Origin of the sequence: Actinomyces radicidentis (assembly GCF_001553565.1) — a bacterium.
Lineage (GTDB): Bacteria > Actinomycetota > Actinomycetes > Actinomycetales > Actinomycetaceae > Actinomyces > Actinomyces radicidentis.
Genome location: NZ_CP014228.1, coordinates 1608839 through 1665816 on the forward strand (window position 1 = coordinate 1608839; position 56978 = coordinate 1665816).

50 protein-coding genes (1 of these 50 cut by a window edge) are annotated in these 56978 nt (G+C 72.5%); 29 read left to right on the top strand and 21 right to left on the bottom strand.

The genetic code is table 11. The features are described 5' to 3' along the window. Positions 1 to 68: 68 nt before the first annotated feature. Positions 69 to 2270 carry an ATP-dependent zinc metalloprotease FtsH gene (gene ftsH / locus AXF14_RS06755; RefSeq protein WP_084355424.1) on the top strand — a complete coding sequence of 734 codons (2202 nt, stop codon included), beginning with the start codon at positions 69 to 71 and terminating at the stop codon, positions 2268 to 2270. Beyond that, entirely contained in the window at positions 2267 to 2935 is a 669-nt protein-coding gene (folE, locus tag AXF14_RS06760; RefSeq protein WP_084355425.1) for a GTP cyclohydrolase I FolE, read from the top strand. The genes ftsH and folE overlap by 4 nt, the downstream gene beginning before the upstream one ends. A gap of 132 nt (positions 2936 to 3067) precedes the next feature. On the opposite strand, the gene AXF14_RS06765 is transcribed toward folE, so the two are convergent. Beyond that, the gene (locus tag AXF14_RS06765; protein ID WP_067941900.1) at positions 3068 to 4138 is read right to left on the bottom strand and encodes a zinc-binding dehydrogenase; all 1071 of its coding nucleotides are present in this window, start codon (positions 4136 to 4138) and stop codon (positions 3068 to 3070) included. Between the two features lie 250 nt (positions 4139 to 4388). On the opposite strand from AXF14_RS06765, the gene folP reads away from it, so the two are divergent. The 9 genes from folP (at position 4389) to AXF14_RS06810 (ending at position 12975) form a co-directional block, all read left to right on the top strand. Continuing rightward, positions 4389 to 5267 carry a dihydropteroate synthase gene (gene folP / locus AXF14_RS06770; protein WP_067941902.1) on the top strand — a complete coding sequence of 293 codons (879 nt, stop codon included), beginning with the start codon at positions 4389 to 4391 and terminating at the stop codon, positions 5265 to 5267. Continuing rightward, complete coding sequence (folK, locus tag AXF14_RS13260; RefSeq protein WP_084355426.1) at positions 5264 to 6781, top strand: 2-amino-4-hydroxy-6-hydroxymethyldihydropteridine diphosphokinase; 1518 nt, start codon at positions 5264 to 5266, stop codon at positions 6779 to 6781. Before folP ends, folK begins: the two co-directional genes overlap by 4 nt. Beyond that, entirely contained in the window at positions 6781 to 7290 is a 510-nt protein-coding gene (locus AXF14_RS06780; protein ID WP_067941904.1) for a DUF3180 family protein, read from the top strand. Before folK ends, AXF14_RS06780 begins: the two co-directional genes overlap by 1 nt. An 85-nt stretch (positions 7291 to 7375) precedes the next feature. Continuing rightward, positions 7376 to 7915: a PH domain-containing protein gene (locus AXF14_RS06785; RefSeq protein ID WP_067941906.1), complete on the top strand. Its 540-nt coding sequence runs from the start codon at positions 7376 to 7378 to the stop codon at positions 7913 to 7915. Beyond that, positions 7912 to 9711: a PH domain-containing protein gene (locus AXF14_RS06790; protein ID WP_067941908.1), complete on the top strand. Its 1800-nt coding sequence runs from the start codon at positions 7912 to 7914 to the stop codon at positions 9709 to 9711. The genes AXF14_RS06785 and AXF14_RS06790 overlap by 4 nt, the downstream gene beginning before the upstream one ends. 188 nt (positions 9712 to 9899) lie before the next feature. Next, a complete protein-coding gene (locus AXF14_RS06795) occupies positions 9900 to 10823 on the top strand; it encodes a Rossmann-like and DUF2520 domain-containing protein (RefSeq protein WP_150118443.1) in 924 nt (307 codons plus the stop codon). A gap of 30 nt (positions 10824 to 10853) precedes the next feature. Next, positions 10854 to 11792 (top strand): pantoate--beta-alanine ligase, encoded by a 939-nt coding sequence (gene panC / locus AXF14_RS06800; protein WP_067941910.1) that lies wholly within the window; start codon positions 10854 to 10856, stop codon positions 11790 to 11792. 212 nt (positions 11793 to 12004) lie between these two features. Beyond that, positions 12005 to 12469 carry an aspartate 1-decarboxylase gene (panD, locus tag AXF14_RS06805; protein ID WP_067941912.1) on the top strand — a complete coding sequence of 155 codons (465 nt, stop codon included), beginning with the start codon at positions 12005 to 12007 and terminating at the stop codon, positions 12467 to 12469. A gap of 68 nt (positions 12470 to 12537) precedes the next feature. Then, complete coding sequence (locus AXF14_RS06810; RefSeq protein WP_067941914.1) at positions 12538 to 12975, top strand: GNAT family N-acetyltransferase; 438 nt, start codon at positions 12538 to 12540, stop codon at positions 12973 to 12975. Positions 12976 to 13274: 299 nt separating this feature from the next. On the opposite strand, the gene AXF14_RS14470 is transcribed toward AXF14_RS06810, so the two are convergent. Further along, positions 13275 to 14186: a hypothetical protein gene (locus AXF14_RS14470; RefSeq protein ID WP_236755326.1), complete on the bottom strand. Its 912-nt coding sequence runs from the start codon at positions 14184 to 14186 to the stop codon at positions 13275 to 13277. Positions 14187 to 14367: 181 nt separating this feature from the next. Here AXF14_RS14470 and AXF14_RS06820 point away from each other — a divergent pair, with 181 nt between their 5' ends. The 5 genes from AXF14_RS06820 (at position 14368) to AXF14_RS06835 (ending at position 19401) form a co-directional block, all read left to right on the top strand. Beyond that, on the top strand, positions 14368 to 16044 hold the full coding sequence (locus AXF14_RS06820) for a lysine--tRNA ligase (protein WP_084355428.1): 1677 nt from the start codon (positions 14368 to 14370) through the stop codon (positions 16042 to 16044). A gap of 172 nt (positions 16045 to 16216) precedes the next feature. Beyond that, positions 16217 to 17218 carry an NADP-dependent oxidoreductase gene (locus tag AXF14_RS06825; RefSeq protein WP_067941916.1) on the top strand — a complete coding sequence of 334 codons (1002 nt, stop codon included), beginning with the start codon at positions 16217 to 16219 and terminating at the stop codon, positions 17216 to 17218. A 107-nt stretch (positions 17219 to 17325) separates the two neighbouring features. Further along, positions 17326 to 17829: a DedA family protein gene (locus AXF14_RS06830; RefSeq protein WP_236755328.1), complete on the top strand. Its 504-nt coding sequence runs from the start codon at positions 17326 to 17328 to the stop codon at positions 17827 to 17829. After that, entirely contained in the window at positions 17826 to 18086 is a 261-nt protein-coding gene (locus AXF14_RS14475; RefSeq protein WP_236755331.1) for a hypothetical protein, read from the top strand. The genes AXF14_RS06830 and AXF14_RS14475 overlap by 4 nt, the downstream gene beginning before the upstream one ends. Before the next feature lie 469 nt (positions 18087 to 18555). Beyond that, positions 18556 to 19401, top strand: coding sequence for an aldo/keto reductase (locus tag AXF14_RS06835; RefSeq protein WP_084355429.1), 846 nt, complete (start codon positions 18556 to 18558; stop codon positions 19399 to 19401). Between the two features lie 78 nt (positions 19402 to 19479). On the opposite strand, the gene AXF14_RS06840 is transcribed toward AXF14_RS06835, so the two are convergent. Next, positions 19480 to 20205 carry a pentapeptide repeat-containing protein gene (locus tag AXF14_RS06840; protein WP_084355430.1) on the bottom strand — a complete coding sequence of 242 codons (726 nt, stop codon included), beginning with the start codon at positions 20203 to 20205 and terminating at the stop codon, positions 19480 to 19482. Between the two features lie 136 nt (positions 20206 to 20341). Here AXF14_RS06840 and AXF14_RS06845 point away from each other — a divergent pair, with 136 nt between their 5' ends. Beyond that, positions 20342 to 21061: a DUF4230 domain-containing protein gene (locus tag AXF14_RS06845; RefSeq protein WP_067941918.1), complete on the top strand. Its 720-nt coding sequence runs from the start codon at positions 20342 to 20344 to the stop codon at positions 21059 to 21061. 27 nt (positions 21062 to 21088) lie between these two features. On the opposite strand, the gene AXF14_RS06850 is transcribed toward AXF14_RS06845, so the two are convergent. The 10 genes from AXF14_RS06850 to AXF14_RS06895 form a co-directional block, all read right to left on the bottom strand. After that, entirely contained in the window at positions 21089 to 21754 is a 666-nt protein-coding gene (locus AXF14_RS06850) for an ATP-binding protein (RefSeq protein WP_067941920.1), read from the bottom strand. Between the two features lie 63 nt (positions 21755 to 21817). Beyond that, complete coding sequence (locus tag AXF14_RS06855) at positions 21818 to 23266, bottom strand: mannitol dehydrogenase family protein (RefSeq protein WP_067941922.1); 1449 nt, start codon at positions 23264 to 23266, stop codon at positions 21818 to 21820. Between the two features lie 73 nt (positions 23267 to 23339). Next, positions 23340 to 24659, bottom strand: coding sequence for an RbtT/DalT/CsbX family MFS transporter (locus AXF14_RS06860; protein WP_084355669.1), 1320 nt, complete (start codon positions 24657 to 24659; stop codon positions 23340 to 23342). Between the two features lie 290 nt (positions 24660 to 24949). Further along, positions 24950 to 25738 (bottom strand): DeoR/GlpR family DNA-binding transcription regulator, encoded by a 789-nt coding sequence (locus AXF14_RS06865; protein WP_067941924.1) that lies wholly within the window; start codon positions 25736 to 25738, stop codon positions 24950 to 24952. 185 nt (positions 25739 to 25923) lie between these two features. Further along, positions 25924 to 26574, bottom strand: coding sequence for a LutC/YkgG family protein (locus AXF14_RS06870; protein WP_067941926.1), 651 nt, complete (start codon positions 26572 to 26574; stop codon positions 25924 to 25926). Further along, positions 26574 to 28214, bottom strand: coding sequence for a LutB/LldF family L-lactate oxidation iron-sulfur protein (locus tag AXF14_RS06875; protein WP_084355431.1), 1641 nt, complete (start codon positions 28212 to 28214; stop codon positions 26574 to 26576). The genes AXF14_RS06870 and AXF14_RS06875 overlap by 1 nt, the downstream gene beginning before the upstream one ends. After that, positions 28211 to 29014, bottom strand: coding sequence for a (Fe-S)-binding protein (locus AXF14_RS06880; RefSeq protein ID WP_067941930.1), 804 nt, complete (start codon positions 29012 to 29014; stop codon positions 28211 to 28213). The genes AXF14_RS06875 and AXF14_RS06880 overlap by 4 nt, the downstream gene beginning before the upstream one ends. A gap of 284 nt (positions 29015 to 29298) precedes the next feature. Continuing rightward, the gene (locus tag AXF14_RS06885; RefSeq protein WP_067941932.1) at positions 29299 to 30978 is read right to left on the bottom strand and encodes an L-lactate permease; all 1680 of its coding nucleotides are present in this window, start codon (positions 30976 to 30978) and stop codon (positions 29299 to 29301) included. Positions 30979 to 31136: 158 nt separating this feature from the next. Beyond that, a complete protein-coding gene (glpK, locus tag AXF14_RS06890; protein ID WP_067941934.1) occupies positions 31137 to 32672 on the bottom strand; it encodes a glycerol kinase GlpK in 1536 nt (511 codons plus the stop codon). A 126-nt stretch (positions 32673 to 32798) separates the two neighbouring features. Next, positions 32799 to 33539, bottom strand: a complete 741-nt coding sequence (locus AXF14_RS06895; RefSeq protein ID WP_067941936.1) for an MIP/aquaporin family protein — start codon at positions 33537 to 33539, stop codon at positions 32799 to 32801. Between the two features lie 388 nt (positions 33540 to 33927). Between AXF14_RS06895 and glpA the strand changes: the two genes are divergently transcribed. From glpA to AXF14_RS06910, 3 genes are read left to right on the top strand one after another with little or no spacing between them, the layout of a single operon-like run. After that, on the top strand, positions 33928 to 35667 hold the full coding sequence (gene glpA / locus AXF14_RS06900) for an anaerobic glycerol-3-phosphate dehydrogenase subunit GlpA (RefSeq protein ID WP_084355671.1): 1740 nt from the start codon (positions 33928 to 33930) through the stop codon (positions 35665 to 35667). Beyond that, on the top strand, positions 35664 to 37088 hold the full coding sequence (gene glpB / locus AXF14_RS06905) for a glycerol-3-phosphate dehydrogenase subunit GlpB (RefSeq protein WP_067941938.1): 1425 nt from the start codon (positions 35664 to 35666) through the stop codon (positions 37086 to 37088). Before glpA ends, glpB begins: the two co-directional genes overlap by 4 nt. Next, positions 37088 to 38590 (top strand): anaerobic glycerol-3-phosphate dehydrogenase subunit C, encoded by a 1503-nt coding sequence (locus tag AXF14_RS06910; RefSeq protein WP_084355432.1) that lies wholly within the window; start codon positions 37088 to 37090, stop codon positions 38588 to 38590. Before glpB ends, AXF14_RS06910 begins: the two co-directional genes overlap by 1 nt. A gap of 177 nt (positions 38591 to 38767) precedes the next feature. Here the strand turns inward: AXF14_RS06910 and AXF14_RS06915 are convergent, their stop codons facing one another. Continuing rightward, positions 38768 to 40459: a glycerol-3-phosphate dehydrogenase/oxidase gene (locus tag AXF14_RS06915; RefSeq protein ID WP_236756237.1), complete on the bottom strand. Its 1692-nt coding sequence runs from the start codon at positions 40457 to 40459 to the stop codon at positions 38768 to 38770. Positions 40460 to 40694: 235 nt separating this feature from the next. Between AXF14_RS06915 and AXF14_RS06920 the strand changes: the two genes are divergently transcribed. The 4 genes from AXF14_RS06920 (at position 40695) to AXF14_RS06935 (ending at position 44557) form a co-directional block, all read left to right on the top strand. After that, positions 40695 to 41765, top strand: a complete 1071-nt coding sequence (locus tag AXF14_RS06920) for a sugar-binding transcriptional regulator (protein WP_236755333.1) — start codon at positions 40695 to 40697, stop codon at positions 41763 to 41765. 36 nt (positions 41766 to 41801) lie between these two features. Next, positions 41802 to 42395, top strand: a complete 594-nt coding sequence (locus AXF14_RS06925) for an amino-acid N-acetyltransferase (protein ID WP_067941942.1) — start codon at positions 41802 to 41804, stop codon at positions 42393 to 42395. Next, positions 42392 to 43375: an HhH-GPD family protein gene (locus AXF14_RS06930; protein WP_067941944.1), complete on the top strand. Its 984-nt coding sequence runs from the start codon at positions 42392 to 42394 to the stop codon at positions 43373 to 43375. Before AXF14_RS06925 ends, AXF14_RS06930 begins: the two co-directional genes overlap by 4 nt. Positions 43376 to 43774: 399 nt before the next feature. Beyond that, entirely contained in the window at positions 43775 to 44557 is a 783-nt protein-coding gene (locus AXF14_RS06935; protein WP_067941946.1) for a hypothetical protein, read from the top strand. Positions 44558 to 44706: 149 nt separating this feature from the next. On the opposite strand, the gene disA is transcribed toward AXF14_RS06935, so the two are convergent. Together disA and radA are read right to left on the bottom strand one after the other, a co-directional pair. After that, positions 44707 to 45777, bottom strand: coding sequence for a DNA integrity scanning diadenylate cyclase DisA (gene disA / locus AXF14_RS06940; RefSeq protein ID WP_067941948.1), 1071 nt, complete (start codon positions 45775 to 45777; stop codon positions 44707 to 44709). A 151-nt stretch (positions 45778 to 45928) separates the two neighbouring features. Then, the gene (gene radA / locus AXF14_RS06945; protein ID WP_067941950.1) at positions 45929 to 47350 is read right to left on the bottom strand and encodes a DNA repair protein RadA; all 1422 of its coding nucleotides are present in this window, start codon (positions 47348 to 47350) and stop codon (positions 45929 to 45931) included. Between the two features lie 207 nt (positions 47351 to 47557). Between radA and AXF14_RS06950 the strand changes: the two genes are divergently transcribed. The 4 genes from AXF14_RS06950 (at position 47558) to AXF14_RS06965 (ending at position 52297) form a co-directional block, all read left to right on the top strand. Further along, the gene (locus AXF14_RS06950; protein WP_067941952.1) at positions 47558 to 48691 is read left to right on the top strand and encodes an ABC transporter substrate-binding protein; all 1134 of its coding nucleotides are present in this window, start codon (positions 47558 to 47560) and stop codon (positions 48689 to 48691) included. Next, positions 48691 to 49839 carry a FecCD family ABC transporter permease gene (locus AXF14_RS06955; protein WP_067941955.1) on the top strand — a complete coding sequence of 383 codons (1149 nt, stop codon included), beginning with the start codon at positions 48691 to 48693 and terminating at the stop codon, positions 49837 to 49839. Before AXF14_RS06950 ends, AXF14_RS06955 begins: the two co-directional genes overlap by 1 nt. Next, positions 49836 to 50783 (top strand): sugar kinase, encoded by a 948-nt coding sequence (locus AXF14_RS06960; RefSeq protein ID WP_067941958.1) that lies wholly within the window; start codon positions 49836 to 49838, stop codon positions 50781 to 50783. Before AXF14_RS06955 ends, AXF14_RS06960 begins: the two co-directional genes overlap by 4 nt. A gap of 104 nt (positions 50784 to 50887) precedes the next feature. Beyond that, on the top strand, positions 50888 to 52297 hold the full coding sequence (locus tag AXF14_RS06965; protein WP_067944167.1) for an MFS transporter: 1410 nt from the start codon (positions 50888 to 50890) through the stop codon (positions 52295 to 52297). A 247-nt stretch (positions 52298 to 52544) separates the two neighbouring features. Here the strand turns inward: AXF14_RS06965 and AXF14_RS06970 are convergent, their stop codons facing one another. Next, positions 52545 to 53279, bottom strand: coding sequence for an L-ribulose-5-phosphate 4-epimerase (locus tag AXF14_RS06970; protein WP_067941960.1), 735 nt, complete (start codon positions 53277 to 53279; stop codon positions 52545 to 52547). A gap of 137 nt (positions 53280 to 53416) precedes the next feature. Here AXF14_RS06970 and AXF14_RS13265 point away from each other — a divergent pair, with 137 nt between their 5' ends. Beyond that, positions 53417 to 54376, top strand: coding sequence for a sugar-binding transcriptional regulator (locus tag AXF14_RS13265; protein WP_084355434.1), 960 nt, complete (start codon positions 53417 to 53419; stop codon positions 54374 to 54376). A gap of 42 nt (positions 54377 to 54418) precedes the next feature. Here the strand turns inward: AXF14_RS13265 and AXF14_RS06980 are convergent, their stop codons facing one another. The 4 genes from AXF14_RS06980 to AXF14_RS06995 all read right to left on the bottom strand — a co-directional run. Next, positions 54419 to 54769, bottom strand: coding sequence for a hypothetical protein (locus AXF14_RS06980; RefSeq protein WP_150118445.1), 351 nt, complete (start codon positions 54767 to 54769; stop codon positions 54419 to 54421). A gap of 312 nt (positions 54770 to 55081) precedes the next feature. Beyond that, complete coding sequence (locus tag AXF14_RS06985; protein WP_067941967.1) at positions 55082 to 55726, bottom strand: dihydroxyacetone kinase subunit L; 645 nt, start codon at positions 55724 to 55726, stop codon at positions 55082 to 55084. A gap of 7 nt (positions 55727 to 55733) precedes the next feature. Further along, positions 55734 to 56741, bottom strand: a complete 1008-nt coding sequence (locus AXF14_RS06990) for a dihydroxyacetone kinase subunit DhaK (protein ID WP_067941969.1) — start codon at positions 56739 to 56741, stop codon at positions 55734 to 55736. Positions 56742 to 56764: 23 nt separating this feature from the next. Further along, positions 56765 to 56978, bottom strand: partial view of a histidine phosphatase family protein gene (locus AXF14_RS06995; protein WP_067941971.1) — the final stretch only. 428 nt of this gene lie beyond the right edge of the window; the window shows 214 of its 642 coding nt (coding positions 429-642); the start codon falls outside the window, past its right edge; it ends in the stop codon at positions 56765 to 56767.

The window sequence follows — 56978 nt, forward strand, 5'->3', positions numbered from 1 at the left end:
CTCGCGGCGCGCCGTGCGGCCTTTCGGCTACCGTTTGGCAGTCAGACGCGCGAAGGGATCCACCGCTGATGAGCAACAACACGCACCCCGGCAGCAGCCGACCCTCCCGGGGACCCGGGCGCCGGGACGGCGGCCGGGACAGGAAGCGCGGCGCCCTGCGCAACCCCCTCGTGTGGATCGCGCCCTTCGTCGTCCTCGCCCTGCTCGCCTGGGCGCTGCTCTCCACCGCCTCCGGCTACCGCAGCATCGACACCTCCGACGGCATCGACCTGCTCAAGAACCAGGCCAAGACCATCGAGTCCGTCACCGTCATCGACGGCACCCAGCGCGTCGAGCTCGACCTGTCCAGCGGCTACGAGCAGCAGCCCAAGAAGAAGGGCCAGTCCGCCCAGAACCTCGGCAAGAAGGTCCAGTTCACCTACACCGAGGCGCAGGCCGAGCAGGTCAACGAGCTCGTCCAGGCGGCCAACCCCTCCCAGGGCTACGACTCCGTCGTCCCGACGACGAGCTGGTGGTCCTCGATGCTCCAGCTCTTCCTCCCGATGGTCCTGTTCATCGCCTTCTTCTGGTGGATGATGGGCCGCGTCTCCGGCGGCCGCGGCGGCGCCATGGGCTTCGGCAAGTCCAAGGCCAAGGTCGCGGACAAGGAGATGCCCGAGGTCACCTTCGACGACGTCGCCGGTGAGGACGAGGCCGTCGAGGAGCTCGAGGAGATCCGCGAGTTCCTCTCCGAGCCCGAGAAGTTCCAGGCCGTCGGCGCCAAGATCCCCAAGGGCGTCCTCCTCTACGGCCCGCCCGGAACCGGTAAGACCCTCCTCGCCAAGGCCGTCGCCGGCGAGGCCGGCGTCCCCTTCTTCTCGATGTCCGGCTCGGAGTTCGTCGAGATGTTCGTCGGCGTCGGCGCCTCCCGCGTCCGCGACCTCTTCGAGCAGGCCAAGGAGAACGCCCCCGCCATCATCTTCGTCGACGAGATCGACGCCGTCGGCCGCCACCGCGGCTCCGGCATGGGCGGTGGCCACGACGAGCGCGAGCAGACCCTCAACCAGCTCCTCGTCGAGATGGACGGCTTCGACGCCTCCACCAACGTCATCCTCATCGCCGCGACCAACCGCCCCGACGTCCTCGACCCCGCCCTCCTGCGCCCCGGCCGCTTCGACCGCCAGGTCAGCGTCGAGGCCCCGGACATGAACGGTCGCGAGGCGATCCTCCGCGTCCACGCCAAGGGCAAGCCGATGACCCGCGACGTCGACCTCAAGCAGGTCGCCAAGCGCACCCCCGGCTTCACCGGCGCCGACCTCGCCAACGTCCTCAACGAAGCCGCCCTCCTCACCGCCCGCTCCAACGCGCAACTCATCGACAACCGCGCCCTGGACGAGGCGATCGACCGCGTCATCGCCGGGCCTCAGAAGCGCACCCGCGTCATGAACGACCACGAGAAGGCCGTCACCGCCTACCACGAGGCCGGGCACGCCCTGTGCGCCGCCGCCGGCGCCTACTCCGACCCGGTCACCAAGGTGACGATCCTGCCGCGCGGCAAGGCCCTCGGCTACACGATGGTCATGCCCGCGGACGACAAGTACTCCACGACCCGCAACGAGCTCCTCGACCAGCTCGTCTACGCCATGGGCGGCCGCGCCGCCGAGGAGCTCGTCTTCCGCGACCCCACCACCGGCGCCTCGAACGACATCGAGAAGGCCACCGGCACCGCCCGCAAGATGGTGACCGACTTCGGCATGACCCGCTCCGTGGGCGCCGTCAAGCTCGGCACCACCGAGAACGAGACGGTCCTGGGCCTGTCCGCCACGAACCGCGACTTCTCCGAGGCCGTCGCCGCCTCCGTCGACGCCGAGGTCCGCGAGCTCATGGACGCCGCGCACCGCGAGGCCTGGGAGATCCTCACCCGCAACCGCGCCGTCCTCGAGGACCTCGCCACACAGCTCCTCGAGAAGGAGACCCTGCTGGAGAAGGACCTCGAGCGGATCTTCGCCCCCGTCGTCAAGCAGCCCGCGCGCCCGCTGTGGCGCAGCGACGACACCCTCGTCATGGACGAGGCCATCGCCGCCGGCGAGTACTTCTCCGGCTCCAAGGCGCTCGGCCGCCACGACGCCGCCCGCGCGGGCCGGGCCGACGACGGCGAGCATACCGACGCCCCGGCCTCCGTCGAGGCCCCCGCCCCGCTCGAGCCCGAGACCCCGATCCAGCCGGGCCTGCCGAACCCGCCCTCCCAGCAGGACGGCTCGGACCTGGGCGCCTCCGGCCCCCGCGCATGAGCGAGGGCACGAGCCCGGCCCGCGACTCCGCCGAGCGCCCCGGCCCCGGTGAGACGCGGGCGACCGTCGGAGCCGAGGACGCCCCGGCCCTCCGCCCCTACGACGCGGACGGCGTGCGCCGGGCCGTGCGCGACCTCCTCGTCGCCATCGGCGAGGACCCCGACCGCGACGGGCTCGTCGAGACCCCGGACCGCATGGCGCGCGCCTACGCGGAGATCTTCGCCGGCCTCGCCGAGGACCCGGGCGCCCACGTCGAGAAGGTCTTCGACGTCGGTCACGAGGAGATGGTCCTCGTGCGCGACATCCCCATGTACTCCGTGTGCGAGCACCACCTCCTGCCCTTCCACGGCGTCGCCCACGTCGCCTATATCCCGAGCGAGGGCGGGCGCGTCACGGGCCTGTCGAAGGTGGCGCGGCTCGTCGAGGGCTACGCCCGGCGGCCCCAGGTCCAGGAGCGGCTCACGTCGCAGGTCGCCGACGCCATGGTCGACCGCCTCGGCGTGCGGGGCGTCCTCGTCGTCGTCGAGGCCGAGCACCTGTGCATGTCGATGCGCGGCATCCGCAAGCCCGGCTCCAACACCGTCACCTCCGCGGTTCGCGGGCAGATGCGCAACGCCGCCACCCGCTCCGAGGCCATGAGTCTCATCCTCGGCCGCCGCTCCTGACCCACGGCTCGCGGGCACCGGCCCCGAGCCCCACGCGCCACGGCGCCGACGACGGGATCGCTCCCGACGCCGGCGCCGTCGTCGTCCCCGACCCGTCGTGCCGGTGCGGGCGGACGGGCCCGGCGGGGGCGCTCAGGCCCACGGGTCCACGAGGATGCGGATCGGGTTGCCGACCTTCTTCTCCAGGTGCTCGATGCCCGTGCGGATCTCCCGCAGCGGCACGACCTCGCTCACCGACTCGGTGAGGTCGAGGCGCCCGTAGCGCAGCATCTCGGCGAGCATCGCGATGTCCTGCGTCTTGTAGCCGAGGTGGCCCAGGACCTGCTTGTTCTTGAGGTTGAACTCGAGGAAGGTCCCCAGGTTCATGTCCTGGGCGCTCATGCCGACCGTGACGACCCGCCCGTAGTTGTCGAGCGAGGCGACCGCCTGCTGGAGCGTCGAGTGGATGCCGACGGCGTCGAAGGCGACGTCGACCATGCGCCCGCCGGTCGCCGCGGTGATCGAGTCGAGGAGGTTCGGGTCGTCGGCGCGGAAGACGTGGTCGGCGCCGAGGCGCTCGGCGCGCTCCAGGCACTCCTCGTTGAGGTCGACGCCGATGATCGGCACCGCGCCTGCCAGCTTGGAGAGCTGGATGATGTGCGTGCCGACGCCGCCCAGGCCCCACACGCCCACGGCGTTGCCGGGGTGGACCTTGCCGGTGCGCACGACGGCCCCGAAGGGCGTGGAGACGGCGTCGGCGAGGATGGCGGCCTGCTCGAGGTCGACCTCGTCCGGAACGCGCGTCATGCCCATCGCGTTGGCGACCGTGTACTGGGCCCAGCCGCCGTCGTAGGCGAAGGCCATGAGACGCAGGTTGAGGCAGGCGGTGAAGTCGCCGCGCTGGCAGCGGCGGCACTTGAGGCAGGGGCGTCCCGCCGAGGGGATGACGCGGTCGCCGACGGCCCAGCCGGTGACGCCGGGGCCGAGGGCGTCGATCGTCCCGGCGGCCTCGTGGCCCTGGGTGACGACGGGCAGCTCGTGCGGGAAGGCGCCGTGGATGAGCGACAGGTCCGAGTGGCAGATCCCGCAGTAGGCCACCTTGATGCGCACCTGGCCGGGGCCGGGCTCGGGGATCGGAACCTCCTCGACCTCGACGCGCCGTCCGTCGGCGTGGAAGCGCTCGGCGAGCATCATCCCGGGAGCAGGGGACTGGGTGCCGGTCATGTGATCACGTCCTTGTCATCAGCAGCGTTCGGCCGTGGGGAGCTGGCTCCGTGGTGCGGGAGCCCGACCGCGGCCGGGCCGGCACCGTGCCGGCCACCGACGCAGCCATCGTAGGAACGCGGACGCGAGTACGGGGTCGTATCGTGGGTCGCGTTCCGGCCTCGGTCCGGGCGCCGCGTTCACGCTCCGCGAGGGCCCGCCCGGGCGCGCGCGGGGTTACAGAACGGGGGCGCCCCGATACCCTGGGGCGGTGAATGCGGTCGACGCCCTCGTCCCGGCACCACTGCCGGCGATCCTCACCGAGCCCTCCGCGGCCGGACGCACCCTCGTCATGGGGGTCGTCAACGTCACCCCCGACTCCTTCTCCGACGGCGGCCGCTGGGCCACCGCGGACCTCGCCGTCGCCCACGGCCGCCAGCTCTTGGCGCAGGGGGCCGACCTCGTCGACGTCGGCGGGGAGTCCACCCGCCCCGGTGCCCAGCGCGTCGAGAGCGAGGAGGAGCGCGAGCGCGTCCTCCCCGTCATCCGCGCCCTGGCCGCCGAGGGGGTCCCCGTCTCCGTCGACACGATCCACGCCGCCACCGCCCGAGCCGCCGTCGAGGCCGGCGCCGTCATCGTCAACGACGTCTCCGGCGGCCTGGCCGACCCGGACATGCACCCGCTCGTCGCCGAGGCCGGCGTCGTGTACGTCTGCCAGCACTGGCGCGGGAACCCCGAGACCATGAACGGCCTCACCGACTACGCGGGCGACGTCGTCGGCGGCGTCGAGGCCGAGCTGCGCGAGCGGCTCACGAGCCTGCGCGCCGCCGGGGTGCGCGACGAGCAGCTCGTCGTCGACCCCGGCCTCGGCTTCGCCAAGACCCACCCCCAGTCCTGGGAGCTCCTCGCCGCCACCGCCCGGCTGCGCGAGGACCTCGGTCTGCCGGTCCTCATCGGATCGTCCCGCAAGCGCTTCCTGGCCGGCGCCGTCACCCCCGAGGTGGCCGCTGAGCCCCTCGCCCGTGACGACGTCACGGCCGCCACGACCGCCCTCGCCGCCCTCGCCGGCGCCTGGGCCGTGAGAGTCCACGAGGTCCCGGCCAACCGGGACGCCGTCCGCACCGCCTCCCTCTGGAAGGAACCACGATGACCCACCCGAGTCACTCCAGCAGCGACAGGATCTGGCTCACCGGCCTGTCCGCCCGCGGGTACCACGGCGTCCTTCCCTCCGAGCGCCAGGAGGGGCAGCTCTTCAGCGTCGACCTCGTCCTCGACCTCGGTCAGCGCGGGACGGCCGTCGCCGCCCAGACCGACTCCCTCGACGACGCCGTCGACTACTCCGTCATCGCCGGCCAGGTCATCGAGGTCATCGAGGGCGAGCCCGTCAACCTCATCGAGACCCTCGCCGAGCGCGTCGCCGACGTCGCCCTGGCCCACCACCGCGTCCGGTCCGCGCACGTCACCGTCCACAAGCCGCAGGCGCCGCTCACCGTCGCCTTCGACGACGTCGCCGTCTCCATCCTGCGCACCGCCGACACCGAGTGGGAGGACGACGGCGCGAGCGCCGCCGCCCCCGCCGCCGCCCCGGCGCCCGCGGCCGTGCCGCCCGCGCCGCTGCCCTCCGCCGAGGACGAGGCCGCCGCCGCGGCCGGCCTCCCCGAGACCGCGGACGAGCCCGGCGCCGACGAGACCGCCGGTGACGTCGCCGACGCCGACGCACAGGCCCCGCCCGAGGCCGGGCTCGAGGACTCCGAGCTCGCCGCCGCGGCCCTCGCGGCCACCCCCGTCGCCGCGCCCACGGGCGGTGCCGCCGCCGCCGCGGCCGCCTTCGCCGCCGCGAGCCTCGCCGCCGACGAGTCCGAGCGCGCCACGGAGGCCGACGACGTCGAGCCCGCCGACGCGACCGAGGAGCAGGACGACGCGGAGACCGAGGAGCCCCCTGCCTTCGAGATCGCCCCCCAGGACGAGGCCGCCGCCGAGGCCGCCCCCGAGACCGAGCAGCCCGAGGAGGCGGAGCCGCAGGTCGACCCGCTCGACGCCCGCCCCGAGGGCCGCCCCGCCGAGGTCGTCATCGCGCTCGGCGGCAACGTCGGCGGCGTCGTCCCCGCCCTGCGCCAGGCCGTCGCCACCCTCCGCGAGACCGAGGGCGTCGAGGTCACCGCCGTCGCCCCGCTCGCCCGCACCCAGGCCCTCACCGACCCCGGGTCCGCCCCGCAGCCCGACTACCTCAACACCGTCGTCCTGGCCCGCACGAGCCTCTCGCCGCGCGAGGTCCTCGACCTGTGCCACCAGCTCGAGGACGCCGCCGGCCGCGTCCGCACCGAGCACTGGGGCCCGCGCACCCTCGACGCCGACCTCGTCGACTACGAGGGCGTCACCAGCGACGACGCCGAGCTCACCCTCCCGCACCCGCGGGCCGCCGAGCGCGCCTTCGTCCTCGTCCCGTGGTCCCAGGCCGACCCCTTCGCCGAGCTCGGCGGTCAGGTCGTCGCCACCCTCGCCGAGGAGGCCCCCGACCGTGACGGGGTGCGCTGGCTCGCCCTCGACTGGATCGACTCCGACCACCTGCCCGCCCTGCCCACCGGCCAGTACGTCGCCCCGCCCGCCCCCTCGGCGGAGTCGGCGCCCGCCCCGGCCGACGGGCCCGAGAGCCAGGGGATCTGATGCGCCGCACGCGCTGGACGACCGTCCTCGCGTGCACCCTCGCGACCGGCGTCCTCAGCTGGGTCGTCACCGACCTCCTCCTGCGCCGCCAGGGCTGGGTGCCCGAGCTCGCGCCGTGGGGCGGCGTCGTCGCCCTCGTCATCGCGGTCGTCGTCCTCGCCGCGGGCCTCGCCGTGCGGCGCCTGCGCGCCCACGAACCCACCTGGATGACGCCGACCGGCGCCGCGACGACGGCGAGCGCCGCCCAGGCCTCCGCCGTCGTCGGGTCCCTCTTCGGAGGCGCCTACGCGGGCCAGCTCGTTGTCGTCCTCGCCAACCCCGCGGCGTCGGCTCTTACCCGCCTCGGCTGGACCGCGGTCGGCTGCCTCCTCGCCTGCGCCGTGTGGGTCGCGGTCGGCCTGCTCGTCGAGCACTGGTGCGCCATCGACATGTCCGACGACGACGACGACGGCACCAAGGGGCGCGGCGGGTCCGGCGGCTCGGTTCCTCCCGGCGGCGCACCCGCCTGAGACCGCGTCTCGTCCTGACGGGGGAGGAGCTGCCGGGACCGCCCGTGAGACGGTGGACCCACCCGAACCCGAGGAGCACCACCCGATGAGCGCCCCTGACCCCATGACCGCCCCCAGCGCCGCCGACGCGACCGTCGCGCCCGACGCCGGCCCCTTCGACCCCGACGGCATCGCCTTCAGCCCCGTCTCGCCGCGCCTCGTCACCGCCCGGCTCCTCCTCAACGGAGGCTGGGACGCCGTCGTCATCATCGTCTTCGCCGTACTCGGCCTCCTCGTGAGCCCCTGGTTCCACATCGGCGCCGCGGTCGGCGCGGTCCTGCTCCTGTGGGAGCTCTGGCTCGTCCCGAGGCAGGTGCGCGCCATGGGCTACGCCCTCGCCGAGGACCACCTCCTGTGGCGCAAGGGCATCATGTTCCGCCGCATGAGCGTCGTCCCCTACGGCCGCATGCAGTTCGTCGACACCTCCCAGGGACCGCTCGCCCACCGGCTCGGCATCGCCGAGGTCAAGCTCCACACGGCCGCCGCCTCCACCGACGCCACCATCAACGGCCTGCCCGTCGAGGAGGCCGAGCGGCTGCGCCGGATCCTCTCCGAGCGCGGCGAGCAGAGGATGGCCGGACTGTGAGCGCCGAGCAGCAGCCCTCGCGCGCCGCGGCGCCCGGCCGCGAGGAGCGGCGCCGGAACCGATCGGCGCAGCGCGCCGCCGCCAGGGCGGCCGCCAGGGAGAACCGCGACATCGCCCTGCCCGAGGGCGTCACCTGGCAGCGGCTCCACCCCGTCACCCCGCTCCTCCAGGGCTGGAAGATCATCACCGCGGTCCTCGCGATCGTCACCGTCCAGAACCTCGACACCGCCATCGACGCCTACCAGGCGATCCGCGAGCACGGCGTCGACCTCTCCCACGGCGCGATCCTGTGGACCCTCACCGTCACCGGGCTCATCGTCGCGCTTACCGCGCTCGGGCTGTGGCTGTCGTGGCGGATGCGCACCTACGCCGTCGACCGCGACGCCGTCTACATGCGAAGCGGCGTCCTCACCCGCCAGCTGCGCATCGCCCGCCTGCCCCGCATCCAGTCCGTCGACGTCGTCCACCCGCTGCTCGGCCGCATCCTCGGCCTCGGCCAGCTCAGGGTCGAGGTCGCCGGCGGCGGCGACTCCCGCGTCCTCATCGGGTACCTGCGCACCGGTGACCTCGAGGAGCTGCGCGACGGGATCCTCGACCTCGCCGCGGGCGCCCAGGCGCCCGCTCCCGCACCCGCACCGGTGCCCTCCGCGCAGCCCGACGGCGAGCCCGGGGGAGCCGCCGGGAGCGCCACCGCCGCGCCGGGCGCCGTCACCGCAGAGGGCGCTCCGGCGGGCGGCCCGGACGGCCCGGACGCCGCCGGCGAGACCTCCGCCGCCCGCGCCCCGCTCGGCTTCGAGGACGCCGCGACCGGCGAGCGCCTCACCGGACTGGCCCGCGAGGAGCGCCCGCTCTACGCCGTCGACACCGGCCTCCTCCTGCGCTCCACCCTGCGCTCGGGGACGACGCTCCTCGTGGTCCTCGTCATCCTCGCCTCCGTCGGCGGGACCCTCGCGGCCTTCCTCCTCGAGGACGACGGCACCGACCTCGTCGGCCTCCTGCCCGCGCTCGTCGGACCCCTCGCGCTCGTCGGCGCCGTCTGGACCCGCTTCAACAAGGGATGGGGCTTCCGCGCCGCCGCGACCCCGGCCGGGATCCGCACCCGCTTCGGCCTCACCGCCGACACCTCCTCGACCCTCCCGCCGGGCCGCGTCCACGGCGTGAGCCTCCAGCAGGGCCCCTTCTGGCGCGGACCCGACTGGTGGCGCGTCGAGGTCGACGTCGCCGGCCGCACTTCCGCCGAGGTGTCCTCCTCCGGCGGGGTCGAGGACAACGGCGTCAACGTCCTCCTGCCTGTCGGCGACCGCGACACCGCCGAGCGCGCGCTCTGGCTCGTCGCCCCCGACCTCGGCACCACCGACCCCGACGCCCTCCTCGACGCCGTCCTCGGCGGCTCGGGCGACGACGGCGTCGGAGACCCGGGCGCGCCAGTGGGCGCCCCCGAGCGCGGCCTCATCAGGGTTCCGGAGCGGGCGCGGATCTTCTCGCCGATCGCCTGGCGCCACGAGGGGATCTGGCTCACCGACACCTGCGTCGTCCTCCGGCTCGGCCGGTTCTGGCGGCGCACGGGCGTCATCCCCTACGAGCGCATCCAGTCCCTCTCCGTCCACGAGGGCCCCCTCGCCCGGCGCCGCGGCCTCGGCAAGCTCCACCTCGACATGGTTGACAGCAAGGTCCCCGCCGAGATCTCCAACCTCGACCGGGACGACCTCACCGCCATCGAGCGGGTCATCGCCGAGCGCGCCCTGCGCCGTCGTCACGAGGAGCGCCTCGACCGCTGGCTCGAGCGCGTGGCCTGATCCCTCCGCCGCCCGTCCCGCAGCCCTGCCCGCCCCGTCCCAGCCGCCGGCCGACTAGCGAGATCGGGACATCCTGACCTCGAGATCGGGACCTAGCCCCGTGCCGCGCAGCACGCCGCTCCCTGCGTGCACGATGTCCCGATCTCGGAGTGAACATGTCCCGATCTCGGCGTGAGAGCATCGCGCCCATGAGCGACCACGCAGCCATCCCCGGTCCCGGCCGGCCCGGGCGCCTCGGCGTCGGCGTCATCTCCGCCGGCCGCGTCGGCGCCGTGCTCGGCTCCGCCCTGCGCAGCGTCGAGCACCAGCTCATCGGCGTCCACGCCGTCTCCGAGGCCTCCCGCGAGCGCGCCGAGATGCTCCTGCCCGGCGTCCCCCTCCTCGAGGTCGAGGAGATCGTCCGCCGCGCCGAGCTCGTCCTCCTCGCCGTCCCCGACGACGAGCTCGCCGGGCTCGTCACCGGCCTCGCCGAGATCGGCGCCTGGCAGATGGGGCAGATCGTCGTCCACACCTCCGGCCGCTACGGCGTCGGCGTCCTCGCCCCAGCCCAGGCCGCCGGCGCCATCCCCATCGCCCTGCACCCCGCCATGACCTTCAGCGGCTGGTCGATGGACCTGTCCCGCCTCACCGGCTGCCCCATGGCCGTCACCGCCCCGCCCACCTTCCTGCCCGTCGGCCAGGCCCTCGCCGTCGAGCTCGGCGGCGAGCCCTTCGTCCTGCCCGAGGAGGCCCGCCCCGCCTACCACGCGGCCCTCGCCCACGGCGCCAACCACCTCGTCACCCTCGTCGGCCAGGCCGTGCGCGCCCTCGAGGCCGCCGGCGTCGAGGACGGCGGAGCCACCCTGCGCCCGCTCCTCACCGCCGCCCTCGACGGAGCCCTCGATGACGGCGCCGATCTCGCCCTCACCGGCCCCGTCTCCCGCGGCGACGCCGGAACCGTGCGAAGCCACCTCACGGCCCTCGCCGGGCTCCGCGACGAGGATGGGCGCCCGCTCGCCGACGTCGTCGCCACGTACCGGGCGCTCGCCGCCGCCACCGTCGACCGCCGCGAGGCGACCGGCCGGCTCCGCGAGGACCAGGTCCGCGCCCTGCGCGAGGCCATCGGCGAGTGAGGGCCCTTCGGCGCGACTAGCCTGGCGCCCGTGATCACCACGCAGAACCAGCCCGTCACCCTCGCCCGCACCCGCGCCGAGCTCGCCGCCGCGCTCGACGCCGACACCGCGCCCCGCGCCGTCGTCATGACGATGGGCGCCCTCCACCAGGGCCACTTCGACCTCGTCGCAGAGGCCGCCCGCCGCGTCGGAGCCGATGGGACCGTCGTCGTCACCATCTTCGTCAACCCCCTCCAGTTCGCCGCCGGGGAGGACCTCGACGCCTACCCGCGCACCCTCGAGGCCGACGTCGACGGCCTCACCGCCACCCTCACCGGCGAGGCCCGCCACCTCGCCGTCGGCCGCCTCGTCGTCTTCGCGCCCACCCCCGAGGTCATCTACCCCGACGGCGAGCCGAGCGTCCGCCTCGACCCGGGCCCCATGGCCACCGTCCTGGAGGGCGCCACCCGACCGATCCACTTCGCCGGCGTGCTCCAGGTGGTCCTCACCCTCATGCACCTCACCCAGCCGCGGTGGGCGCTCTTCGGTCGCAAGGACGCCCAGCAGCTCGCCATCGTCTCCGCCATGGTCCGCGATCTCGCCGTCCCGGTGGAGGTCGTGCCCGTCGACATCCGCCGCGAGGAGTCGGGCCTGGCGATGAGCTCGCGCAACGCCTACCTCTCCGACGCCGAGCGGGAGCAGGCCCTCGCCCTGTCCCGCGCCCTCGAGGCCGGGCGCCAGGCCGCCGCCGCGGGCGCCGACGCCGCCGGGGTCCGCCACGCCGCCCTCGACCTGCTCACGAGCGCACCGGGCGTCGAGGTCGACTACGTCGCCGCCGTCGACCCGGTCACCTTCGTCGACGTCGCCGGCGCCGGCCTGGGTCTGCCCGGGGAGCGGGTCGCCGTGACGAGCGGCGAGGTCCTCCTTGCGCTCGCGGCCCGCGTCGGCTCCACCCGCCTCATCGACAACGCGCTCATCAGCCTCGGCTGAGGGCCCGACTGCCACGATCTGCACGGAACGGTGGCCGGGCGGTGCCCGCCGCGGTGCCGAGCCCCGGGATGCTGCGGCTCCCGCGCACGATCGGAGCGCGCGTCCCGTCCATTCACGCAGATCGTGTCAGCCGTATCGGCCGGAGCAGCCGGGCCCGGGCGTCGCCGACCTCACGCGGTGGCTCCGCGCCCCAGCCCCTAGGCTTGTGGGCGATGAGCTCCCGCACCCGCACGATGATGACCTCGAAGATCCACCGCGTCACGGTGACCCAGGCCGACCTCGACTACGTCGGCTCGATCACGGTGGACGCGGACCTCCTCGACGCGGCGGACCTCCTGCCCGGCGAGCGCGTCGACATCTGCGACTGCGACAACGGCAACCGCCTGTCGACCTACGTCATCCCCGGCGAGCGCGGTAGGGGCGAGATCTGCGTCAACGGCGCCGCCGCCCACCTCGTCCACCCCGGCGACGTCGTCATCCTCATCGGCTACTCCCAGCTCGACGACGAGACCGCCCGCACCTACGCCCCGCACGTCGTCTTCGTCGACGAGCACAACCGCCCCGTCCAGCTCACCGACGAGCCCGGTCAGGTCCCCACCGAGGGGATCGCCGGCGACGTCGCGCGACTGAAGGGCCTTCGCTCCTCCGGCATCCCCTTCGCCGAGGTCCGCGCCTGAGCGCGCCGCCGCCCGTCCCGTGGCCGTGAGCGAGGCGCTGTGAGCCCCAGCGCCCCCGCCCCGCCCCCGTGAGGATCAGGCCCGGCCGCGTCGAGGACCACCCGGCCCTCGTCCGCGTCTGGCGCAGCGCCGTCGACGTCACTCACGACTTCCCCGCCGTGGCGGACCGCGACGGCATCGAGGCGTGCCTCGCCCCCGACTACCTCCCCGCCGTGGAGCTCCTCGTCGCCGAGGCCCCGGACGGGCGGGTCCTCAGTTTCGCGGGGGTCCTCAACGGCGCGCTCGAGATGCTCTTCGTCGACGCCGCCGAGCACGGCACCGGTGTCGGCTCGGCACTCCTGGTCCGCGCCGTGCGCGAGCACGCCGTCACCCGCGTCAACGTCAATGAGCAGAATCCGGCCGCCCTCGCCTTCTACCTCCGCCGCGGCCTCGAGGCGGTCGGCCGCAGCGAGACGGACGAGGCCGGCCGGCCCTACCTGCTCCTCCACCTCCGCCTGCGGCCCTGAGGCCACTGCCCGGGCGGGGCAGGACGGCCTCCCGGTTGAGCTCGTCGGTGAGGGGACCGCGGTCACCCGGGGCTGCGCTCGTCCGACAGCGCCCGACACCCCGCCTCTGGGTAGGACGCACACGGGAGTGACGGGGAACGGCGCCCTGGACAGGTGACGATCCCGGTGCTCCTGCCGATTCGTGACGGGTGCGCGCGTGCGACCCCTGAGGCGACCAGTGCCTCCCGTGTGCAGGTGTCGGGTCAGTGCACACGGGAGGCCGGTGCCACCTCAGACGTCACAGAGGGGACCGCAGAGATCTAGCCGATTCCGGGCAGGTGCATCCTGCTCGAGTGTGCAACGCCCGTCATCGCTCCCACCACGATCGACACGAGCTCGTCGTCGGGAAGGCGGAGATCCTCGCTCGTGAGCCGGACCGGGATGAAGCCGCGTGCCAACGCGGACTGGTCGCGGTGGCGGTCCTTGATGAACTGCTCCCGACTCCGGTGGAACTCCCAGCCGTCCGTCTCGACGATGAGCCACTCCTCGACGAGGAGGTCGACCTCGCCCACACCCTCGAGCGCGACTCCCGTCCGGACACCGAGTCCGGCCGAGCGCAGGACGAGGCGCAGTCGCGTCTCGAGCGGGGAGCGGGCGCGCTCGTCGGCGCGCGCCAGGCGCGCCCGGGCCGACGCGTCGTAGCGGCCCGTGAGGAGGTCGGCGATCTCCTCACGCCTCGCGTGACCCCGGTTGAGCATCGCGTCCACGACGCAGAGCGCGTCGAGCTCGTCGAGGCACCGCAGGCACGCTGCGGCGACCTCGGCTGGCGCGTGCAGCGGGAACCCATCGACGGTGCACGGCGTCGCCTCGTCACGCCGGTGGATCCGGAGCCCCGAGAGGTCGCGCCGCCCGCTCGACCGGAGCGCCCGGTTCCTCGGCACCACCACGTGGACCTCGTCGTGCCGGTGCCAGGTCGGACAGCCCATGACTGCGGCCGCCGTGCAGCAGGTCAGCCGCCCGCCGACCGATCGCGCCCTGATCGTGCGCGGGTCCGCCTCCGGGACGGTGAGAAGCCCGGGCGCCGGGCGCAGGAGCGCTCCCGCCGCGACGGCCGCCGCGGCGGTTGCCCGGTCGCGCGCCGTGAGGAGAACCTCGGAGTCGTGCGCGACTCCGTTGACGAGGTCGAGCCGCCTGAGCACAAGGCTCAGGTCGTCGTCGGTGAGTGCGTCCATGCCGAAGACGATGAGTGATCACCGGTGCGGACGTCCGGTGGCACTCACAGGGTGACGAGGCTCCGTGGCAGGGGAACACCCTGTGGAGCCCGACCCGGCGGCGCCGAGGGGACCGCGGTGGTGTCCCATCCCTCGCGGCCGGCCGCGGGATCGGCCCGGGAGCGCCGGTAGAATCCGGCGCGTGACTGACGCGACTGAGAACCCGCAGACCCCCGCTCCCGAGTCCGCCGCCCCCGCTGAGAAGCCCCAGAAGCAGAAGCAGGCGAAGCAGGACCCGGGCCCCGGCGAGCAGTTCGAGATCCGCGCCGCCAAGCGCGAGCGGCTCCGCGCCGAGGGCTGGGAGCCCTACCCCGTCACCCTCCCCGTCACCACGACGATCGCTGCCGTCCGCGAGCAGTACGCGCACCTCGAGGCCGGCGAGGAGACCCAGGACGTCGTCGGCCTCGCGGGCCGCGTCGTCTACCTGCGCTCCTCCGGCAAGCTCTGCTTCGTCACCCTCTCCGACGGCGCCGGCACCACCATCCAGGCCATGGTCTCCGCCAAGTCCCTCCCCGGCGAGGGGCACACGAGCCTGAAGTCCTTCAAGTCCGACGTCGACCTCGGCGACCACCTCTTCGTCCACGGCCGCGTCATCTCCTCGCGCCGCGGCGAGCTCTCCGTCTTCGCCGAGACCGGTCTGGTCTCCGGCCACGACGCCGAGCAGCTCCCCGAGCTCGGCGACGACGCCGTCGAGGTCCCCGCATGGCGCATCGCCTCCAAGGCCCTCCTTCCGCTGCCCAAGACCTGGACGAACCAGGACGGCGAGTCCGTCTCCCTGTCCGAGGAGCAGCGCGTGCGCCGCCGCGAGCTCGACCTCCTCACGCGGCCCGCCGCCCGTGACATGGTCCGCACCCGCGCCGCGGTCATGCGCTCCCTGCGCGAGAGCTTCCACCGCCGCAGCTACCTCGAGCTCGAGACCCCGATGCTCCAGCCGATCCACGGCGGCGCCGCCGCGCGACCCTTCGTCACGCACATGAACGCGTACGACATGGATCTCTACCTGCGCATCGCCACCGAGCTCTACCTCAAGCGCGCCGTCGTCGGCGGTGTGGACCGCGTCTTCGAGATCAACCGGAACTTCCGCAACGAGGGCGCTGACTCCTCGCACTCCCCGGAGTTCGCCGCGCTCGAGGCCTACGAGGCCTACTCCGACTACAACGGCATGGCGGACCTGACCCGCGACCTCGTCCAGCAGGCCGCCCGCGACGCCTTCGGACTGCCCGAGGGCGGCGAGGTCGTCACCCTCGCGGACGGCAGCGAGTACGACCTGTCGGGCGAGTGGCCCACCATCGATCTCTACGGCTCCGTCTCCGAGGCCGTCGGCGAGGAGATCACCGTCGAGACCCCGCGCGAGCACCTCGTCGCCATCGCCGAGAAGCTCGGCCTGGAGGTCGACGACTACGAGGTGGCCGGCAAGGTCGTCGAGGACATCTTCGAGGAGACCGTCGGCAACGACCTGTGGGAGCCGACCTTCGTGCGCGACTTCCCCGAGGACACCTCCCCGCTGACCCGCTACCACCGCTCCCGTCCGGGCCTCACCGAGAAGTGGGACCTGTACGTGCGCGGCTTCGAGCTCGCCACCGCCTACTCCGAGCTCGCCGACCCGGTCGTCCAGCGCGAGCGCTTCGTCGCCCAGTCACTCGCGGCCGCCAACGGGGACCCGGAGGCCATGGTCGTCGACGAGGACTTCCTGCGCGCCATGGAGCAGGGCTTCCCGCCCTCCGGCGGCATGGGCATGGGCATCGACCGCCTCCTCATGGCGCTCACCGGCCAGGGCATCCGCGAGACCATCACCTTCCCGCTGGTCAAGCGCGGCTGACGACGGCGATCGGGGCCGCGCGCGGAGCGACGACGTCGCAGCGCCGGCCCGCTTGGCCCCTTCGACGGTGGGGCCCGGGACTCCCGGGTCCCGCCGTCGTCGCGTCCGGCAGCCCGACCGGCGCAGGGGCAGCGCTCGGAATGCCGACGTCGCCCACGCGGTTGGCCCGCCCGTGAAGGCCTACATCCTCAGCACGTACGGCGCCGCCCCGGTGCTCGCCGACGTCCCCGACCCGCACGCGGGCCCCGGCGAGGTCCTCATCGACGTCGCAGCCGTCTCCGTCAATCCCGTCGACGCGCTCCTCGCCAAGGGCACCGTCCGCCTCGTCGTCCCGCTGCACCTGCCGAGCCGCCTCGGCTTCGACGCCGCCGGCACCGTCCTCGAGGTCGGTGAGGGGGTCACCGGCCTGACCGTCGGCCAACGGGCCATGGTCCGCGCCGACCATCCCCACATGGGCGCCTTCGCCGAGCGCCTCGTCGTCGACGCCTCCGTCGTCGCCCCCACCCCGGCCGCCCTCACCGACGCCGAGGCCGCCTCGATCCCGCTCGCCGGCACGACCGCCTGGCAGGCCCTCGTCGACCAGGGCCGCCTCACCGCCGGCCAGAAGGTCCTCATCCACGCCGGCGCCGGCGGCGTCGGATCCCTCGCCATCCAGATCGCCAAGCACCTCGGCGCCGAGGTCGCCACGACCGCCTCGCCGCGCAACGCCGAGCTCGTCCGCTCCCTCGGCGCCGACCACGTCATCGACTACCACTCCCAGGACTTCACGGAGGTCCTCTCCGGCTACGACCTCGTCGTCGACGGCGTCGGCGAGAAGAACGTCCTGCGCTCCCTCACCGTCCTGCGGCCCGGCGGCCTCGTCGTCGGCCTCAACACACCGCCGGACGCCCACCTCGCCCGCACCCTCGGCGCCACCGGCCTCAAGGGCGTCCTTGTGCGCGCCCTCGGCGCCCGCGTCCAGCGGCGCGCGAAGAGGCTGGGCGTGCGCTACGAGTACCTCCTCATGCACCCCGACGGCGAGGACCTCGCCGCCCTCGGCGCGCTCGTCGACACTGGGGGTCTCCGCCCGGTCGTGGGCCGCGAGCTGCCCTTCGCGCAGCTCCCCGAGGCCCTCGCCTCCGCTCACAACGGCGGTGGCCACGGCAAGACCGTCCTCACGCTCGACCGCCGCTGAGGCGAGCCCGGGCGTCCCGCTCCTCTCAGCGGCGCCACAGCGGGCACAGGGGCCCGCTCCCAGCCCGTGGTCGCATGCTCGGTCCGGTACGACACGAGAGCAGCCCCATGCTCGCGGCCACCGCCACGGCAGCCCTGCCCGGCATCACCAACATCTTCAACGCGACCTCGCTGCTCACCGGTCTCGGCCCTTGGGTCCTCGCGGGTGTCGCCGTCGTCGTCTTCATCGAGTCCGGGGTGCTCTTCCCCTTCCTGCCCGGTGACTCGCTCCTCGTCACCGCGGCGGTGCTGCGCGCGAGCCTCGGGGTGGCGCTGTGGAAGATCGTCGTCGTCGCCATGCTCGCCGCGATCGCCGGCGACCAGGTCGGCGACCTCCTCGGACGGCGCTACGGCCGCAGGCTGTTCCGCGACGACGCCCGCGTCCTGCGCGCCGACCGCCTCGAGGCCGCGGAGGACTTCTTCGACCGCCACGGCTCGCTCGCGCTCGTCCTCGGGCGCTTCGTGCCCGTCGTGCGCACCTACGTCCCCTTCGCCGCGGGCACGGCCGGATGGGCCACCGCCACTTCGTCGGCTGGAACGTCACGGGAGCCGTCACCTGGGTCGGTCTCATGACCGCCGTCGGCGTGCTGCTCGGGGGTATCCCCGGCATCGCGTCGTCCATCGAGGGCTTCATGCTGCTCGTCATCGCGATCTCGCTGCTGCCGGTCGCGATCCCGGCCGCCCGCCGCTGGCTCGCCGCGCGGCGCGTCGCCCGCGAGGCCGAGCGGACCCTCATCGACGCCGAGGGCGCGGATCGCTCCGAGGCCGCCGTGGACGGCGGTGGGCGCGCCGACCAGACGGAGCGCGAGCTCGTCGGCACCCACCGCTGAGACCCGGGTGCCACGGGTAGCCTCGCCGCATGGCCAGCACCAACGCGCCAGCGGCGGGGAACGGGCGCTCCCGGTCCATCGCCGAGACCCGCCCCCCCCTCCACCGAGTCCGTTCCGGAGGCGCTGCGCGCGCACCGCCGCATCGACACCCACCACCCGCAGCTGCCCTTCTGGCTCGAGGCTCTCGGCGACGCCTCGCCCGGCCTCGGCCTCGTCGAGCCCGACCGGATCGTCCACGGCTCCGACAACCCCTACGTCACACCTGAGAAGGCCGCGGGCTTCGCCGCCCGCCTCGACGCCTACCGGCTCGGCGGGGGCGACGAGTCGCAGGACGAGGCGGAGAGCGCCCACGCCGTCCTGCACGAGGCCGTCGACCACGGCAACGCCGAGCGCCTCCTGCCGCGCCTGACCGCCCGCATCGCGGCGTCCACCGGAACCACCGCCGGCGCCACCACCCAGGAGAACTGACATGACCGACCAGAGCACCCCCTCAAGCACCTCCGACGGCGTTCCCACCCGGGCCGCCGGCACCGTCGACCTCCTCCACCGAGCCGCCGAGCTCGGCGTCGAGGTCTACGACACCGCCCAGTTCTACGGGGACGGCCTCGCGAACCGTCTCCTCGCCGAGGCCTTCTCCGGCTCGCGCGACGAGGTCCTCTTCGTGACGAAGGTCGGCGCCCGGCCGAACCCCGGCGGCCCGGCCCCCATGACCGCCGCCCAGAAGCCCGAGGAGCTGCGCGCAGCCGTCGAGGCCAACCTCGAGACCCTGCGCACGGACCGCGTCGACGGCGTCCTCATGCGCCGCATGGACATGCCCCCCGGTCTCCTCGCCGAGGGCGACCAGCGGGTTCCGCTCCTCGAGCAGCTCGACGCCCTCGAGGACATGCGGCGCGAGGGGCTCATCGGCTCGATCGGGCTCTCGCACGTCTCGCCCGAGCAGCTCGACGCCGCCCTCGCCGCCGGGCACGAGGTCGCCGCGATCTCCAACTTCTACAACCTCATCCGCCGCGACGACGAGGCCCTCGCCGAGCGCTCCGCCGCCGTCGGAGCCGCCTGGATGCCCTACTTCCCGCTCGGCGGCCGGGCCGTCCTCCCCGGCGTCGCCTCCGTCCTCGACGACGAGGTGCTGCAGTCCGTCGCGGACGAGACCGGCGCGACCCCGAACCAGGTGGGGCTCGCCTGGATCCTCGCGCACTGCCCGACCGGCCTGGTCATCTCCGGCACGACACCGGTGGCGCACCTCGAGCAGAACGTCGCCTGCGCCTCCGTGCGCCTCACCGACGAGCAGCTCGCCCGACTCGACGCCCGCGGCTGAGCCGGCAGAGCGACGACGGCGCAGCGTCGCCCTCCGGGGACAGGCACTCGTGGACGGGGCCGGGCTCCGAGCGCCCGCTCAGAGCACGCGCAGTCCCAGTTGCGCCGCCATCGCCGGCGAGAGCGCGACGACCTGCTCGGCGCCCAGGGTCGCTCCGCGCAGCCCGGCGACGTCGTCGACCTGCTCCAGGACCGCGCCGCGCAGGTCGACGTCGGCGAGCCTCGCCCCGCCGAGCGTGAGCGTCCCGACGCGCGAGTTCTCCAGGGAGACGCGCGAGAGCGTCGCGCCGGTGAGGTCGAGGGCGTCGACGACGCAGTCGCGCAGGACGACGTCGAGCAGGTTCGCCCGACCCAGGTCGAGGTGGCTGATCCGGCTCGAGGTGAGAACCACCTGGCGCCAGCCGGAGTCGTAGGCGGAGAGCGCCCCGATCCGCGAGCCGGCGAGCGTCACCTCGTACCAGGTCGAGCGCTGCGCGTCGAGCTCGGCGGCGCTCACGCGGTCGAGCCGGCACTGGGACAGCCGCGAGGAGACGAGCCGGGCGCCGTCGGCCCGCGCGTCGATCAGCTCGCACTCGACGAGCTCGATCCCCGTGAGGTCCGCCCCGGAGACCTCGGCGCCCTTGTAGCGGGTGAGGTCCGCGTAGGCTCCGGCGCGCAGGTCCGTCGCGGTGTGCTCCTCGAGGCCCGTCAGCACCGTCTCCCGCACCATCGGCGGGCGCGGCGCCGAGGGGCGACGTCCCGAGCCGGCGCCCTGGGCGGAGCGGGACCTCCCGCGCGGCTGGGGGCTCGTCCGGTAGATCGGCATGGCTCCTGTGTACCAGAGCGGATTGACGTCAGAGCGTGACCCTGGACCGTTCCTGTCCGGGGCGCTTCCGAGTTAGCATCACTCGTCGCGTCGATGACGATGCGCCCCGACCCACCGCCCTGACGAGGAGATCCCCGTGCCCCTGACCAGCCGGTCCCGTGATGATGATGCCGTCCAGACGGACAATGCGCGTACGGGCGCCCACGCGATCGGAGGTGTGTCCAAGGCTCGCAGCACGATCACCTGGATGATGGCTCTTGTGCTCGGTCTTGCCATCGGCGGCGGTGGGATGCTGGGTGCGGCGAAGCTCGGCTATCTCGACCACCACGAGGCGGACGTGGCGCAGATCCAGGGATCCTTCGCGGACATCGCTGAGCTCGCCACGGAGGAGTACGACTTCAAGGGCAAGCAGACCTTCACTGACGACGACCTCGACGTCCTCGGCCTTTCTTTGCCCTTCTTTGCGACCGAGTATTCCGTTACGTACGAGGGCACGGTGAAGGCAGGGATCCGGGACATCTCCAGTGTCAGTCTCAGCAAGAACGATGTTGCTCATACTGTGACGGTCACGGCTCCGGCGGTTCAGATTCTCGCGACGAAGATTGACCCGAGTACCGTCGAGGGCAGTGACACGGGTATCAACCTGTTCAAGAACGTCAGCGTCAGCGAGGTCGCGACGTTCCTGGCCGACAATGAATCCACGGCCGAAAAGCAGGCGGTGGAGGCGGGCGTCCTGAAGAAGGCCGAGCAGAACGCGACTGAACTCCTAACTCATCAGGTCAAGCTCGGACTGATGGGATCGGATCAGGAGGACTACACCGTCAAGGTGACCTTCAAGGACGCCGCCGGGAAGTGATCCCGCCGCGGGCGCCTCCGGGTGGGCTCAGGCGACGCCGTCGGCGCGGTTGGCCGGGATCGACGAGGACCCGATGTGCTCGGCGATCGTCGCCTCGCACTGGGCCCGCCCCACGGGTCGGCAGCCCTTGCCGGTCCAGTCGGCGATCTTGCCCGGCTCCTCGTGGGCGAGGCGCAGACCGCGCGTGAGCAGCACGTGGACGGGTTTGCGGTGCTCGGCCAGGTCGCGGCGCAGCCGGAACCACCAGGTCTGAGGGCGCGGCCGCTTGAGGACGAGGGCGTCGGCCAGCAGGCCCTCCTCGCGGCAGCGCTCGACGAGCTCGGCCGCGAAGATCCCCTCGGCGACGAAGGCCTCGGCCGTGCCGATGTCGAGGGCTGAGTAGTCGACGGTGGCGTTGTCCGGGATCGAGTACACGGGCACGCGCGTGCGCCCGTCGCGGCACAGCTCGCGGATGGCGACCATGGCTCGCTCAGCGTCCCAGGAGGCGGGGTGGTCCCAGTCGATGGCGCTCATGGCCTCGTCGCGCCCGACGCCGGCCTCGCCGGAGACGCCGCCGTCGAGCAGCGGCATGCCGGGCTCGTCGCCGTCGCGGTAGAAGTCGTCGAGCTTGAGGCGCTTGGCGCCGACACGGCGCAGGAGGGAGGTCTTGCCGGACCCGGAGGGGCCGGTCAGGAGGATGACTCGCGCGCTCACGTCACCCAAGAGTAGGGCTACCGGGCGGCCCCCGGCCCGCCGGGGGCTGTGAGATCGCCCTGGTCAGGCCTCCGCGAGGAGGACCTCCATCCGGGCGCGGGCTCCCTGCTCCCTCAGCGCGCGGAGCTCCGCGAGGTAGGCGTCCCGGAAGCGCTCGTCGTCGACGAGGTCCCCGAAGACCTCGGTGTTCCCGAGGAAGGCGAGGTCGTCACCTTCCTCCTGCGCACGGGCGATGTCGCCGAGCTCGTCGACGACGGGGATCTCCCCGCCGTTCTCGTCCGTGCCGAGGCAGCACAGGGACCAGGCGGCGCACATGGCGGCTCCGAGCCTGATCGGGCCGCCGTCGGTGAGGTTGGCCCGGATGGTGGGGAGCACGAACTTGGGCATGCCCGAGGGGCCGAAGAAGGCCAGGCGGGCCAGGGTGTCGGCGATGGCCGCGTTGGTGAAGCGTTCGAAGAGCGTGTCGACGTAGGAGGCCAGGTCGATGCCCGGTACGGGCAGGAGACGGGGGAGCGCCTCGCGCTCGAGGTAGGCGCGCGTCCACGCGGCGATGAGCGGGTCGGCGGCGGCCTCGTGCCCGTAGGTCATGCCCAGGCGTCGGCCCCAGTGGGCGAGGGACTGGTGCGAGGCGTTGAGGAGCCTGAGCTTCATGAGCTCGTAGGGGACGACGTCGTCGACCATCTGGACGCCGACTTCCTCGTAGGGCGGGCGGCCGGCTGGGAAGCGGTCCTCGAGGACCCACTGGACGAATGGCTCGGTGACGACCGGCCAGGCGTCGTCCACGCCGAGCTCGCTGCTCACCTCGGCGATGTCCTCCGGGGTCGTCCGCGGCGTGATGCGGTCGACCATGCAGTTGGGGAAGGAGACGTTGGCGTCGATCCAGTCGGCGAGCTCGGGGTCGCTGAGGCGGGCCTGGGAGACGACGGCTTGGTGGGCGACCTTGCCGTTGCCGGGGAGGTTGTCGCAGCTCATGACGGTGAAGGGGACGGTGCCGGCCTCGCGGCGCAGGCGCAGCGCCTCGACGATGTACCCGAAGGAGGTCTCCGGCTCGTGCGGGTTCGCAGCGTCGTGGACGGCTCCGGGGGCGTCGGTGCGGAACTCGCCGGTGGCGTCGTCAGTGTTGTAGCCGCCCTCCGTGACGGTGAGGGAGACGATGCGGGTGCTCGGCGCCGTCATGACGTCGAGGACGCCTGCACGGTCCTCAGGGGCGAACTTGTAGTCGTGGATCGAGCCGATGACGGAGGCCTCGTGGTGTCCGTCGGGGTGCTTGAGCGTGAGGCTGTAGAGGTAGTCCTGGCCGGCGAGGGCGTCGCGCATGGCGGCGTCCTGGGGGAGGAGGCCGACTCCGCAGATCGCCCAGTCCATTGCCTTCCCCTGCTGCATCAGGCGGTCGAGGTACATCGCCTGGTGGGCCCGGTGGAAGCCGCCCACACCCAGGTGGACGATGCCGGTGGTGAGGTGGGACCGGTCGTAGGCGGGGGCGAGGGGGGAGTCTGCGAGTGATGTGGCCATGATGGTGCTCCTGATGAGGTCGGTGCTGTGAGCGCGGTTGTTTCGGTGAGGGCTGGGTGCGACGGCGGACGGATCAGGCCATGCCGGCCTCCTCGGCGGCTTCGGCGTCGGTGACCTCGGGGCTCGCGTGGATGACCTTGGCGTTGCCGGGCAGCTTGAGCGCGAAGCACAGGCCGAAGGAGATCACGTACAGACCCGCCAGGCCGAGGGCCACGGGCAGGTAGCCGGCGGCCGTGGTGTCGTCGCCGAGAAGGAGGGTGACGACGGCGGGGCCGACGAAGGCGCCGAGACCCGCCCCGAGATTGAGGATGGCGAGCGCGTTGCCGGTCTCTCCGTGGGCGTGCGCCGTGATGAGCGGTGTGGTCGGGACGTGCGCGGACAGGCCGATTCCGATTGCGGCCGTGCCCAGGGCGATGAGGAGGAAGTTCGGGCCGGCGATGATCGGGATGACGTACATGTAGACGAGGGACAGTGCGCACAGCGGTGTGGCGGCCCACTGGAGGGTGTTGCGCCAGCCGATGCGGTCCCCCATGACGCCCCAGAAGACGTCGCCGAGGATCGCGACCAGGCCGAACACGGAGAACTCGAGGATGGCCCGGGACTCCGGCATGCCGAAGACCTTGTGGAGGTAGACGACGTAGAAGGCCTGCATGCCGTACTGGCCGGAGAGGTTGATGACCTTGACGACGCCGCCGATGGAGACCCTGGGGTAGCGCCAGAGGACCGAGACCGCCGAGCCCACCGCGGCCGTGACCGACTTGCCCTGCGTGACGGCGGACGACGGGTGACGCCAGAGGAAGAGCATGCCGGCCGTGCCTCCGGTCGCCGCCAGGACCCAGCCGACCCACAGCGTGGGGACGTGCCCGAGCTGGGGCACGAAGAAGCTCGAGAGGTAGGAGCCGAGGAACTGCATGCCCAGGGTGAAGGCGAACCAGAACCACCCGGAGGCGGAGGACTGGCGCTGCGGGGGCGTCACCATCATGAGCCAGGTGAGGAACCCGTAGGCGAACATGGGGTAGCCGAAGCCGCGCAGCCCGTAGAAGACGGAGAGCAGGAGGAGACTGCGGCTCGGGATGCCCGCGGTGATGAAGAGGGCGTCGAACACGAGGAAGGAGAGCAGGCCCGTGAGCATCACCTTGCGGCAGCCGAGTGCGTCGCACAGCGCGCCGGAGAGGAAGGCGGCGACGGCGACGATGATGCCGTAGGCGGTGATGATCGCCGAGGCCTGGGAGACGGTGAAGCCCACCTCGTCGGAGGACAGGAAGCTCGTGATCCAGACCGCCTCGATGCCGTCGCCGATGACGAAGACGACGACGGCGAGGAAGCCGGCTGTGAGGTCGGTGGGGAAACCGGTTCGTTGGATCGCGGCGACGAGCTTGTTCTGACTGGGCATCATTGCCTCCCGGGTCAGGGACATGGCGTCCCTCCGGCCACCGTGGCCGGTGGAGCCATCATCGGAGGGCAGGATGGGGTGAGAAGCGCCCGGTTCGGCGGACTCCGTGCCCGGTAGCCCGGTCGTGGCGGTGCACGGTCCGCACGAGCGATGTCGGAACGGCGCGGCTCTCCCGCTGCGCCCGCTCCGTGCGGCGACCGCTGCTGCGCCCGGACGGTTCCGGAAGAGGGGTTCGCGCGTGCCCGGTTCGTGACCGGTGCCGGCCCTCTCCCCTGCTGCAGGGGGCGCAGTCAGACCCGCTCGACCGTCGCTCCCAGTGCCGTGAGCCGCCTCGCCGTCGTCGCTCGAAGCTCCTTGCCGGTGATGATGCGCTCGAAGTCCCTCGCGTGCCCGAACCGGGCGAAGGTCGAGTGGGAGAACTTCGTGTGGCTCCCCACGAAGACGGCTCGCTGAGCGATCGACACGACCGTCTCCTTGACTTCGGCCACCGAGGGGCTCGGGGTGGTCATCCAGCCCTCGTCGCTGACGCCGTTAGCGCCGATGAAGGCGATGTCGGGCTCGATATCGCGCAGCATCCGGGTGGCCCATCGCTCCACCGTCCCCATGGTCACCCGTCGGAGTCGTCCTCCGATCACGACGACCTGCGTGCGGGGCCGCTCGGCCATCTCGAGGGCCGTGGGAAGGCTGGCCGTGACGATGGTGAGATCCCGGTCGGTCGGGAGGGCGCGCCCGACCAGCAGCGGCTGATAGCCCTCGTCGAGGAAGACGGTCTCGGCGTCCTCGAGATGGCGCACGGCGGCCTTGGCGATCCGCTCCTTCTCGTCCGTGAGGTGCTGCTCGCGGAAGTCACGGCTGGACTCGAAGGCACCGGAGTCCGCGGCCGTGACCCGGCCGTACGAGCGCCGCACTCGTCCGCTCTCCTCGAGCCAGCGCAGGTCGCGGCGGATCGTCTCCACGGACACGCCGAAGCGCTGGGGCAGCGTGGCGACCTCGACCTCGCCGTGCGCCCTGAGGTGGGCGATGAGGGCCTCGCGGCGGTCGGGGGCGGACGTGGCGCCGGGCAGGGCATCGTCGGTCATGACGCCATCCTGCCCCGGTCGGACGACCTCGGGTCCGCGTTCGCCCGGCCGCGCACGGCCCGCCGGGGGCTGTGAGATCGCCCTGGTCAGGCCCCGGGACGGACCTCGCCCCGCCGACCTGTTCGGCCGACGGGGCGAGGAGACTGGGCGGGCCCGCTGGAGGGCCCAGGAGATGGGCCGCGGCGTCAGTGCGCGATGACGACGCCGAGGTGGCGCGGCCCGTGGACGCCCTGGACGCGGACGAGCTCGATGTCGGCCGTGGCCGAGGGGCCCGCGATCCACGTCGTCGGGCGCTCCGGGTGCTCCCCGAGGACGTCGACGGCCTGCGGGACCGTGGGGACGACCATCTCGCGCTCGAGGACGCACACGTGGTGGTCCGGGACGAGGGTGATGGCGCGACGACCCTGGTCGGGCTCGCCGTCGAGGATGATCGTGCCCGACAGGGACACGCTCACCCGCGAGCAGGTGACGACGGCGTCGACCTTGTCGAGGTCGAGCGTCGCGATGGGCTCCTCGCGGGAGTCCTCGCGCAGCTCGCGCCCGGAGCGGGCGGCGGCGTCCTTGTAGACCTGCGGCAGGCCGGAGGGGACGACGACGACCTTCGCGTCGCCGAGGAGCTCGTCGATCGCCTCGGCGACGCCGGAGTCGGAGGTCTCGGTGCGCACGACGGCGTCGTAGTCCTCGAGCTTCTCGATCATGTCGGCCACGACGGGCTCGGAGCCCGGGGCGTCGGCGCCGACGCGGACGTAGTCGCGCGGGACCTCGGGCGCGGGGCCGCGCTGGGAGCGGGAGAGCGCGTCGCGCGCACGGGCGAGGATCGCTTCCTTGGCGTCCATCAGTTCTCCTCCTTGCTGAGGCGGGGCTGAGCGGCGGCGACGTCGTGGGCGTCGCGCTCGTCGCGGTGCAGCGGCGTCGTCGTCGACTCGGCGGTCACGTCGGCCGGGCTGTCCGGTCCGTGCGTCCGCTTCCACCACTCTCGGAAGTTCTCCTTCGGCGCCTCCGGGATGTCGCGGGCGCCGGTCCACATGGAGCCGGGGTAGGGCAGCGCGCCGATCTTGCCGTCGCGGGCGATGAGGCGGGAGACCTTGACGCCCTGCTGGGCCCAGGACCAGAGGCCGCCCGAGCTCATCGGGGGCTGAGTCGCCGTCATCGCGAGGTCCCACATGTCTGGGAGGACCTTCTTCTTGACGTCGACGGTGCGGGCGCGCAGGTGGATGAGGATCGTCGGGATGTCGATCTTCACCGGGCAGGCCTCGCCGCAGGCCCCGCACAGCGAGGAGGCGAAGGGCAGCATGTGGTTCGGGTCGTCCTCGGACAGCCCCTGGGTCAGCTGCGGGGTGATGATCGCGCCGATCGGGCCCGGGTAGACCGAGTTGTAGGCGTGCCCGCCGGTGTGCTGGTAGACGGGGCAGATGTTCATGCACGCGCCGCAGCGGATGCAGTGGAGGGCCTCGCGGCCGATCGGGTCCGCCAGGGTCTTGGTGCGCCCGTTGTCCATGAGGACGAGGTGGAACTCCTGGGGGCCGTCGCCCTCGGTGACGCCCGTCCACATGGAGGTGTAGGGGTTCATGCGCTCGCCGGTCGCGGAGCGGGGGAGGAGCTGGGAGAAGATCTCGACGTCCTGGTAGCGGGGGACGAGCTTCTCGATGCCCATGACGGTGATGAGCGTCTCCGGGAGCGTGAGGCACATGCGGCCGTTGCCCTCGGACTCGTAGACGGAGACGGTGCCCGTCTCGGCCACGCCCATGTTGGTGCCGGAGACGGCGACCTTGGCGTGGAGGAACTTCCTGCGCAGGTGCGCGCGGGCGGCGCCGGCCAGCTCGACCGGGTCGTCGGAGAGGTCCTCGGGGGCGTCGCCCATGCGGTCGAGGAAGATGCCTCGGACCTCGGAGCGGTTGCGGTGGATCGCGGGGACGACGATGTGGGACGGCATGTCGTCGGCGAGCTGGACGATCATCTCGGCGAGGTCGGTCTCGTGGGCGGTGATGCCCTCGGACTTGAGGTGCTCGTTGAGGTTGATCTCCTGGGTCGCCATCGACTTGATCTTGACGACCTCGTCGACGCCCTTGGCCTTGATGAGCTCGGTGACGATCCGGTTCGCCTCGGCGGCGTCGCGGGCCCAGTGGACGATGCCGCCGCGCGCGGTCACGTTCGCCTCGAACTGCTCGAGGAGCTCGGGCAGGCGGCTCATGGTCTCGTACTTGACGGCGCTGGCGGCCTCGCGCAGGGCCTCCCAGTCGGGCATCTCCGCGGCGCGCTGGTCGCGCTTGGAGCGGATGGTGCGCGTCGCCTTGCCGAGGTTGGCGCGCATCTGCGTGTTCTGGAGGGTCTTGTGGGCGCCGTGCTGGAAGTCCTCGCCCCAGCGCAGCGGGTTCTCCGGGATCTCGACCTCGGTGACCCAGCCGCCGGTGTGCGGGGCCAGGTCCCGCTCGATGGCGCTGGCGCGGGTCCGGGCGCGGTCGTCGGTGGTGGTCATCGGACCATCGCCTCCTCGGGGGTCGGGGCGTAGGAGACGTTGCCGACGAAGGGCTTGTCCTTCGTGGAGGCCAGGATCTCCGCCAGGTGCATGATCTTGACGCCGGAGTTGATGCGGGACAGGCCGCCGCCGACGTGCATGAGGCAGGAGTAGTCGCCCATGCACAGGACCTCGGCGTGGGTGGACATGACGTTGGTGACCTTGTCCGCGAGCATGGCCGTGGAGGTCTCGTGGTTCTTCATGGCGAAGGTGCCGCCGAAGCCGCAGCAGACCTCGGCGTCGGGCAGTGGCGCGAGGTCGATGCCCTCGACGGCGTTCAGCAGCTGGTAGGGGCGGTCGCCGACCTTGGCGATGCGCAGGGAGTGGCACGTGGGGTGGTAGGTGACGCGGTGCGGGAAGTAGGCGCCGACGTCGGTGACGCCGAGGACGTCCACGAGGAGCTCGGAGAGCTCGTAGGTCTTGGCGGCGACCTCCTTGGAGCGCTTGGCGAGCTTCGCGTCGCCGACGTGCTCGGCGACGAGCGCCTGCTCGTGGCGGGTCGCGCCGGCGCAGGAGCCCGAGGGGACGACGACGGCGTCCCACTCGCCGTCGAGGACGGGCTCGAAGGTCTTGACGTGGTTGCGGATGAGGGGCTCGGCCTTCTTGAAGTAGCCGGTGTTGGCGTGCATCTGGCCGCAGCACACCTGGCCCTCGGGGAAGACGACCTCGTGGCCGAGTCGCTCGAGGATGGTGACCGTGGCCTCGGGGGCCTGAGGGAACATCGAGTCCCCGATGCAGGTCGCGAAGAGGGCAATGCGCACGTGTGGACCTTTCGTCGACGCCGCCACCGCTGCGGTGGCGGACCTGGGTCCTAGGTTAGGGATCACTTTTCGGCTGCGCGGGCTCCGGCGACGGACCCCCGCCGTCCCGCGGAAAAGGCCGAGGTCGTGACGGCCCCGGGGCGCCTGTCGGGCTGAGGAATCCGTGAGGGGCGTCGTGCGAAATGCGTCCTCGTGCGAGTCCGGTACAAGGCGGTCCCGAGCACGACGGCGCCCGGTGACGCGGAGGACGTCACCGGGCGCCGTCGGGAGCGCTCAGGGCCGGATCACGCCGGCATGAGGAAGGCCAGCCAGCCCTGAGAGGCGGCCAGCACCAGGAGGCACAGGAGCAGGAGCAGGCCGATCGAGAACGGGGCCGCCTTCTTGAGGACCTCGGCGTCCGCGCCCGGGGCCTGGACCGCGGTGGTGACGATCGCGAGGTTCTGCGGGCTGACGATCTTGCCGATGCCGCCGCCGATGGTGTTGGCGGCGAGCAGGATCCGCGGGTCGAGGCCCGCGCCCTGGGCGGCGGTGAACTGCAGGTTGGCGAACAGGGCGCCGGCGCTCGTGGCCGAGCCCGCCACCGCGGTGCCCACCCAGCCCAGGATGGGGGAGAGGAAGGCGAAGGCCGCGCCGGTGGTCGCCAGGGCGGCGCCGACAGCGGTCGTCTGCCCGGAGAAGTTCATGACGTAGGCCAGGGCCATGACCATGGCGATCGTGAGGATCGACATGCGCAGGTTGTAGATCGTCTCCGGCAGGACGCGGACGAGGCGGCCCGAGCTCACCTGGAAGCGGCCGCCGGAGGAGCGCGCCGCGTAGACGAAGGTGACGATGATCGCGGTCACGAAGATCCAGGTGCCCGGGTTGGACAGCGTCTGGAGGGTGTAGATCGGGCTCGTCGAGGGGGTGCCGTCGCCCTTGAGGAGCTGGCCGTAGATGCCGGGCCACTCGATCTTGAGGTCGGTGGCCGCCAGCGCGGCGTTCAGGCCCTTCCACAGCTTCGTGATCGCGATGATGATGACGACGAGGACGTAGGGCAGCAGGGCCAGGGCGACGCGCTCGCCGTCGGGCTTGGAGGACTCGTCGGTCTCGGTGCGGTACTCGTCGGGCGTCGTCGGGGTCCACACGAGGAGGAAGACGTAGGAGGCGGCCAGTCCCAGGAGCGCGGCGATGACGCTCGTGAGCTCGTAGGAGACCGAGGGACCGAGGAAGTGGCCGGCGCCGGTGGCGACGCCGGAGACGAGCGCGAGGGGCCACAGCTGGCGGATCGCGCGGGCGCCGTCGAGGACCGTCAGGAGGATGAACGGCATGAGGACGCAGATGATCCAGGTGAGGTGCCCCATGAAGGCGCCGACGGTGGCCGGGTCCTGGCCGCCGCCGAGCTTCGCGGCGGTGGTGACCGGGATGGCCATCGCGCCGAAACCGACGTAGATCGCGTTGCCGACGATGGTGACGAGGGCGGCCTTCATCTTGGGCAGGCCCAGGGTGACGAGCATGGCGCCGGTGATGGCGACGGGGGCGCCGAAGCCGGCGAGGCCCTCGAGGAGGCCGCAGAAGGAGAAGGCGACGATGAGGGCCTGCGCGCGCATGTCGCCCTTGCCGATGGCGTTGAAGACGGCCTTGAGGTCCTGTGAGCGGCCCGAGACCTCGGTGAGGTTGTAGAGCCACACGGCCGCGATGATGATGTAGATGATCGGTACGAAGCCCATGGCGAGGCCCTGGGTCGCGCTGAGCAGCGACATCCCCGCCGGCATGCGGAAGCACAGCACCGCCAGGACGACGGACAGCGCCAGCGAGATGATCGAGCACCAGTGGGTGGGGACCTTGAAGGCCCCCATGAGGACGAAGAAGGCGATGAGGGGCAGGAGCCCCACGATCGCGGTGAGGAAGACGTTGCCGCCCACCGCCGTCGTCGACGGGGTGAAGGAGGCCGCCAGCGCGAGGGCCGGTGAGGGTGCGAGGGGCATGAGCGCTCCAGGGTCCGGGGTCGGGGTGCGGTGATCATCCCACTCCATCGGCCGCCGCGGGGCGGGGCGGCACGAGGACGGGCCCGCCGCGCTGCTCGCGCGACGGGCCCGTCCCGACCTGCTGGGACCGGGGCCTCCCGGTCGTCCGTGTCAGAGCGTCACTTGACGTCCTCGTCGGCCCAGTCGAAGGTGCGGGTGACGGCCTTCTTCCACAGGCGGTAGGTGCGGTCGCGCTCGGCCTCGTCCATGGACGGCGTCCAGCGCTTGCCCTCCTGCCAGTTGGCGACGACGTCCTCGGTGCCCGACCAGAAGCCGACGGCGATGCCGGCCGCGTAGGCGGCGCCCAGGGCCGTGGTCTCGGCGACGACGGGCTGGATGACGTCGACACCGGAGACGTCGGCCTGGAACTGCATGAGCAGGTCGTCGTGGGTCATGCCGCCGTCGACCTTGAGCTCCTTGAGCGGGACGCCGGAGTCCGCGTTCATGGCGTCGAGGACCTCGGCCGACTGGAAGGCGGTGGACTCCTCGACGGCGCGGGCGATGTGGCCCTTGGTGACGTAGCGGGTCAGGCCCACGATCGCGCCGCGCGCGTCGTCCTTCCAGTACGGCGCGAAGAGGCCGGAGAAGGCGGGGACGAAGTAGACGCCGCCGTTGTCCTCCACGCTCGAGGCGAGCTCGCCGATCTCGGAGGACTTCGTGATGAGGCCGAGGTTGTCGCGCAGCCACTGAACCAGGGAGCCGGCGACGGCGACCGACCCCTCGAGGGCGTAGACGGGCTTGGCGTCGCCGAGCTGGTAGAGCACGGTCGTGAGCAGGCCGTTCTCCGAGAAGACGGGCTCCTCGCCGGTGTTCATGAGGGTGAAGCATCCGGTGCCGTAGGTGTTCTTCGCCGTGCCCTTCTCGAAGCAGGCCTGGCCGAAGGTCGCCGCCTGCTGGTCGCCGAGGATGCCGGAGATGGGAGTGTCGACGAGCAGGCCGTTCTTGCGGCCGTAGCCGTAGACCTCGGAGGAGGACCTGATCTCGGGGAGCATCGACGTCGGGATGCCGAAGTCCTCGCAGATGTCCTCGCGCCACTCGAGGGTGCGCACGTCCATGAGGAGCGTCCGGGAGGCGTTGGTGACGTCGGTGGCGTGGACGCCGCCCTTGACCCCGCCGGTGATGTTCCAGAGGACCCAGGTGTCCGGGGTGCCGAAGAGGAGGTCCCCGGCCTCGGCCTTCTCGCGGGCGCCCTCGACGTTGTCGAGGATCCACTTGATGCGCGGGGCGGAGGGGTAGGTCGAGAGGTTCTCGCCCGTGATCTGGCGGTAGCGCTCGGTGCCGAGCTCATCACCCGCGGCGATCTCGCGCACGATGGCGGAGGTGCGCGTGTCCTGCCACACGATGGCGTTGTAGACGGGCTCGCCGGTGTTCTTGTCCCACACGATGGTGGTCTCGCGCTGGTTGGTGATGCCGACGGCCGCGATCTGGTGGCGGTTGATCTCGGCCTCCTGGAGGGCCTCGGCGACGACGGCCCGCACGGACCTCCAGATGTCCAGGGGGTCGTGCTCGACCCATCCCGGGTTGGGGAAGATCTGGCGGAACTCCTTCTGGCCCACCGAGACGATCTGCCCGGAGTGGTCGAAGATGATGGCGCGCGACGAGGTGGTGCCCTGGTCGATGGCGAGGACGTAATTCTTCTCGCGGGTCTCAGACATGGTGGGTCCTTTCACGACTCTGTGTGGAGGTCTGGTGGTGGAGTGCTGTCGAGGTGGTACCGGAGGGTGCCGCCGTCGGCGCCCGCCCTGGGTGGGAGGGGCGCCGACGGCGTCCGGCGGGGCCGGTCAGAACAGGTCGGCGAGGTTCGGGACGATGAGGCCGGCGAGGACGCCGCCGACGAGGGGGCCGACGATCGGGACCCAGGAGTAGGCCCAGTCCGCGGCTCCCTTGCCCTTGATGGGGAGAACGGCGTAGGCGATGCGCGGGCCGAGGTCACGGGCGGGGTTGATGGCGTAGCCGGTGGGGCCGCCCAGCGAGAGGCCGATGGCGACGATGACGAGGGCGACGGCGAGCGGGCCGAGCTGGGAGGGGGTCTTACCGGACTCGATGATCCAGGCGACCAGGGCGAAGGTGCCCAGGACCTCGGTGACGACGTTCCAGCCGTAGGAGCGGATGCCGGGGCCGGTGGAGAAGCAGCCGAGTTTGTCGCCGTCGGGGGCGGGCTCGTCGAAGTGCTTCTTGTAGGCGAGCCAGGCGCCGACGGCGCCGAGGAAGGCGCCAATCATCTGCGCGCACAGGTAGACGACGATGTTGCCGGCGGTGGCCGGGACGTTCGGGGCGAGGTCGCGGCCCGCGGCGGCCAGGCCGAGGGTGACCGCGGGGTTGAGGTGGGCGCCGGTCGCGTAGGAGGCCCACACGCCCATGTAGACGGCGAAGCCCCACCCGAGGGCGATGGCGACCCAGCCGGCGCCCTTCGCCTTTGACTTGGGGAGCGTGCACGCGGCGCACACGCCCGCTCCGAAGAGGATGAGGATGAATGTGCCGAAGCACTCGGACATGAAGATCTGCCCGGTTGTGGGTGTCATGGTGACTCGCTCTCTGCACGTCATCGTGCGGTCTTGCGGGGGTGCGCTCGGGCGTCCCACGAGTGAAGCGTGATCAAAACGTGGCCCAGGACACGTCCTGGCCGCTGAGGAGCGAAGATACCGATAGGAATACGTGCATGCATCGACCAGCGCGCGATCTGGGAGGAGGTGCGCTGCGTCACTCCCATGATTGCACGGTCGTGCACGGTCGTGCACGGAGCGTGCACATCGGCCCAAGCTCGTGTAGCAATGGTGAGTCGCCGCCCCGCGCGCCCCGCCCCGGGCGCACCGGCGACCGGCACCAGCAGCGGACGAGGAGGTCCCAGTGTCAGCCGATCAGCACGCGCCCCGCGGCGCCACCGCCCCCAGCGCCCCGCGCGGACGCACCATGAGCGCCGACCTCGTCGTCGTCGGAGGCGGCGCCACCGGCGTCGGCGTCGCCCGCGACGCCGCCATGCGCGGCCTGTCCGTCGTGCTCCTCGAGCGCGCCGACCTCGCCCAGGGGACCTCGGGCCGCTTCCACGGCCTGCTCCACTCCGGCGGCCGCTACGTCGTCTCCGACCCCCGGTCGGCCACCGAGTGCGCCGAGGAGAACGAGGTCCTCTCCCGGATCCACTCCGACGCCGTCGAGCGCGTCGGCGGCCTCTTCGTCGTCACCCCCGAGGACGACCTCGAGTTCTCCGACCGCTTCATCGCCGGCGCCCAGGCCACGGGCGTCCCCGCCGAGGAGATCAGCCTCTCCGAGGCGCTGCGCATGGAGCCCATGCTCAACCCCGGCATCAAGCGAGCCTTCGCCGTCCACGACGGCGCCGTCGACGGCTGGCGCATGGTCTGGGGCGCCGCCCGCTCCGCACAGGCCCACGGCGCCACCGTCCTCACCTACCACGAGGTCACCGACGTCGTCGTCGAGGGCGAGGGGGACGACCGCCGCGTCGTCGCCGTGCGTGCCCACGGTCTCAAGACCGGCGAGGACCTCACCGTCACCTGCGGCTTCCTCGTCAACGCCGCCGGTCCCTGGGGCGGCCGCCTCGCCGCCATGGCCGGCGCCGACAGCGTCGAGATCGCCGCCGGCCGCGGCGTCATGATCGCCATGAACCACCGGCTCGTGAACCACGTCGTCAACCGCTGCGTCCACCCCTCCGACGGCGACATCATCGTCCCCGACCACACCGTCTCCATCATCGGCACGACCGACCACCGCGCCGAGGACCCCGACCACCTCGCCATCCCGCGCGAGGAGGTCGCCCAGATGCTCGACGCCGGCGAGGTCCTCGTCCCCGGCCTCCGCCAGGCCCGCGCCCTCCACGCATGGGCCGGCGCCCGCCCCCTCGTCCTCGACAAGCGCGTCTCCGGCGACGACACCCGCCACATGAGCCGCGGCATGACGATCATCCGCCACCGCGAGGGCGACGGCATCGCCGGCATGGTCACCGTCGCCGGCGGCAAGCTCACGACCTACCGCCTCATGGCCGAGTACGCCGTCGACGCCGTCTGCGAGGAGATGGGGATCGAGCGCGGGTGCACCACCGCGGGCGAGCTCGTCCCCGGCGCGGACGGGACCCGCAACCACCACGTCACCCACCGTCTCGCCGAGCGCGAGGCCAACCGCCTCGCCGACCCCGTCGTCTGCGAGTGCGAGGCCACCTCCCGCTCCGTCGTCGAGGACCTCCTCGCCGAGCAGCCCGACGCCTCCTTCGACGACCTGCGCCGCCAGCTCCGCCTCGCCATGGGCCCCTGCCAGGGCGGCTTCTGCGCCCCCCGCGTCGCCGGCCTCACCACCGCCTGCGCCCACCGCAGCGCCGCCGACTCCACCGAGGGCCTGCGCACCTTCCTGCGCCACCGCTGGATCGGCCTGTGGACCATCCTCCACGGCGAGCAGATCCGCGAGACCGCCCTCGACTTCTGGATGCTCCAGGGCGCCCTCGACATCGAGGACATCCCCTCCGAGACGCCGCCGCCCTCCACCGCCACCGCCCTCACGGACGCCGAGGACGGCGTCCAGGAGCCCGACGAGCTCGCCGCCGCCCTCGCCGCCCTCGCCCCGGCCCCCGCCGTCGACCCGGCGCTCGCGACGGCCGACGCGGGCCGCGCAGCCGGCACCACCACCCGCCAGGAGGTCCTCGCATGAGCAGCGACGTCGTCGTCATCGGAGCCGGGATCTCCGGCTGGACCACCGCCCTCGGCCTGCGCCGAGCCGGCGCCACCGTCACCCTCGTCACCAAGGGCGTCGGGGGACTGCCCCTGTCCAACGGCACCCTGGACGTCCTCGGGCGCCTCGGCGGAGCCGCGGGCCCCGCCGGACCCGGCGCCGGAGCCACCCTCGAGGAGCGCTCCCGCCGCCGCGCCGTCACCCACCCCTACGCCGCCGTCGCCGACACCGAGCTCCTCCCCGAGGGGCACCCCTACCGGGTCCTCGGCCCCGAGCGCGTGCGTCGCGGCGTCGACGAGCTCATCGACCTGGTCGGCGAGGAGCTCCTCGTCCGGCCCGAGGCGACCGCCGACCCGGCCGGGCCCGCCAACCTCTGGCTCCCCACCGCCGTCGGCGCCGTCCGCCCCACCGCCGTCATCCAGCCCTCCATGCGCGCCTCCGTGCTCCGCGACGGCGGACGGTACCTCGTCGTCGGCCTGGCCCGCCTCAAGGACCTCGCCGCCGAGCTCGTCGCCGGCAACCTCAACCGCACCGAGCTGCCCGGGGGCGGCCGCGTCGAGGCCCGCGCCGTCACCGTCGACCTCGAGATCCGCCCCGGAGACCACGACACCAGCGCCGTCGAGCACGCCCGCGCCCTCGACGCCCCGGCCGTCGCCGACCGCCTCGCCAAGGCCGTCGCCCCGCACCTGCGCGACGGCGAGACCGTCCTCCTGCCCGCCGTCCTGGGCCTGGCCGACCCCGCGGTCGCCGAGCGCCTCGCCGAGCGCCTCGGCGCGCCCGTCGGCGAGATCCCGCTCGCCCCGCCCAGCGTCCCCGGCCTGCGCCTGGAGAACCGCCTGTCCCGCCTCGCCGTGGATGAGCGCGTCCGCGTCGTCCAGGGCGGCCGCGTCATCGACAGCGAGCGCGCCGGCGGCCGGCTCGTCTCCGTCTCCTCCGCCTCCGCCGGGCACCCCATGCGCCACCGCGCCGGCGCCTTCGTCCTCGCCGCCGGCGGCTTCGAGTCCGGCGCCCTCACCATGACCTCGCACGGCGAGGTCACCGACACCGTCCTCGGCCTGCCCCTCGCCGGCGTCAGCGCCGACGGCGACGAGAACCTCCGCCGCCTCATCCACTCCGACTACTGGGGCTCCCCGCAGGGCCTCTTCCGCACCGGCGTCGCCGTCGACGCCGCGATGCACCCCCTCGGCCCCGACGGCGCCCCCGCCCTCGCCAACGTCCACGCCGTCGGCGGCGTCCTCGCCGGCGCCGTGCGCTGGTCCGAGAAGTCCGGCGAGGGCATCGCCCTCGGCTCGGCCCGGGCCGCCCTCGACGCCCTCGCCGCCGGCCCCGAGGCGGACACGACCGCCGCACCCTCGGCACCCTCGATGGCCGCCGCCGGCCTGACGAAGGAGAAGAACTGATGCTCGACCTCGACGCCCTCGCCACCCGCTGGGACCTGCCCCTGCCGGGCACCACCGGCGGCAGGAAGGTCGCCGACGGCACCCTCGCCGTCGAGACCCCCGCCCACGCCCTCGCCCGCACGAGCCTCGACTGCTGCGTCAAGTGCACCATCTGCGAGACCCAGTGCCCCGTCGCCGCCGTCACCGACCTCTTCCCGGGCCCCAAGTTCGTCGGCCCCCAGGCCGAGCGCTTCCGCCACGGGATGAGCGTCGACCACTCCATCGACTACTGCTCCAGCTGCGGCACCTGCACGCGCGTGTGCCCGCAGGGCGTCAAGATCGCCGAGCTCAACAACCAGGCCCGCGCCGTCATGCGCGCCCAGAACAAGTCGATCCCCGTCCGCGACCGGCTCATCACCCAGACCACCCTCATGGGCCAGGTCATGACCCCGATCGCCCCCGTCGCCAACGCGGCCCTCGACGCCAGGCCCATCCGCTACGTCATGGAGAAGGTCGTCGGCGTCCACCGCGACGCCCCCATGCCCACCGCCCGGCCCCAGTCCCTCCAGGGCTGGCTCAAGCACCGGCGCCCGCGCCAGGACACCCTCGTCCCCGCCGGCTCGCGCGGCCCCGTCGTCTTCTTCCACGGCTGCGCCGGCGGCTACTTCGAGGTGGAGACCTCCAAGCGCGCCATCGAGCTCCTCGAGCACATCGGCTACGAGGTCCTCGTCCCCAAGCAGGGCTGCTGCGGACTGGCCTCCCAGTCCAACGGCCTGTACGGCCAGGCCTCCCACGACGTCCTGCGCCTGTGCGAGCAGCTGCGCGGCGCCGGCAAGGACCTGCCGATCATCTCCTCCTCCGGCTCCTGCGCCGGCATGCTCAAGCACGAGGCCCACGAGATCATGGGCGTCGACGCCGACGAGCTGCGCGACGTCGGCACCCGCACCTACGAGATCTCCGAGTTCCTCCGCGACCTCGAGGACGCCGGCGAGCTGCCCCACCGCTTCCGCCGCATCGACGCGACGGTCGCCTACCACGCCCCCTGCCAGCTCAAGGGCCAGAACATGGGACTGCCCGCCATCGAGATGATGGAGCTCGTCCCCGGCTTCCACGTCGTCGAGTCCGGTCGCGCCTGCTGCGGCATCGCCGGCACCTACGGACTGAAGAAGGAGAAGTACGACATCGCGCAGAAGGTCGGGCAGCCGCTCTTCGAGCTCGTCGCCGACGTCAACCCCGAGCTCGCCGTGTGCGACACCGAGACCTGCCGCTGGCAGATCCAGAAGGGCTCCGGCGTGAGGACCGTCCACCCCGTGTGGGTCCTCCACGCCGCCTACGGACTCTCGCAGCTGCCCGGCATCGAGGTCGAGGACCCCGACGGCCGCATGACCACCCCGGTGTGGCGCGAGCGCCCGACCGAGTCGGCCCGGGGGAGCGAGCCCGCCGACGCGCAGGACGCCATGGTCGCCCTGGCCCAGGAGACCGCCGGTGGCTGCGGCGGCTCCTGCTCCTGCGGGGGCCACTAGAAGACGCCCGGTGCGGGGGCGCGAGTCCACGCCCCCCCGCACCGGTGCCACGGGAGGAAGTGCGGGTCCGGTTCCTGGGGAGGGGCCGGGCCCGCTCCCTCGTGCACGCACGGGAGCGCCCGCGCCCCGAAGCCTCGGCTCCGGAGCGCGGGCGCTCCCGCTCTCGTGCGCGGCGGCTCAGACCGCCTGGTCCACGTGCGCCACGGCGGTGGCGTCGTCGTGCTCGGCCTCGGCGGCCGCGATCTGGGCGACGCGGGAGGCGTAGGAGTCGCGCTCGCGGGCCACGTCCTCGTCGGACCAGCCCAGCAGCGGCGCCATGACCGCGAGGACCTCGTCCGCGACCGACAGACCGCGGTCGCGGCGCTCGAGGTCGAGGCGCACGCGGCGCAGGAGCACGTCGTCGAGGTGCGCGGCGCCCTCGTGGGTGACCGCCCAGGCGACCTCGGCACGCAGGAAGTCCGGGGCTCCCGTGAGCGGCTCGGCCCAGCGCGGCTCCCCCGAGCCCTCGGGCAGGGCCGCGTCGTGCTCGTCCGCGGCGGCCAGCAGGTCCACCGTCTCCGAGCCGAAGCGGTCCAGCAGGTGCGTCACCCGGGACAGCGTCCAGCCGCGCTCGCGGGCGACCTCGCCGGCGCGCTCCGCCAGCTCCGCGTAGCCGGTCGCTCCCACGAGCGGCAGGTTCTCCGTGCGCGTCGGGTGCGCCTTCGCCAGGCCCTCGCCGAGGGCGTGGTCGACGGCGTCCTGCGCCATGACGCGGTAGGTCGTCAGCTTGCCGCCCGCGATGGCCGTGAGACCCGGGGCGACACGGGTGACCGTGTGCTCGCGCGAGACCTTCGTGCTCGCGGCCTCCGCGCCCGGCTTGAGCTGGGGCTGGAGGAGGGGGCGCAGCCCCGCGTAGACGCCGATGACGTCGTCGCGCGTGATCGGGCGGGTGAGGACGGAGTTGGCGTGCTCGAGGATGTAGTCGATGTCCTCGCTCGTGGCGACCGGCTTGGAGACGTCCTCGGCCCAGGCGGTGTCCGTCGTGCCGATGACCCAGTAGCGCGGCCACGGGATGATGAACAGGACGGACTTCTCCGTACGGAGGAAGATGCCGGTCTCGGCGTCGATGGCCTCCTTGGGCACGACGACGTGGACGCCCTTGGAGGCGAGGACCTTGAGCCCGCCGTCGTGGGTGGCGAGGTCCTGCGTCTGCTCGGTCCACACGCCGGTGGCGTTGATGGTGCGGGCGGCGCGCACGTCGTGGTTCTCGCCGGTCTCCAGGTCCGTGACCCGGGCGCCGAGGACGGTGCCCGCGTCGTCCTTGAGGTACTCCGTGACCTTCGTGCGGCTCGCGGCGAGCGCCCCGAGGCCAACGGCGGTGCGGACGAGGTCGATGACGAGGCGGGCGTCGTCGACGCGGGCGTCGTAGAAGCGGATCGAGCCGGCCAGGTTCGAGGAGTCCAGCGCCGGGGCGAGGGCGCGGGTGCCCTTGCGGCCCAGGTGCTTCTGCAGCGGGACGGTGCGCTGGCCGTGGGCGCCGGCGACGGCGAGGGCGTCGTACATGCCGACGCCGACGGCGGAGTAGCCGCGCTCGTACTGGTGCTTGAGGGGCCAGAGGAAGGGCTGGGCCTTGACCAGGTGCGGGGCGTTCGTCGTGAGGAGGCGGCCGCGCTCGGTGAGGGCCTCGTGCACGAGGGAGAAGTCGAGCTGGTAGAGGTAGCGCAGCCCGCCGTGGACGAGCTTGGAGGACCAGGAGGAGGTGCCCGAGGCCCAGTCGCCCATCTCGACGATCGCGGTGCGCAGCCCGCGGCTCGCCGCGTCGAGCGCGATGCCGGCGCCCGTGACGCCCCCGCCGACGACGAGGAGGTCGAGGCCCTCGGTCGAGGACATCTCCTCCAGGGCCCGGGCGCGCTGCTCGCGGGTGAGGGCGGCGTCGGCGAGGGCGGTCGCCGGGCTCGTCCCGGAGGTCTCTGGCTGCGTGGTGGCGTGGTGGGTGCTCATGGCTGCTCCTGTTCTTCCGCGTGTCGCGGAGGGACGACTGGCACGAGGCTCTCGGACCGTGAGAGAATGGTCAATATCCATGCACGGATGTTCACGCAAAGACGCGTGTCCTGGAAGGATGCCCATGACCGATCTCCGCCCGACCTACGGCCAGGTCCCCGCGGACCTCCACCGCGCCTACGAGGCCGCCTCGATGTACTACGCCCAGGGCGAGACGATGGATGTCATCGCCCGGCACCTCGGCGTCTCCCGCTCCACCGTCTCCCGCCTCCTGTCCCGCGCCCGGGACGAGGGCATCGTCCGCATCGAGCTCGTCCAGCCCGGCGGCGCCGGGAGCGTCGAGGAGCGCCTCGCCCAGGAGATCGGGGTCCGTGCCCAGATCGTCCCCGTCCGCGAGGGCACGACCGAGATCCACCGCCTCCAGCAGGTCGCCGCCGTCGCCGCCAGCCGCCTCGTCGAGATGATCGACGAGATGAGCCGCGAGCGCTCAGCCGAGGCCACCGCCCGCGCCCGCGCCGCGACCTCGGCGGGCGCCCCTCCCTGCGACGACCCGACCGCCGGGGAGCTCGTTGTCGGCACCGCCTGGGGCACCACCATGAGCGAGGTGAGCGCCGCCCTGCCGAGCCGCCGCTTCCACGGCCTCACCGTCGTCCAGCTCAACGGCGCCTCCGACCCCCTGCGCGACGGCCCCAGCGCCGGCGAGGTCCTGGCGCGCATGGGCCAGTCCCTCGGAGCCCGCACCATCGGCTTCCCCGTCCCCGCCTTCTTCGACCAGGTCACCACCCGCGAGGCCATGTGGTCCGAGCGCTCCATCAAGCGCGTCCTGTCCGTCGCCTCGCGCGCCCGGCTCGCCGTCTTCGGCATCGGCTCCCTCACCGCCGAGCTCCCCAGCCAGGTCTACGCCGGAGGGCACCTCTCCGACGCCGACATGCGGGTCCTGGAGAAGGAGGGCGTCGTCGGAGACGTCTGCACCGTCATGCTGCGCGCCGACGGCACCTGGGGCGGCATCGACGTCAACGCCCGCGCCACCGGCCCCACCCCCGTCCAGCTCGCCCGGATCCCGCGCCGGCTGTGCGTCGTCGCCGGCACCGGGAAGGCGAGGGCTACGCTGGCAGCCCTGCGGGCCCGCGCGGCCACGGACCTCGTCATCGACGAGGCGACCGCCCGCGCCGTCCTCGCCCTCGCCGAGCGCTGAGGGGTCCGCAGCCGCACAGCCCGAGGAGGACCTGACGTGAGCGCAGCCGACGCACCCGGCACCGGGGCGGCCGCGCCCCGGCGGGACCCGCGGTGGAGCGGCGCCCGCCGCACCGTCCTGCGCCAGGCGCGCCCCGCCGACGTCCGCGCGATCGCCGAGCTCGTCCGTCCCTACGCCGAGCGCCGCATCCTCGTAGCCAAGGACCTCATCAACTACTTCGAGGACGTCCAGGAGTTCACCGTCGCCGAGGGCGCCGGCACCCGCCCCGACGGCGGACCCGAGTCCGGCCTCATCGGCTGCGGCGCCCTCCACGTCATGTGGGACGACATCGCCGAGGTCCGCACCCTGGCCGTGCGCCCCGACCACCTCCACACCGGCGTCGGCTCCGCGATCCTCTCCGACCTCCTCTCCCGCGCCCGGGCCCTCCACCTGCGCCGCGTCTTCTGCCTCACCTTCGAGGTCGACTTCTTCACGCGCCACGGCTTCCACCCCATCGAGGGCACGCCCGTCGGCGTCGACGCCTTCTCCGAGATGGTCCGGTCCCACGACGACGGCGTCGCCGAGTTCCTCGACCTGGCGCGGGCCAAGCCCAACACCCTGGGCAACACCCGCATGCTCGTCGAGCTGTGAGCGGACAGGAGGAGGCGCGGGGCGCCGCCAGCGCCGTCGGACGCGGCGGCGCGCCCGGAGACGCCGTCGGTGCGGCCCCGGCCGCCGCGGACGTCGTCGCCTGGTACCGCGCCCACGCCCGCGAGCTGCCCTGGCGCGAGCCCGGCACCACCGCCTACGGCGTCCTCGTCTCCGAGGTCATGAGCCAGCAGACCCCCGTCTCCCGCGTCGCCCCCGCCTGGCAGGAGTGGATGCGCCGCTGGCCCACACCGGCCGGGCTCGCCTCCGCCCCGACCGCCGAGGTCCTGCGCGTGTGGGGGCGCCTCGGCTACCCGCGCCGCGCCCTGCGCCTCATCGAGGCCGCCCGCGCCGTCGTCGAGCGCCACGACGGCGAGCTGCCCGAGGACCTCGACGCCCTCCTCGCCCTGCCCGGGGTGGGGGAGTACACCGCCGGCGCCGTCCTCGCCTTCGCTCACGGCCGCCGCGCCCTCGTCCTCGACACCAACGTCCGACGCGTCCTCGCCCGGGCCGTCGGCGGCGAGGCCCTGCCCGCCCCGAGCCTCACCCGCGCCGAGCGCGAGCGCGCCCGCGCGCTCCTCCCCGCGGGCGACGCCGAGGCCGCCGAGTGGTCCGTCGCCGTCATGGAGCTCGGCGCCCTCGTCTGCACCGCCCGCGACCCGCGCTGCGAGGAGTGCCCCTGGCGCGAGCAGTGCGCCTGGCTGGCCTCCGGGCGGCCCGCCGATGAGCACGCGGCCCGCCGCCGCACCCAGGCCTGGCACGGCACCGACCGTCAGGCCCGCGGCCTCGTCATGGCCCAGCTGCGCGCCGCCGACGACGGTGAGGCGATCCCGCGCGAGGCCCTCCTCGCCACCGCCTCCGTCGCGGGCGCCCACCGGGGCGAGGCCGCCGACCCCGCCCAGCCGGCCCGCGCGCTCGCCGGGCTGCTCGCCGACGGGCTCATCGCCACCGACGACGACGGCGCCACCTACCGTCTGCCCTGAGCACCGCAGCGGACGGCGCGCACGCGACGGGCTTGCGTCGCCGGTGACGTGCACGACCCCCGACCGGCACCGTGGACGGCGCTGCGATGGCGGTCGCCGACCGGGCCCGCCGGTAGAGTCCGGACCATGGCGCAGGGACGTGACGGGGGCAGCGGTTGGGGCAGTGACCGGGAGCGCGCACGCGGCGCTCGCGGGCGTCAGTCGAACCCCGGAGGGGCCCGGACCGGACGCTCCTCCGCGGGACGCGCGACCGGCTCCTCGGTCTCCCGGAAGTCCGCCCGAACGACCGGTCGATCCGGCTCCTCGCGGGACCGGGTCCCGCGCCCCCAGAACGGTCGCGCCTCCGCGTCGCACCAGGGCCGTCCCGCACGGGGCGCCTCGAGCGCCCGCACGCGCAGCGTGCCACGAGGCGGCCGGGGAGGCCGCGGTCCTCGCGGCTCGCGCCCGAACTACGGGCTGCGCCGCGCCGGCTTCGGACTCCTCACCCTCCTCCTCCTCGCCGGCGTCGTCGTCGGCGCCCTCCTCGGCGCGCTCAAGCTGCGCGACGTCGTCCGCAGCCAGAACGAGGCCCGGGCGGCCAGCGAGGTCAAGACCGTCTACGCCGAGCCGACCGCCTGCGCCGGCGGTGAGCTCGAGACGACCCTGAGCGCCCCCGCGACCGTCTCCGCCGGGCAGGAGGTCTCCATCAAGGCGACCATCAAGAACAAGGGCACCCAGCCCTGCATCGTCGACGGCGGCTCGACGGCGCTCACCGCCGTCATCACCTCCGGCGACACCCAGGTGTGGACCTCCACCCAGTGCACCGTCGGCCCGACCAGCCGCCCCCTCCTCATCGACGCCGGCGCCACGAGCGAGACGGCCCTGACCTGGGACGGCCGCGTCAACCGCACCGTCTGCCCCACCGTGAGCCCGACGCCCACGGAGGCCGCCGGCTCCGTGCCCTCCGCCGACGCGGGGGCCGCTGCCCCCGCGACCGACGAGGCGAGCGCCTCGCCAGCCGAGCAGGCCACCGCCCAGTCCAGTGCGGCACCCAGCGCGAACCCGGACCCGAGCGCGGACCCGAGCGCCACGGCGTCGGCGGAGCCCGGATCGGGTGAGGCCGCCGGGGCCGGCACCTACCAGGTACACCTCGAGCTGGGCGGTCAGTCCGTCACGGACAGCTCGACCTTCACGATCGGCTGAGTCGGGCCCCGGCGGCTCGAGGGCGCCCGCGGCAGGTCCCGGGCGACGCCCGACCGGCCGGCCCCGCAGCCGGAGCCCCGCCCGCCCTCGACGCACGGGCACTGCCCGCGTCGCGCCGACCCGCGGTCCACGACCCGCGGCGGCGCGCGTCACCGGTAGCGCTCGGAGAGTGAGACCTCCGCGAGGCGCGAGAGGCCGTCGCGCAGCGTGCGCGCGCGGCGCTGGCCGACGCCGTCGATCTCCTGCAGCTCGGCGCTCGTCGCCCCGAGGACCGCCTGGAGCGAGCCGAAGTGCTCGACGACGCTGCGGGCGGTGACGAGGGGCAGGCGCGGGATCTTCGCGAGGATCCGCAGGCCGCGCGGGGAGAGCGAGGCGTCGAGGTCCTGACCGTCGGGGCCGCCGACGCCCATGGCGCGGGCCACCATGGCCAGGTCGAGGAGGGCGGGGGAGCCGACCCACTTGAGGCGGGCCTCGACGGTGCTCGTGTCGAGCCCCTCGGGCAGGTAGTCGCTCAGGAGGAAGTCGCGCTCGGCCATCTGCCCGCGCGTGAGCTCCTCGAGCTGGAGGGCGAGGAGGCGGCCGTCGGTGCCGAGCTCGATGACGTCGTCGTCGATGTCGGAGGCGATGCGGCGGACCATCTCGAGGAGCTGGAGGACGGCGGCGACGTCGCGGACGGTGACGAGGTCCTCGATCTCGAGGGAGTCGAGCGCCTGGGACGTCTCGGCGAGGCGGTTCGTGTACCGCTCGAGGGTGGCCAGGGCCTGGTTGGCGCGGGCGAGGATCGCCTCGCTGGGCTCGAGGACGTGGCGCTTGCCGTCGACGTAGAGGGTGGAGATCTGCATCGACTGGCTCACCGAGATGACCGGGTAGCCGGTCTGACGGGCGACGCGCTCGGCGGTGCGGTGGCGCATGCCGGCCTCGGCGGTCTCGATGGAGGAGGAGGGCATGAGCTGGACGTTGGCGCGGCGGATGCGGCCGGCGCCCGTGTCGACGACGACGGCGCCGTCCATCTTGGACAGCTCGCGCAGCCGCGAGGCGGAGAGCTCGACATCGAGGTGGAATCCGCCCGAGGAGATCGCCTCGACCGACTCGTCGAAGCCGAGGACGATGATCGCGCCGGTGCGTCCGCGCAGGATGCGCTCGAGGGCGTCGCGCAGGACGGTGCCCGGGGCGACGAGGGCGAGGGTGTCGCGCAGCAGGTTGCCGGTGTTCTCGCTCATGGTGCCTCCTGGTGGCTCCGCGGGGGCGCCGACCCGTGGGGGAGGTCGGCCGGGACCGCGTCATCGTATCCGCGGGCGTCATGCCGACGCCGTGACCTGTGCCTCGCAAGGCGCTGCCGTGCGGGCTGGTTCGCCCGGTCGCGCGCGCCGGTCAGGACCGGGGCAGGGCCGCTCCGACGGCCTCTCCGAGGTGGCTCACCGGCAGGTACTGCATGCCCGGCACCGGTCGCAGCTCCCCCGAGCCCGCCAGGGGAACGATGGCGCGGGTGAAGCCGAGGCGCGCCGCCTCCGCCAGGCGCCGCTGGACGCCGACCGTCGCGCGCACCTCCCCGGTGAGGCCGACCTCGCCGAAGGCGACGAGCCCCGGGGGAGTGGGCAGGTTCTGCGCCGCGCTCACCACGGAGATGGCGACCGCCAGGTCCGTGGCGGGCTCGACGGCGCGCGCGCCGCCGACCGTGGAGACGTAGACGTCCGAGCTCGAGGTGTCCACGCGCAGCCTCGCCTGGAGGACCGCGAGCGTCATGGCGACGCGCGAGTGGTCGACGCCGGAGGTGGTGCGCCGTGGCGAGCCCGCGTTCGTCCCGGCCACGAGGGCCTGGACCTCGACCGGCATGGGGCGCCGCCCCTCGAGGGTGACGGTGGCGCAGGTGCCGGGGACCTCGGAGCGCGCCGAGGACAGGAAGAGCCCGCTCGGGTCCTCCAGGCCGACGATGCCGCGCTCGCCCAGGTCGAAGCAGCCGACCTCGTCCGTCGGCCCGTAGCGGTTCTTGACCGCTCGCAGCAGCCGGAGGCGGGCGTGGCGGTCGCCCTCGAACTGGCACACGACGTCGACGAGGTGCTCGAGGACACGCGGGCCGGCGATCCCGCCGTCCTTGGTGACGTGCCCGACGAGGAGGACGGGGATGCCGCGCTCCTTGGCCACGGAGATGAGGGCGCCGGTGACGGCGCGGACCTGGGTGACGCCGCCCGCCGAGCCCTCCACGGCCGCGGAGGCGATCGTCTGGACGGAGTCGACGACGAGCAGGGAGGGGCCGGCGGCCTCGACGTGCCCCAGCAGGGCCCCCAGCTCGGTCTCGCTGGCCAGGAGCAGCGCCGGGTCGATGGCGTCGATGCGCTCGGCGCGCAGGCGCACCTGGCTCGCGGACTCCTCGCCGGTGACGTAGAGGACGGGGCCCTCGCCGCGCTCGCGCGAGACGGCGGCGGACTTGGCGGCGACGTCGAGGAGGAGCGTGGACTTGCCGACGCCCGGCTCCCCGGCGAGCAGCACGACGGCGCCGGGCACGATCCCGCCGCCGAGGACGCGGTCGAGCTCGCCGACGCCGGTCGGGCGGGCGCGGGCCTCCTCCGCGCTCACGTCCCCGATGGGGCGCGCGGGCACCGCGGGGCGCACCGCGGCGGCCCTGGCGAGCTGGCCGCCGGAGACGACGGCGCCTCCGCCCGCGGCCTCGCGGAACTCCTCGAGGGTCCCCCAGGCCTTGCACTCGCGGCACTGGCCGAGCCACTTGGGGCTCGTCCAGCCGCACTCGGTGCAGACGTAGGAGACCCGCGCCTTGGTGGTCTTGGCTGAGGGCATGGCGGCAGGCTACCGGCGGGGTGCGACACGAACCGCGGGCCTCGTGGCGCCGTGAGCGGCACCGGGTGCCGCCTCCTGCGGCGGGCCCGGCGAGGGGCGTGACCAGGGGTACTTAGGGTCACCTTGGTCGCCCGCGCGCGCATATGGCAAGATCGATCTTGCTCAATTCGCGGGACCTCGGTCCCGCCCCGACGAAGGGACCCCACCGTGGCCGACCAGAACCGCCGCACGCCCGCGCTCACGCGCCGCTCGGTCCTCGCGGGCGGTGCCGGACTCGGTCTCGCCGCCCTCCTCGCCGCCTGCTCCTCGGACGACGACGCCGCCACCGGCGCCAGCGCCGCCGCCGGCAACGCCTCCAAGGGCGCCACCGACTCCTTCCCCGTCACCATCGAGCACGTCTACGGCTCCACGACCATCGAGGCCGAGCCGACCAAGATCGCCACCGCCTCCTGGACCAACGACGACGTCGTCATCGCCCTCGGCGTCGTCCCCGTCGGCGTGCCGACCGTCTCCTGGGGCGCCGACGAGAACGGCTCCTACCCCTGGACGACCGACGCCCTCGAGGCCCTCGGTGCCGGCTGGGACACGGACAAGGCCCCGAAGCAGTACTCCGAGACCGACGGCATCAACGTCCAGGAGATCGCCGCCCTCGAGCCCGACCTCATCCTCGGGACCTACTCCGGCATGACCGAGGACGAGTACACCCAGCTCTCCGCCATCGCCCCGACCATCGCCTACCCCAAGGGCGTCGCCGCCTACGGCACCCCCTGGGAGACGACGACGAAGGTCATCGGTCAGGCCCTGGGCCGTTCCGCCGCCGCCGAGGAGCTCGTCACCAAGACCACCGAGGCCATCCAGACGGCCGCCGGCACGTACCCCGAGCTCAGGTCCAAGACCTACATCGCCGCGAACCTCGACGTGACGAGCTCCACCATCAACCTCTACACCAAGGCGGACAACCGCCCCCGCCTCTTCGACATGCTCGGCATGACGATGGCCCCCGCCGCCGCGGACGGCGGCGCGGACACCGAGGACGAGTTCTTCGTCGAGTACTCCGCGGAGAAGGCCGACGCCCTCACCTCCGACCTCTTCTGGTCCTGGGCGAACGACGAGGCCGCCGTCAAGGCCGTCGAGGCCAACGAGCTTCTCTCCACCATCCCCGCCGTCAAGGACGGCACCGCCCTCTTCGTCACGGACAACACGACCGTCATGAGCCTGTCGGCCGCCTCGCCGCTCTCCCTGCCCTGGTGCTGCGAGAACCACGTCCCGCAGATCGCCGCCGCCGTCACGGGCGGCTCGGCGAGCGCGACCGCCTCCGCCACGGCCACCACGGCCTCCTGATGCCCGCACGCCCCACGGCAGCGACGACGCGGCCCGCGCCCCGGACGGGGGCGCGGGCCGACGCCCGTGCGCCCCGGGGCGACTCGCGCGCGCGCCGGAGCCGCCGCGGTGCCGGCGGAGCCTCCGGCGCGGGCTCCCGGCCGGCCGGCCGTCTCGCCTCCCGCGGGGCCGTCCTCGCCGCGCTCGCGGTCCTGCTCGTCCTCGCTGTCATCGCCTCCCTCGCCCTCGGCGCCCGCGAGGTCCCGCTACGCGAGGTCCTCACCTGGGCCCGCGGCGACGGCGCGAGCCTCAGCTCCACGGTCGCCGCCGTTCTCGGCGCCCGCCTCACGCGCACCGTCGTCGCCCTCGCCGCCGGCGCCGCCCTCGCCGCGTCCGGCGCGGCCATGCAGGGCATCACCCGCAACCCGTTCGCCGACCCCGGCCTCCTCGGCGTCAACGCCGGCGCCACCACCGCCGTCGTCCTCGCCACGGGCCTCCTCGGGCTCGCCACCCCCGGCGCCTACCTCGTCTCGGCCCTGCTCGGCGCCGCGATCGCCTTCGTCTTCATGTGGACGGTCGCCTCGCTCAGCCCCACCGGCGCCAGCCCCCTCACCCTCGTCCTCGCCGGCGCCGCCACCGCCGCGGTCCTGTCCGCCGTCGCCGGCGCCGTCAGCCTCGTCAAGGTCAACGACCTCAAGTCCACCCGCCGCTGGCAGACCGGCATCGTCTCCGGACGCACCTGGGACCTCATCGTCCCCGCACTCGTCGTCATGGCCGTCGGCCTCGTCCTCGTGCTCTCCCAGGCCCGCGTCCTCGACGCCCTCGCCATGGGGGAGGACGTCGCCACGGGCCTCGGCGTCCCCGTCGTGCGAGGACGCGCCGTCGCCGCCCTCGGTGCCGTCGCGCTGTGCTCCGGCGCCACCGCGCTCGCCGGCCCGATCGGCTTCGTCGGCATCATGGCGCCCCACCTCATGCGCCTCCTCGGCGGACCGGCCCACGCCTGGACCGTCACCGCGGGCGCGCCACCCCTCGCACTACCGTGGCCGGGCGCTCGGCGCCCGGCCACGGACCTCCAGCCTTCACCTCAACCCTGCACACACATCCCCGCCCGGGCCGACGCCCGGTCGGGAGACGGCCCCGGGCCGCCAGAAGAAGGACTCGAACAATGACGTACGACCTCACGACCATCGGCGAGGGCCAGATCCGCTTCACCTGCGAGCGCGGAGAGCGCCTCCAGACCGCCCGTTCCCTCCGTTTCACCGCAGCCGGCTCGGAGGCGAACGTCTCCGGCCTCCTGTCCGAGCTCGGCCGCTCCACCGCCTGGACGACGAAGCTCCCCAAGGGCGAGCTCGCGGACAAGATCGCCCTCGAGTACTCCGCCGTCGGCGTCGACATGAGCCACGTGGTCATGACCGACCACGGCCGCGTCGCCCTCTACTTCCTCGAGCCCGGCGAGTTCCCGCTCCCCGGCAAGGTCACCTACGACCGCGAGTACACGCCCTTCCGGGACATCGTCCCCGAGGAGTTCAACTGGGACGCCCTCCTGGACACCCGCGTCGTCTTCCTCACCGGCATCACCGCCGCCCTCACCGACAACACCGCCCGCGTCGTGCGCTACTTCGCCGACGCCGCCGCCGAGCGCGGCGTCGACATCGCCCTCGACGTCAACTTCCGCTCCCTCCTGTGGAGCGGTGAGAAGGCCCGCGAGGTCCTCGAGCCCATCGCCCGCACGGCCTCCATCCTCTTCTGCTCGCGCTCCGACGCCCGCATCGTCTTCGGGATCGACGGCGAGGGCGTCGACTCCAGCCACGCCCTCCGCGAGGAGATGGGCGTCCCCACCGTCGTGTCCACCGACGGGCGCAACGGCACCTACCTGTCCACGGCCGAGGGCGACAAGACCTACGAGATCAGGTCCGTCCCCGTCATCGACCGCCCCGGCGCCGGCGACTCCTTCGTCGCGGGCACCCTCCACGGCTGGCTCGACGGCGACGTCGACCGCGGCATCCAGATGGGCACCAAGGTCGCCCAGTTCGCCCTCACCCACCACGGCGACCTCACCCACGTGCGGGCCGCCGAGCTCGAGGGCTCCCTCTCCTCGGACATCGTCCGCTGAGCACCGGGGCGTCAGCCCCACAACGCCGCCGTCGGCGGCAGCCCGTGGCCGGGTGCGCGCACCCGGCCACGGGGTCCCACACCCTCTTCGAGAACGGTTTAATGATGAGCACCTCCACCACGGCTGCGCCCGCGGGAGCGCCGGCAGGCCGCACGGCCGCGCAGCAGATCGACAACCACCGCCTCACCGGGCACCAGAAGTCCCTCATCACCATGGCGATCCTGGGCAACGTGTCGGAGTTCTTCGACATGTTCCTCATCGGCTTCATCGTCAACCTGCTGATCGCCGACCCCGCCTGGCACCTCACCGGCTTCCACTCCGGCGTCATCCTCGCCGGCGCGGGCCTCGGCACCGTCCTCGGCTCGATCACCTGGGGCCGCCTGGCCGACATGTTCGGGCGCAAGCACGCCTTCGTGTGGTGCATCGTCGTCCTCGTCATCTTCACCGCCGCCTCGGCCTTCACCCCGACCAACGGCTGGCTGCTCCTGGCGGTCCTGCGCACCGGCGTCGGCTTCGGCGTCGGCGGCCTCAACATCACCTCCGTGCCCTACGTCCAGGAGTTCGTGCCCGCCAAGCAGCGCGGCCTCCTGTCCGGCCTCACGAGCGTCTTCATCCCCGCCGGCATCTTCCTCGGCTCGCTCGCCACCAAGTACCTCGCCGGCCCGATCGGCTGGCGCGGCCTCGTCGCCATCGGCTGCGTCCCGATCCTCCTGCTGCTGTGGGCCCGGGTCGTGCCCGAGTCCCCGCGCTTCCTGCAGACCTCCGGTCGCGAGGAGGACGCCCGCCGCGCCTACGCGTGGGCCATGGAGATCCCCGAGGAGCAGGTCGTTGCCCTCCCGGAGATCCCCGAGGAGACCTCCGCGTCCTACTCCGTCATCTTCCACAAGTACCCGAAGTCGCTCGTCGTCGTCGCGCTCGGCTCCTTCTGCTTCATCCTGGGCTCCTTCACCGTCCAGTCCTGGGGGCAGACGCTGCTCGGCCAGTCCTTCAAGTTCGACGCCGGCCACGTGGCGACCCTCTTCATGCTCGTCTCCCTGGCCGACCTCCTCGGCCGCCTCGGCTCGGCCTGGCTCTCCGACCGCATCGGCCGCCGCTGGACGATGTTCAGCTTCGGTCTCATCGGCGCCGTCGGCGCGCTCATCGCCGCCTTCTCGACCCGCATGGTCGCCTCCGGCTCCGACGTGAGCCAGGTCCACCACGCCGGCTACATCTTCTTCATCGGCATCATCATCGTCATGGCCTTCGGCGACGGCGCCTTCGGCATCCTCAACGCCTTCGGCGGCGAGCAGTTCCCGACGGAGGCCCGCTCCACCGGACTCGGCCTGGGCTACGGCATCGGCGCCATCGCCAAGATCGTCGGACCCTACTTCGTGGGCGCCCTCGTCGGTTCCGGTGAGCTGAGCGCGGAGGTCGTCTTCCTTCCGTTCCTCATCTTCGCGGTGCTGCTCCTCCTGGGCGGTATCACCTACCTCTTCGCCCACGAGACCAAGGGCGAGTCCCTTGAGAGCATCTGAGCGATGGTCGCGGCCCGAGCGGCCGCCCGGCGCCCTCGGACACGGTCCGGCCCCCGACGTCATTGCGACGTCAGGGGCCGGAATCGTTGTGCTGGGAGTCCGCGCGGCGGCGCAGCGCTGCGTCGACGGCGTCGGCACCTGTTGCACAGTGTCGCACCCGCTGCGCGTCCTCGCGCAGGTGCGAGGGCGCGCAGCGGGTGCGAGACCGGAGGAAGGGAATGTGGGTGCGCTGACGCGCGTGGCCGGCTCAGTGCTGGCCGTAGACGTTCTGGTAGCGGTCGTTGAGGGAGTCGACGAGGTCCTGCGGGATGAGGTGGATCTCCCCGCCCTGCCTGGCGATGTGGACGGTGCGGGCGACCTCCTCGCACATGGCGGCGGCCTTGACCGCGCCCCGGGCGTCCTTGCCGATGGTGAAGGGACCGTGGTTGGCCATGAGGACCGCGGGGGACTTGGAGCCCTTGAGGGTCTCGACGACGCCGCGGCCGATCGAGTCGTCGCCGATGAGGGCGAAGGGGCCGACGGGGATCTCTCCGCCGAACTCGTCGCCCATCATGGTCAGGGCGCAGGGGATGGGCTCGCGACGGGCGGCCCAGGCGGTGGCGTAGGTGGAGTGCGTGTGGACGACGCCGCCGACGTCCTCGCGGTGACGGTAGACGTAGGCGTGGGCGGCGGTGTCCGAGGAGGGGGTGAGGGAGGCCGGCGTGCCGTCCTCGATCTTCTCGCCGTCGAGGGTGCACACGACCATGTTGTCGGCGCTCAGCGCGTCGTAGGAGACGCCGGAGGGCTTGATGACGAACAGGTCGGTCTTCTCCGGGCCGTCGCCGCGGTCGACGACGACGCGCTCGGAGACGCTGCCGGCGGTCCACACGACGAGGTTCCAGCGGATGAGCTCGCCGTGGAGGGCGGCGACGCGCTCGCGGGTGTCCTGGACCGCGGCCTGCAGGGTCTCGTCGAGCTCGGCGAGGACGATCTTCTCACTCACGTGATGACTCCTTCGTGATCGGTGCGGCCGGTGGGCCGTGTCTGGGTGGTGGTCCGATTGTCGGTCGCCGGGTGCGGGCACCGCAGCTCCCTGGGTGCACGAATGTGCGAGTGACAACCGCCTAGTAGTATTGACGCATGGTGGCGGCCAGAAACAGTCGCGAGGAGATCGAGCTCTTGCTGCGGGTCTCGCGCATGTATTACGAGGATGGGCGAACTCAAGCCGAGATCTCGCGCGAGATTGGGTACTCACGACCTCACATCTCAAGACTCCTGTCGCAGGCGCGCGCGATAGGAATTGTGCGGATCTCGATCTCTCATCCTTTGGATCATATTCTGGCGATTGAACGTGATCTGCGGGCAGCGCTTCCTCTAACAGGAATCCGTGTGGCGGAGGTTCCTGACTCGGACGTGCTCGGTGCAATCGGACGCTGTGCAGCGGAGCTTCTGAGTGATTGTCTGGTCGACGGCCAGGTGCTCGCTCTCGGCAACGGGCGATCGATTGCGGCAATGGCGCACCATCTTCCCTCGCTTCCGCGTCCGGGCTGTACGGTTGTACAACTTCTGGGCTCGATCGCAGGCGGCATGCCTGCGTGGGGGCGCGACGCCCCCACAATCTGTGCTGCTGTCGCTCAACGTTTAGGGGCTAGGGTTTCGCGAATGTCGATGCCGCTGATCATCGACAACCCGGCGCTCTTGAAACCGCTTATGCGTGAGGAGCGCGTCGCGACCACTCTGGCTCTCGGCGCAAGGGCTGACATCGCGATGGTCGGAGTCGCTGGAATGGACGCTCATGGCGCGGGCAATATCCTAGCGGATTACCTCTCGTCGGACGTGCTGAAGGCTCTTGACGATGGACACGCCATCGGCCACATCCTCGACCATCACTACGACTGGAACGGGAACCAGGTGGTGACGCCTTTGAGCGCACGGACATTGGCGCTGCCGCTGGACGATCTCAAACGCGTGCCGCAGGTGATTGGAGTTGCTGCTGGTCCTGAGAAGGTGGAGGCAATCATCGCGGCTATTCGGGGACGGATCGTCAATACTCTTGTCACGGACTTCGAGACTGCGAACGCGATTCGAAACCGGCTTTGAGGGTGGGATCAGCGATGTCCGCTCCTGGCTGTCCGAGGCCTCTCAATCTCCTGAACGGCGCTTGTTCGACCTAGAGAAGCCCGTGATTCGTTCGGTGAGCCCAGGGCGCTCATCGACATAGTTGGCGCGACGCAACTGGGTGTCGTGGAGGCGCGAACGTAGGCTGGGATCGAGACGACTGACCTGCTTGCCGGTCGCCTTGCGCACGTAGGGGACAACGGACGACTCGCTGCCTGCGACTTGGTCATTCGCGTCGAGGGAGATACCGAGGATCTCACCACCGCACAGAGCCAGGTACAGATAGTCGTCGTCGAAGTGCCCGTCGACCACGTTCTTCCAGGGGTGGAACCTCGGGCCGACGTCTGGGAGATCCTGCTTGATTCCGTCGTGCATGAGCTGGAGTGTCTCTGGCTCGCCGGTCTGGCGGAAAGGATCACTTCGGGCAGCGAGCAGTCGTGAGCGCGGTGCCTCCGTGACGTGCCACAGGAACACGACGGCCCCGACAACCCAGGCTAGGTTGCGGAGCGTCCCAGGTACGACCATGAAGCCCGCTGCCACGCAGCAGAGTGTCAGAAGTACTCCCTGCAGCCCTCGCGAAGGCGTGAACACAGCGGTCCGATAGCGCGTGACTGCGCTGTGGAACCTCGGGGTGTGCGGAGTGCTGACGATGTGCTGCGTAGCAGCGGGGCGTGCCATGGACGAAACCTACTCGGACTGGCGACTGTTCGCGATTCCCTCGAAGATCAGGCGTCCTACGACTGAGCCTCCGTCGAGGACTCCGATGGAGCGCGCCGCTGAGTACGCCGCACGTCCGTGGACGGCTTCCATCTCCTTGGTGGACTCGGAGCCAGCCGCGGCAGCCTCAGCGGCGGCCCCGAGGAGATCCGACTCCGCGGCCGCGTCACCTGCCGCCTGCGCGGCACCGGCGACGAGTGCATCTGCCCCTGGAACGAGCGCATCGATAATCGTCTTTTCGCCAGGCTTGGACTCCGCCTTGTCCATGATGTTTTGGACGCCGGCCCGAAGCGCTTCAGCGGCTGCAGGGAAGTCGACCTCGTCACTCCCCTTGAGGGCCTTTGCCATTCCCATCAGGCCGAAAGTGAGTATAGTCCCGAGGGAGGACGGAGCGGCTTCGTTGAAGACCTTGCCTCCCTTCCGGAGGAGCTGTCCCAGATCGGTGTCCTCGGCTTGCGAGAAGTGAGCGGCGAGGGCGCGGAAGCCGTCGTCCATTGAGATGCCGAGGTCGCCGTCACCGTTGACCTGGTCCAGGCTGACGAGATAATCGCGGTTTGTCTCCATCAGCGCGCTGATCGATGCGGTGACGGAGATCAGAGTGTCCTTGGTGACCATGTCTGCCTCACTTGTTGGTGTTGGTGTAGAAGGGGGTTGAAGCCGGCGCAAGTAGAAGCTTCTTGAGCTCGTCGTCGAGCTTGAAGACGGTGATCGAGAGACCGGCCATCTCCATGGAGGTCGCGAACTCTCCGATGTGCGGCATAACGATCGAGACTCCCTTGGCCTTGAGACGGTCGCTCACTCCGCGGTACACAATGAACTGTTCCTCAAGCGGAGTCGACCCCAGACCATTGATCATGACAGAGACCTCGTCCCCGGCGGTCAGCGGCATGTCAGCCTCGATCGTGTCGAGGATGCGCTCCGCGATCTGGTCGGCCGTGAGCATCTTCTCCACTGAGATTCCGGCCTCGCCATGGATGCCCATACCGATCTCGATCTCGTCGTCGGCGATGGTGAAGGTGGGTTCACCGACCTTCGGCACGATGCATGGGGAGAGTGCGACACCCATCGTACGAATGTTGGCCAAGGCCTTCTCCGTCACCGTGACTACCTCGTCGAGCGAACGGAGCTCGTCGGCTGCTGCGCCGGCGATCTTGTAGGCGTAGACGATACCTGCGACGCCTCGACGCTTGTCCGCACGTTCCGCCGGCGACGAGGCGACGTCGTCGCGGCCGAGCAGTTGGCGTGTCTCGATATCGTCGAATTCGACGTCCTCACAAGCCATCCGGAAGTTGAAGATGTCGCCGTTGTAGTTCCCGTACAGGCACAGCACACCCGCGCCGTCGTCGCATGCACGGATCATGTCGGCCATCTTCTCCGATGAGGGCGAGGCGAAGACCTCACCGACGGCGCAGCCGTCGATCATTCCGGAGCCGACATAGCCCAGGAAGAGAGGTAGATGGCCCGAGCCGCCGGCGGTGACGATTCCCACCTTCCCTGCCTTGCGCGGGTACTTCGACACGAGCACGCGGAAGTCGTCATTGAGGAAGTCAACGCGATCGCCATAGGCCGCGCGGATTCCCTCCATCGTGTCCTGGACGAAGGAGTCTGCGGAGTTAAGGATTTTCTTCATGGGGGAGCCTTTCTCGGGGCAGGTCAGTTCTCTCGGACGCCCCACGCCTCGCGGAGCAGCTCGGGGTGCTTCTCGAGGTGGGCGTAGTCGTTTACTCGTTCGAGCGACATCTCTCCGGTGACGGCGTCAACGTCGAGCTCGGTGATGCCGCAGTTCTCGAATCTGCGACCGATCACCCTCCACCGTTGGGGAGGAGCTCCGAGAACATAGGTCACAACAGCTCGGATGACGACGCCG

Bases quoted from the DNA above. Each gene is read 5' to 3' on its own strand.
- ftsH (WP_084355424.1), top strand. From the start codon at position 69: ATGAGCAACAACACGCACCCCGGCAGCAGCCGACCCTCCCGGGGACCC.
- folE (WP_084355425.1), top strand. From the start codon at position 2,267: ATGAGCGAGGGCACGAGCCCGGCCCGCGACTCCGCCGAGCGCCCCGGC.
- AXF14_RS06765 (WP_067941900.1), bottom strand. From the start codon at position 4,138: ATGACCGGCACCCAGTCCCCTGCTCCCGGGATGATGCTCGCCGAGCGC.
- folK (WP_084355426.1), top strand. From the start codon at position 5,264: ATGACCCACCCGAGTCACTCCAGCAGCGACAGGATCTGGCTCACCGGC.
- AXF14_RS06780 (WP_067941904.1), top strand. From the start codon at position 6,781: ATGCGCCGCACGCGCTGGACGACCGTCCTCGCGTGCACCCTCGCGACC.
- AXF14_RS06785 (WP_067941906.1), top strand. From the start codon at position 7,376: ATGAGCGCCCCTGACCCCATGACCGCCCCCAGCGCCGCCGACGCGACC.
- AXF14_RS06795 (WP_150118443.1), top strand. From the start codon at position 9,900: ATGAGCGACCACGCAGCCATCCCCGGTCCCGGCCGGCCCGGGCGCCTC.
- panD (WP_067941912.1), top strand. From the start codon at position 12,005: ATGAGCTCCCGCACCCGCACGATGATGACCTCGAAGATCCACCGCGTC.
- AXF14_RS14470 (WP_236755326.1), bottom strand. From the start codon at position 14,186: ATGGACGCACTCACCGACGACGACCTGAGCCTTGTGCTCAGGCGGCTC.
- AXF14_RS06830 (WP_236755328.1), top strand. From the start codon at position 17,326: ATGCTCGCGGCCACCGCCACGGCAGCCCTGCCCGGCATCACCAACATC.
- AXF14_RS14475 (WP_236755331.1), top strand. From the start codon at position 17,826: ATGACCGCCGTCGGCGTGCTGCTCGGGGGTATCCCCGGCATCGCGTCG.
- AXF14_RS06835 (WP_084355429.1), top strand. From the start codon at position 18,556: ATGACCGACCAGAGCACCCCCTCAAGCACCTCCGACGGCGTTCCCACC.
- AXF14_RS06840 (WP_084355430.1), bottom strand. From the start codon at position 20,205: ATGCCGATCTACCGGACGAGCCCCCAGCCGCGCGGGAGGTCCCGCTCC.
- AXF14_RS06855 (WP_067941922.1), bottom strand. From the start codon at position 23,266: ATGGCCACATCACTCGCAGACTCCCCCCTCGCCCCCGCCTACGACCGG.
- AXF14_RS06860 (WP_084355669.1), bottom strand. From the start codon at position 24,659: ATGCCCAGTCAGAACAAGCTCGTCGCCGCGATCCAACGAACCGGTTTC.
- AXF14_RS06865 (WP_067941924.1), bottom strand. From the start codon at position 25,738: ATGACCGACGATGCCCTGCCCGGCGCCACGTCCGCCCCCGACCGCCGC.
- AXF14_RS06870 (WP_067941926.1), bottom strand. From the start codon at position 26,574: ATGGACGCCAAGGAAGCGATCCTCGCCCGTGCGCGCGACGCGCTCTCC.
- AXF14_RS06875 (WP_084355431.1), bottom strand. From the start codon at position 28,214: ATGACCACCACCGACGACCGCGCCCGGACCCGCGCCAGCGCCATCGAG.
- AXF14_RS06885 (WP_067941932.1), bottom strand. From the start codon at position 30,978: ATGCCCCTCGCACCCTCACCGGCCCTCGCGCTGGCGGCCTCCTTCACC.
- glpK (WP_067941934.1), bottom strand. From the start codon at position 32,672: ATGTCTGAGACCCGCGAGAAGAATTACGTCCTCGCCATCGACCAGGGC.
- AXF14_RS06895 (WP_067941936.1), bottom strand. From the start codon at position 33,539: ATGACACCCACAACCGGGCAGATCTTCATGTCCGAGTGCTTCGGCACA.
- glpA (WP_084355671.1), top strand. From the start codon at position 33,928: ATGAGCGCCGACCTCGTCGTCGTCGGAGGCGGCGCCACCGGCGTCGGC.
- glpB (WP_067941938.1), top strand. From the start codon at position 35,664: ATGAGCAGCGACGTCGTCGTCATCGGAGCCGGGATCTCCGGCTGGACC.
- AXF14_RS06910 (WP_084355432.1), top strand. From the start codon at position 37,088: ATGCTCGACCTCGACGCCCTCGCCACCCGCTGGGACCTGCCCCTGCCG.
- AXF14_RS06915 (WP_236756237.1), bottom strand. From the start codon at position 40,459: ATGTCCTCGACCGAGGGCCTCGACCTCCTCGTCGTCGGCGGGGGCGTC.
- AXF14_RS06920 (WP_236755333.1), top strand. From the start codon at position 40,695: ATGACCGATCTCCGCCCGACCTACGGCCAGGTCCCCGCGGACCTCCAC.
- disA (WP_067941948.1), bottom strand. From the start codon at position 45,777: ATGAGCGAGAACACCGGCAACCTGCTGCGCGACACCCTCGCCCTCGTC.
- radA (WP_067941950.1), bottom strand. From the start codon at position 47,350: ATGCCCTCAGCCAAGACCACCAAGGCGCGGGTCTCCTACGTCTGCACC.
- AXF14_RS06955 (WP_067941955.1), top strand. From the start codon at position 48,691: ATGCCCGCACGCCCCACGGCAGCGACGACGCGGCCCGCGCCCCGGACG.
- AXF14_RS06960 (WP_067941958.1), top strand. From the start codon at position 49,836: ATGACGTACGACCTCACGACCATCGGCGAGGGCCAGATCCGCTTCACC.
- AXF14_RS06965 (WP_067944167.1), top strand. From the start codon at position 50,888: ATGAGCACCTCCACCACGGCTGCGCCCGCGGGAGCGCCGGCAGGCCGC.
- AXF14_RS13265 (WP_084355434.1), top strand. From the start codon at position 53,417: ATGGTGGCGGCCAGAAACAGTCGCGAGGAGATCGAGCTCTTGCTGCGG.
- AXF14_RS06980 (WP_150118445.1), bottom strand. From the start codon at position 54,769: ATGCACGACGGAATCAAGCAGGATCTCCCAGACGTCGGCCCGAGGTTC.
- AXF14_RS06985 (WP_067941967.1), bottom strand. From the start codon at position 55,726: ATGGTCACCAAGGACACTCTGATCTCCGTCACCGCATCGATCAGCGCG.
- AXF14_RS06990 (WP_067941969.1), bottom strand. From the start codon at position 56,741: ATGAAGAAAATCCTTAACTCCGCAGACTCCTTCGTCCAGGACACGATG.